This is a genomic window from Streptomyces boetiae (assembly GCF_031845405.1).
Classification (GTDB): Bacteria; Actinomycetota; Actinomycetes; order Streptomycetales; family Streptomycetaceae; genus Streptomyces; species Streptomyces boetiae.
This window is the reverse complement of sequence record NZ_JAVREN010000034.1, coordinates 1-55013: the sequence shown is the minus strand read 5'-3', so window position 1 is coordinate 55013 and position 55013 is coordinate 1. Positions and strand designations below refer to the sequence as shown.

Genomic DNA, 55013 nt, shown 5'->3' with positions numbered 1-55013 from the left:
GGGGGGGGCTTGGGGGGGGTGGGGACCGGGTGGCGAGCGGGTGGCGTTCCGGATAACGAGACTCCGCGTCTTGGAACGCGGGTATGGTGAGCCCATGACGGAGAGACCCGAGGCCCGCGCCTCCGGACCGGCCAGGACCGCGCGGGCGACGCACACCGGGCCCCCGGGGCCCGCCCCCGCCGGGCCGGGCCGCCCCGGACGGCCCCGCAGCGAGGCCGTGCGGCGCGCCATCCTGGAGGCGGCCCTGGCCGAGCTGGACCGGAAGGGTTACGCGGCGCTCACCGTGGAGGGCATCGCCGCCACGGCCGGGGCCGGGAAGCAGACGATCTACCGCTGGTGGCCCTCGAAGGCCGAGGTGGTCCTCGACGCGCTGCTCGGGCCGCCGGGCCCAGGCGGGAGCGTTCCCGCCGGGGCCGCGCAGGCCGTTGCCGCCGGGGCCGGCGCGCACGCTCGCCCCATGCCCGCCGCGGGCGTTCCTGAGCCGGCCGAGCCGGAGGCGTTTCCCGCCGGGCTCGCCGCCTTTCTGGGGGGCGCCGTGCGGGGGCGGGGGCAACGGGAGGGGCTGGCCGGGCTGCTGGCCCAGGCGCTGCTCGACCCCGGGTTCGCGGACGTCTTCCGCGAGCGCTTCCTCCTCCCCCGGCAGGCGGCGCTGGCCGGCCTCCTCGAGCGGGCGGCGGCGCGCGGCGAGATCGCCGGGGAGGCCGACCGCGACCTGCTGGCCGAGCTCCTGCACGGCCTGCTCTGGCACCGCCTGCTCCTGGGGCGCCCGCCGCTGGACGCCCCGGCGGGCCGACGCCTGGCCGCCCTGCTTGGCGCCGCGTCCGGCTGACCTGGCGCCGACCCCGCGCGCCCCCTCGCGCCCGCGCTCGCGCCCCCTCACCCCCGCCCTGGGGCCGCCTGCCCGCGACGGGCTCGGGGGGCACGGCTAGGCTCTGGCCCCTGCCCGTGACGAGGGCGGTTCCCGGCGGGCCGGCAGGCGCGGGCCGCGGAACCGCCGTCGCGTGGTGCGCGTCGTCGCGGGCGATCTCAGCGGGCGAATTCATGGGCATATCGGCGGGCGAGGGGGAAAGCCGGTGACGGAGAGGGAGTTGTACGCCGACCGGTCGTGGAGCGGGCGGGCGGCCGTGCGGCTGACCGACCGGGCGCTGACGGCGGGCGGGCGGACGATGCCGCTGGCGGAGCTGAACCTCGTGGCCACCGCGGAGGCCTACCTGCGCGGCCGGTGGCTCGGCGGGGGCGGGGCGGAACGGCCGCTGGCCGCCCTGGGGCGTGGCCGGGACGGCCGGGGCGTGGTGCCGGTGATACGGATATCCGGCTCGGTGCGCCCGGTGAAGACTCGCCGCGCGGACGAATTCGCCCGCGCCTACGGCGACTTGGCGGTGCACGTCTCCGGCGGGCCGCAGGCGGTGGCCGAGGCGGCGCGGCAGGCGGAGGCCGAGGGCGTTCCCCTGTGGATGGCGCGGCGGGCCGCGCCCGGGCCCGTGCTGGTGGCCGTGGACCGGCGGCTGGTGCGGGCGGACGTGTGGGCGACGGGCCCGGACGGCCGGGTGACGGCGGCGCGGCTGCGCGGGCCCTACGGGCTGACCGTGCGCGCGCTGCGCGCCTCCAACGAGCCGCCGCTGACGGTGACCGTCGGGGAGCGGCCGGCCCGGCTGGTGGTCCAGCGCGGCTGGCGCCGCTCCCAACGGGCCGTCGTGGTCGAGTCCTTGCTCGGGACGTGGGTGCTGCGGCGCCAGGACGGGCGTTCCTCGCGGCTCCTGCGGGAGGAGCGGCCGGTGGCGCTGATCACGCGCCCGGACCCGCGGACGCCGCGGAACGCGACGCTGCTGCCGCTGGCCGGGGTGCGGCACGAGTCTCCCGAGGCGCTGGACGCGGTGATGGCCCACTTCTTCGGCACGGTGTGCGGGCTGGGGGACGAGACGGGCACGCTGCGCTTCGGCGTGGTGCGGCCGTTGCCCGAGCCGGACGAGGAAGTGACCTGGGAGATGCCGTGGTTCACCGGCCTGGGCTCGGACTCCTCCGACTCCGGGCCCGGTGGCGGCGGGGACGGCTGGGGCAGCGGGGACGGCGGAGGGGGCGACGGCGGCAGCGGCGGGGGTGGCGGCTCCGGGGACGGCGGCGGGGGTGGCGGGGACGGCGGCGGAGGCGGAGGCGGCGGGGACTGAACGCCGGTCGCCCCGCGAGGACTTCGGCGCCGGCCGGGCAGGAGCCCGGCCGGCGTCGCCGCCCGGAGGCGCCGGGCCCTAGAACCAGCTCCCGCACGTGCTGCGCGCCGGGCGGCCGTTGAAGCGGCCCGTCAGCCACTCGGCGGAGTGCCCGGCCGCCGTCTCGGTCGCCCCGACGTGGGAGAAGAGGAACGGCAGCAGGTTGTGGATCGTGCGGAACTCCACGGTCGCGCCGCCCTCGCACCAGTCGGAGGCCAGCTCGCGGCCCAGCCGGTAGGGCACCAGGTCGTCGGTGAGCGGGTGCTCGACCAGGACGGGAACGGCCGGGGCGGTGTGGCCGATCTCCTGCTCGCGGGCGATCCGGTCGTAGGGGGCGCGTGCCAGGTGGTCGGCCAGGGAGCGGCCGTCGCGGGTGACCGTGCGGGAGTCGAGGAAGAGGTACTCGCCGCCGATCTCCATCGTGCACAGGTCGCGGATGGTCTCCAGCATCTCCAGGCCGCGGGAGTTGAGGGCCCGGGTGACCTCCAGCTCCGGGTAGGCGGCGTTCGCGGCCAGCACCGCGAGGCCGACGACCCCGCCCGCGTAGCCGCGGTCCGCCTGGCGGGCGACGGCGGCGATGTCGGTGGGCGTGGCGCCCGCGTAGACGCCCAGGAGGTTGAGGTCGGGGGCGTGGTCGGCGGCGAGTTCGGCCGCCGAGGCCGCGGCGGCGGCGCCCTGCGAGTAGCCGGTGATGGCCACGGGGCCGCGCGGGTCGAGGCCGGTGCCGCGCAGCCGCTGGGCGGCGCGCAGGGCGTCGAGGACCGCGTACCCCTGCGGCTCGCGGATCATGAACGTGTGCTCGCCCGGGGTGCCCATGCCCTCGTAGTCGGTGACGACCACGGCCATCCCGCGCTCCAGCAGCGGGTTGATGAAGATGCCGATCTGGTCGGAGAGGGAGTCGGGGCGGCCCTCGCCGGCCATCGTGCGCGAGAGCGCGCACTCGTCGCCCGCGCCGACCGTGGCCGAGCCGTAGGCGACCAGCGGGCGCGGGCCCCGGCCGGTCCAGGGCTGGTCGGGGACCAGCAGCAGGCCGGTGACGGGGATCTGCTCGCCCCGGATGTTGCGGGAGAGATACATGATCCGGGTGGCCGTGGCGCCGCCGTCCAGGTACTCCACCGGCTCGGAGCGGATCACGTCGCCGTCGCGGCCCGCGGGCAGCGGCGCGGGCGGCTGGTAGAAGCCCTCGGCCCCGGAGGCGGGTCCGCCGGCCGCGAGCGCGACCACGGCGCCCGCGGCGACCACCACGGAGGTCAGGGCGGCCACGGCACTGCGCCGCATCCTGTGAAACACGAGCGGATCCTCCCGGTCGGAACTGCCTGGAGACTGCTCGTCCGCCGGAGGCGGGTCAACACCCGCATGCGGGGAACCGTCGTTTCCTCTCAAGGCGCGGGCGCCGCATGCGCACCAAGTGAGCACGGAGGTCTACGGCGGCGCGCGGGGCGGGCGCGCTCCCGGGTTCGCGCCCCCTTGCGCGAGTGTTTGCACCGGCGAGTTACGCTGCAAGACGGATTGCACCACGTTCACAGGGGGGTCACCATGCCGACGCGGGAGCCGACGCGAGAGCCGACGGCCGCGCCGTCCGGGGCGCCGCCGGTCCCGGCCGTGCGGACGCGCCAGTCGGCGACGCTGGCCGTGGACGCGGCGCTGCGCGCCCGGCGCGCGGCCGGGGAGGACGTGCTGCACCTGGCGTTCGGGGAGGCCGGGCTGCCGGTGCCCGAGGCGGTCGCGGAGCGGCTGCGCGCCGCCGCCCGGCTCAACGGCTACGGCCCGGTGGCGGGTTCCGCGGAGGCGCGGGAGGCGGCGGCCGGCTGGTTCGGGCGGCGCGGGCTGCCCACGGACGCGGGGCGCGTGGTGTTCGCGCCCGGGAGCAAGCCCCTGCTGTACGCGCTGATCGCCGCGCTGCCCGGGGACGTGGTGCTGCCCCGCCCCTCCTGGGTCTCCTATGCCGCGCAGAGCGCGCTGGCCGGGAAGCGCGTGCACCGGGTGCCCGTCCCGGACGCGGCCGGGGGCATTCCCGACCCGGAGGCCCTGGCGGCGCTGCTGGCCCGGGAGCGGCCCGGGGTCCTCGTGCTGACCGTCCCGGACAACCCCACGGGCACCGTCGCCGGGCGCGAGGTGCTGGCCGAGGTCTGCGCGCTGGCGGAACGCCACGGGCTGGCCGTCGTCGCGGACGAGATCTACGCGGACCTGCTGCACCCCGACGGGCCCTCGCGCGCCGGGGAGGCGCCGGGGGCGCGCGGCACGGAGGGCACGCCCTCCGCCGCGGCGCTGCTGCCCGAGCGGACCGTGGTGACCACCGGGCTGAGCAAGGCGACGGCCCTGGGCGGCTGGCGCGTCGGCTTCGCGCGGGTGCCCGAGGGGCCGTGGGGCGACGCGGTGCTGGAAGAACTGACCGGCGTGGCCAGCGAGATATGGTCCGCCCTGGCCGCGCCGATGCAGGCCGCGGCGGCCTGGGTGCTGGGCGACCCGCCCGAGGTGCGCGACCACGTGGGGGCCTCCCGGCGGCTGCACGCGGCCGTGGCGCGGGCGGTGCACGCGGAGTTCACGGCCGCCGGGGCGCTGTGCCGGCCGCCGGCGGCGGGGTTCTACCTCTATCCCGACTTCGGGCCGCTGCGCGCGGAGCTGGCGGAGCGGACCGGGGTGAGCACGGGCGCGGAGCTGGCGGCGGCGCTGCTGGAGCGGCACGGGGTGGGGGTGCTGGCGGGCGCGGAGTTCGGGGACGACCCGGCGGCGCTGCGGTTCCGGGCGGCGACCAGCCTGCTCTACGGCGAGACCGAGGCGGAGCGGCGGCTGGCGCTGGGCAGCGCGGACCCCCTCGCCCTGCCGTGGATCTCCGGCGCGCTGACCCGCCTGCGCGCGGCCCTCGCGGAGGTGACCGGCCGGGCCTGAGCGCCCGCCGCCGAACGCCTGTCGCCCGGACGCCCGCTCGGCCGCGCCTACGCGGGGCGGCCGTTGTCCGTGTCGTACACGCGGAACGTCCCCAGCAGCTCCTCCTCGCGCAGCAGCTCCGAGCGCGCCCGGTGCCCGCGCGCCCGCGCGACGTCCGCCGCGAGCGCCTGCACGAGCGCCGTGAACGCCGTCAGCGAGCGCAGCACCGAGGGCCCGGAGGCGTCCACGTAGAACACCTGCCCGGCGGAGGCCGCGAGCGGCGAGGCCGGGTTGTCCGTCAGCGCCACGCAGCGCGCGCCGCGCTCCCGCGCCCAGGCCGCCGCCCGCACGGTGTCCGCCGAGTACCGGTGGATGGCGAAGGAGACGAAGCAGTCGCCGGGGCGCACGCGCCGCAGCTCGTCCGTGAGCATGCCCGCCCCGGCGTTCAGCGTGGCCACGTCCTCGCGCAGCATGCCCAGCAGGTAGCCCAGGAGGTAGGCCGGCGCGTGGCACTTGCGCAGGCCCAGGACGTGCACCCGGGGCGCCTCCGCCAGCGCGCGCACCGCCTCCTCCCAGGTGGCGGGGTCGATCCGGGCGAAGGTGCGGGTGAGGTTGGCGCGGTCCAGCGCGAGGGTGCGGTCCAGCACGCCCGCGCCCTCCTCGTCGCCGAGCTGTTCGAGGGTGCTGTACCGGCGCAGCAACTGGGCCTGTTCGCGCAGGCGCTCCCGGCACAGGCGGGTCAGGCCCGGGTAGCCCTCCAGGCCGAGCCCGGAGGCGAAGCGGACGACGGTGGCCTCGTTGACGCCCACGGCCGAGGCCAGCTCCGAGACGGTCATGAAGGCCACGCCCTCCGGGTCGGCCAGGACGCGGTCGGCCAGCAGCCGCTGCGAGCGGGTCAGCTCGGAGCGGCGGCGCTGGAGCAGGGCGAGCAGCTCGTCGAACGTCCGGGGGGCGCGCGGCGCTCCGGACGAGCCGTCCGGCGGGGGGTGCGGGGGAGGGGCGGCCATGGAGTGGATTCTCCCCCGTGTCGCCGACGCCACATGGAGCGGGGCCGTGACCTGAGGGCGGGCCGCGCGTTGGCCATTGAGGATTCCTGGCGAAAAGGAGTATCAGATGCCTGTCCCGACCCGGTATGCCCCGTTCTCGGCGGACTTCCCCCTCGATTTTCCGCTGGACGCACCCCTCGACGTGCCCCTGGACGCGGTGCTCGGCGCCGCGCTCGCCGGCACCGCCAACCCGCGCCACCGCATCCGCCGCTTCGTCTCCCCCGTCACCCGGATGCTGCTCGCCAGCGACGGCCTGACCACGACGCTGCTCGAATCCCTGGCTGGAGAACCGTTGCACCTCCAGTGCCTGGCCCAGTTACGAGCCACCGCCCGGGACGCGGGGCCGGGCGTTCCCGGGCTGCTGCGCACCGGCGAGGGCGGACCGGTCCTGCTGCGGTACTCGGCGGCCACCGTCTCGGACGGCCGGGCGCTGTCGGTCAACCACGTGGTGGCCAGGCTCGGCGTCGCGCCGGGCCTGGAGGAGTGCCTGACCAGCACCTCCATCCCGCTGGGCCCGGCCCTGCACGCGGCGGGCACCGGGCACCGCAGGACCCTGCTCGACGTCGGCCGCCGGAGCTGGCAGAGCGACGGCGGCCACGCCCGGCCCGCCTGCTACAAGACCTACCTGCTCTGGCACGGCGAGGAGCCCCTGGCGTTGATCAACGAGCTGTTCAACCCCGCAGCCGTGCCCGCCGGATGAGCCGCGCGGAGCACCGGCCCCTGGCCGCGGCCCCGCGGCGGCTGCGGACCCGGGTCGGCATCATCGGCGCGGGACCGGCGGGACTGGTGCTGGCGAACGTCCTCACGCGCGCCGGCGTGGACTGCCTGGTGGTGGAACGCGCCTCCCGCGCGCACGTCCTGGCCCGCGCCCGCGCCGGGCTGCTGGAGGACCGCACCGTGCGCGCGCTGCGCCGCCACGGGCTGGCCGGCGGCGTGCTGGCCGAGGGCGTGCGCCACGGCTGGTGCGAATTCCGCTGCCTGGGGCGCGCGGTCCGCGTGGACTACGCGGCGCACGCCGGGGGGCGCGCGCACTGGGTGTACCCGCAGCAGCGCCTGGTGGGCGACCTGCTGACGGCCCTGCCGCCGGGCGCGGAGCCGCTGTTCGGGGAGGCGGTGCGCGCGATCGAGGGCTTCGGCCAGGGCGCCGGGGAGAGCTCCGGGAAGGGGCCGGGCGCGGGCCGGGGGGGCGCGCTGCTTCTGTGCGAGAGCGGCCTGGAGATCGCCTGCGACTGGGTGGCCGGGTGCGACGGGTACCGGGGGGCCGCCCGCACGGCCCTGGCCGCGCTGCCGGCCGGAGCCCACCTGGAGCGCCGCCGCCGCCACGCCTACGACTGGCTGACCGTGCTGGCCGAGACCGACCGCCCCGCCGAGGGCGTGGTCTACGCCGTCCACCCCGAGGGCTTCGCGGGGATGATGCCGCGCACGCCCTCGCTCGTGCGCTTCTACCTCCAGTGCGCCCCGGGCGAGACGGCGGCGCACTGGCCCGCGGAGCGGATCGCGCGCCAACTGACCGCCAGGCTGGGCGACCTGCCGCTGCTGAAGGACTTCCCCGAGGTGCGGGTCCTGCGGATGCGCAGCAGCCGGATCGAGCCGCTGCGGCTCGGCCGGCTGATGCTGGCGGGCGACGCCGCGCACCTGCTGACCCCCTCGGGCGCCAAGGGCGCCAACCTCGCCATCGCGGACGCCCTCGCGCTCGCCGACGCGCTGCTCACCGGCCGGCCCGGCGCCTACGGCGCCCGCCGGCTGCCCCGGATCCGACGGGCCGCGGCCTTCTCCGAGCGGCTGCTCGGGCTGCTCCACCTGCCGCCGGGGGAGGCGGGGCCCGCCGCGCTGCGCGGCCGGCTGCACGCGTTCGAGCGCCTGGCCGGGCCCGGACCCGAGGCCGCCGCCTTCGCCCACGAATACGCCGGGAGGCCCGATGCCGACGACCGTCCGCGATGAGCGGCCCCGCGCGCCGCGCCGCGCGCGGGCCAGGGCGCTGCGCCGCGTCCGGGGGCGCCCGCTGCTCGACGCGCGCCGGCGGGCGCTGCGCGGGGTGCGGGCGCGGGTCCGGGCGCTGTACGGCTTCTCCCGGGGGACGCAGGCCACGCTCAGCGTGGCCCAGCCGCTGCTCGGCGCCATGCTGGCCACCGGCGGCACGCCTCCCCCGGGTCGGCTCGGGCTGTGCGCGGCGTGCTGCCTGGCGGGGTACTTCGCGGTCTTCGCGGCCAACGACCTGATCGACGCGCGCCTGGACAGGGAACGTTTCGCCTACCTCCGCGCGTACCAGTGCTTCGACATCGACAGCGCGGGCGGGCGGCATCCGCTGGCCCGCGGGCGGCTGCCGATGGCGGCGGCGGTCGCCTGGGTCGCCGGCCTGGGCGCGCTGGCGCTGGCGCTGGCGGCGCTGCTGTCCTGGATGTGCGCGGCGCTGCTGGCCGCGGCGGCGCTGCTGGAGGCGGTGTACTGCGCGCTGGCGCGGGTGACGCCGTTCAAGTTCCTGGTCAGCGGCGTGATGGTGGCGCTGGGGGGCTGCCTGGGCTGGTTCGCGATGACGCCGGAGGCGGACCGGCCGCTGCTGTGGCTGCTGTGCCTGTGGCTGGCGGCCTGGGAGATCGGCGGCCGGAACATCGTCAACGACTGGGCGGACGTGGAGGAGGACGTGCACCTGGGCGTGCGCACGGTCCCCGTCGTCTACGGGTACCGGGTCAGCGGCCTGCTCACCCTGGCCTGCCTGCTGGTGACGGCCGCGGCCGGGGCGGCCCTGGCCGCAGCCGCCTGGCCCTTCCCCGGCGGTGCCCTCCTCGGCGCTGCCGCGGCCCTCCTGGCCGGCCTCCACGCCCTCCTGGCCCCGGGCCTGCGCCTGCTCCGCGCCCCCGACCCGTGCAATGCCATGGCCCTCTTCAACCGCGCCAGCCTCTACCCCGTCACCACCCTCGCCATCGCGGCCTGCGGCCAGGCGGCGGCACACTGGCCCTGAAGGGGGAGCCCGCCCCTCACCCGCGCGGCACCTGGCTGTCCGCGGCGAGCAACGCCCGCGCCTCGTCGGCCTCCCGGCTGTCCAGCTCCTCGAAGATGGCCAGCGCCTCGCGCCAGCAGGTGCGAGCCCGGTCGTCCTGCCCCAGGTCGCGCAGGGCGCGGCCGAGGATCAGCAGGACGGTGCCGCGGCGCCATTCGCCGCCGATGCCCTTGAGGGCCAGGGCCTGTTCGGCGTGGGCGGCGGCCTCGGCGGGGCGTCCGTCGGCGAGGTGAACCTCGGCGATCCTGAAGTGGGTGACGCCCTCCCAGAGCCGCTGCCGGTTGTCCCGGAAGTCTTCCATGGCAGCGGCGAACTCGCTCAGCGCGTCGGCGGTCCGCCCCCTCCCGGCGAGGCAGAGCCCCAGCGTGTAGCGGGCGTTGGCCAGCCGCATCGCCGGCCCGTCCCGCGTGTAGAGGTCGATGCCCTGGCGGGCGAGGCCGATGGCGCTCTCCAGCCGGCCCGTGGCCAGGTGGACGCGGGCGAGGCTGCACAGCGCGTCAGCCTCGCCCGGCCGGTTGCCGTCCTCGCGGTAGGCGTCGATGGCGTGGTTGAGGTACGCCCCGGCCTCCGAAAGGCGGTCGCGGTAGAGGGCGATGACGCCGCGGTGGTTCAGCGCCGAGCCGATGGTCAGCAGATCGTCCGCTGCGGTGCCCAGCAGCAGGGCGCGCTGGGCCTCGGCGTCGCCCTCCCCGAAGTGGCCGGTCAGTACCGCGCCGGCCGCGAGCAGGAGGTGCGCGCGGGCCTGCGCCCGCTCGTCCCCCGTCTGCCGGGCCGCCTTGAGCAGCGTCCTCACCACCTCCTCGTACTGCACGGAGTACGCGCCCGACTCGGAGACATCGCTCGCGGCCAGCAGCGCGTCCACACCTTTCCGCAGCGTGTCCCGGCCGCCTGCCCCGGCCGCGCGGGCACAGGCGAGCAGGCATTCGGCCTCGGTGAACAGCCACTCCAGCGCCGCCCGCCGACTGGCGAACGCCAGGCCTGAGCGTCCGGTGGGCTCCAGGTGGTCGGCGGTCCGGTCGCCGGGGCGCTGGATGCGGTAGGCGGCCGTTGCCGACCCCAGGTAGTGGTCGAGGAGCCGGGAGCGGGCCGACTCGCGTTCGCTGGGGGGCTGTTCGTCGCGTTCGGCGCAGGCGCGGGCGAAGAGGCGGACGAGGTCGTGGAGGCGGTAGCGGCCGGGGGCGGCGGATTCCAGCAGGGAGGTGTCGACGAGGGATTCGAGGAGGTCTTCGGTGTCCTCGGGGTCGCGGTCCAGGAGGGCCGCGGCGGCGGCGACGGAGATGTCGGGGCCCTCGGTGAGGCCCAGCAGGCGGAAGGCGCGGGCCTGTTCGGGTTCGAGCTGGCCGTAGCCGAGTTCGAAGGTGGCCTTGACGGCCTGGTCGCCGGCCTGGAGTTCGTCCAGGCGGCGGCGTTCGTCGGAGAGCTTGCGGGCCAGGGCGGCCACGGTCCAGGTGCGGCGGGCGGCCAGGCGGGAGGCGGCGATGCGGATGGCCAGGGGCAGGAATCCGCAGGCGGCGACCACGTCCATGGCGGCCTGGCGCTCGGCGCCGACCCGGTCGGCGCCCACGATGCGGGTGAAGAGGGTCAGTGCCTCTTCCGGGCTCATCACGTCCAGGTCGACCAGATGGGCCCCGGCCAGGTCCACCATCCGCACCCGGCTGGTGATCAGCGTGGCGCAGCCGGGCGTCCCGGGCAGCAGGTGGCGGACCTGGGCGGCGTCCCGGGCGTTGTCCAGCAACGCCAGCACCCGCCGCCCGTCCAGCAACGACCGGTACAGCGCGGCGCGGTCCGCGAGGGATTCGGGCACCGCGGCATCGGGGGCGCCCAGCGCCCGGACGAACGAGCCGAGCACGGCCCGGGGATCCGCGGGGGCGGGGCCGGCGCCCTGGAGGTCGACGTAGAGCTGGCCGTCGGGAAAGTGCTCGCGCGCGGCGTGCGCCACCTGCACGGCGAGGGTGGTCTTGCCCACCCCGCCGATCCCGGCCACCGCCGAGACGGCCACCACCTGGCCGCCGGCGGTGGGCAGTTGGCGGGCCAGCTCCGCGACGAACGACGCCCGGCCGGTGAAGTCCGGGGCCGCGGCCGGGAGCTGGGCGGGCCGCACGAAGTGGAAAACGGGTGCCGCGGACGCCACCGGCGTCAGCGAGGCGTCGGCGGTGAGGATGCGCTGGTGCAGCTCCGACAGCTCCGCGCGCGGCTCCACGCCCAGCTCCTCGATCAGCAGCCGCCGGGCATCCGCGTACACCGCCAGCGCCTCGGCCTGCCGCCCGCTGCGGTACAGCGCCAGCATCAGCAGCTCCCACAGCCGCTCCCGCAGCGGGTAACGCGTGGTCAGCGCGGTCAGCTCGGAGACGGACTCGGCGTGCAGGCCCGCCTCCAGCCCGGCCTCCAGCCGCTGCTCCCGCAACGCCAGGCGCTGCTCGGCCAGCCGGGTCCGCTGCACCTGCGCCTCCGGACCCGGCACCCCGCCCAGCGCCTCGCCCTCCCACAGCTCCAGCGCCTCGCCGTAGAGCACGTGCGCCGCCGCCGGGCGCCCTGCCGCCGCGGCCCGCTCCGCCCGGGCGGCCAGCTCGGTCACCGTGTCCAGGTCCAGCTCGTCGGGCGGCCCAAGCCGCAGCGCGTAGCCGCCCGGCTCGGTGACCAGCACGTCGTTGCGCGGGGCCAGCGCGCGGCGCATGCGGGAGGCGTAGGTGCGCAGCACGGGAAGCGCCTGCGGCGGCGGGTCCTCGCCCCACAGCGCGGAGATCAGCTCATCGACGGTCGCCGTCCGGCCGCGCCGCAGCAGCAACGCCGCCAGCAGCGCGCGCTGCTGAGGGGAACCCGACGGGAGCGGCCGGTCTCCCTGCCAGGCGTGGACCGGTCCCAGCACCGCGAAACGCAGCGCGGCATGGCGCCCGGTGCTCCCCTCGCCCGTGATCCCGTCGCCGACGGTCATGGCACCCTCCACGCCGCCTGCGCCGGGCCGTCCGCGCCGCGCAGGGCCTCGGCGAGCCGGTACCGGAAGCGTTCGTCGCACGGGTGCCGGTGGAGCAGCTCCCGCAGCTCGGCGACGGCCGAGGCGTGGCACCCGGTGGCCAGGGCGGCGTCCACGCGCAGGGCGTGGGCCTCCAGGCGCTCCTCCTCCAGGAGGGAGCGCAGCTCCTCGTACGGAGACCCGCCGGCCGGACCGGCGAGGCCCGCGAACGCCGGGCCGTGCCAGAGGGCCAGCGCGGCGTCCAGCTCGCGGAGCGTGCGCCGGTGGTCGCCGTCGTGCCAGGCGGCCCAGGCGAGTTCGAGCAGCGCGGCGAACCGGTAGCTGTCCAGGGCGCTTTCTGGGATGTCCAGCCGGTATCCGCCCCGCCCGTGCCGGAGCAGCCCGGGGGCCGCCGGGCCGGCGGCGGCCAGGGACCGGCGGAGCCGGCTGACGCGGGCCTGCAGGGCGGGCACGGCCTTGGCCGGCGGGGTGTCGTGCCAGACCCGGGTGACGAGCGTCGCCGCGGGCACCTCCCGGCCGCCCGCCACCAGCAGGGCCGCCAGCAGCACGCGTTCGCGCGGCGCGGTGGGCGTGACATCCGTGCCGTCCAGGATCAGCCGGACGGGGCCCAGGACCCTGCCGTCCGCCCTCATACCCCGTCCCTCCGACCGGCGATCCGCTCCCGCTCGCGCCGCAGCCCGGCGGGGACGAGGCCGAAGTCCCGCTCCCAGCGACCGGCTTCCTCGGTGAGCAGGTGCAGCGCGCGCGCCCGGCCGCCCGAGCGGCACAGGGCGTCCGCGAGCAGGAGCACCGTGCCCTCGTCGCCCGGCTGCTGGGCGTTGAGGACGAGCAGCTCGGCGGTGGCGCGGGAGACGGCGCCGAGTTCGAGGAGGCCGCCGGCGCGGCGCTTGGCGGCGTCCTGCCGCAGGCCGGCCAGGGCATGGCGGGTGGCGACGGCGTAGGGCGAGGTGCGGAGCTCGGGGACGGGCTCGCCGCGCCACAGGGTGAGCGCGGCGTCGAAGCAGCGGACGGCGGAGGTCGTGTCGCCGCGGGCCTGCGCGGTCTCGCCGGCCGCGACCAGCCGCCGGAAGCGGGCGGAGTCCACTGCGTCCCGCCCGGCCGGCAGGGCGTAGCTGACCTGGTCGGTGTCCTCCGCGCGGTGGGTGCGGATGCGCGGCCCGCCCGCGGAGTCCAGGCATTTCCGCAGGTGGTGGACGTGCCCTTGGATCGCGGAGACGGCGGAGGCGGGGGCCGCCCCGGTGCCCCACAGCCGGTCGCGCAGCGCCGCCGTGGTCACGGCCTCCCCGGCCGCGAGCAGCAGCACCGCGAGCACGGCGCGGCTCTGCGGGCGCGGCGGCAACGAGACGGGGAAGCCCCCGGCAACGGCCTCGATCGGGCCAAGCAGGCGGAACTGCACGGGAGTTACCGTAGCACCGCGTTCAGTTCGCGTTAAGTGGCCTGTCAGGACCGGCCGTCCGGTGCGTACATCGTTTGTATAGGGACGGCTGGAACACTGATCCCCCAGGCATGCCGTGACCTGCCTAGTCCGGCGCCGAGACAAGGTCCCCGGGTGTGGTAGCCCGGGGTCCTCGTCATGCCCTGCCCCTTTCCGGCCCCCCTCCCTGCGCCGGCAACTCTGGCTGAGCCCGCCCTACTTGAGCTACCGTCAGCTCAGCGCCTGCCCCTCGTGGCCCGTGCGGTCCCCGCCCTACCACACCTTGCGGGGACCGGCCGACACGCGCCGTCGCGGCGCATGCGCCACCGGACTAGGCAGATCTCACGAAAGCGCAGGTTCAGGCCGCATGCCCACGAATTCCTCGTTGGGGCTGCTGGCCGGGGTGGTCGTCATCCTGGCCTTCTTCGCCCTCCTCGGCTATGTCGTCACCGTGCTCCGCGCCGCCCCGGGCCTGCCCCGGGTGCTGGTCGCGCTCGGTGTGCTGTTCGGCGCGCTGCCCGCCGTCGTCTACGCGCTCTTCCAGGCCTTGGGCGGGGGCGCCTGACGGGGGGCCGTCAGCCCAGCAGGGCCGCCGTGGGGGTGAGGGCCGCGACGGGGAGGAGGGCGGTCAGGAGGACCGACTCGTGGGCCGGGCGCCGGCCGCGCGTCGCGACACGCCCGCAGCGGGGCCACACGCCGGGCTCGCCCCCGATGCGTCCATTACTCCTATGACTCCATATATCGTCCGATTTCATGCCCCGCCTTCCGCTGGCCCTGGCCGCCGCCCCCTTCGCCGTCGCCGCCCTCGCGCCCCTGGCCCTCGCCGCCCCCGCCCCTGCCGATGCCCCGCCGCCCTCGTTCGCGCCGGGGCCCGCCGGGAGCGGCGAGGCGCTGGCCGCCTCCCTGGCCGCGCGCACCACGGGCGAGGGGGCCCGCCGCCACCTCGCCGCCTTCCAGCGGATCGCGGACGCCAGCGAGGGCAACCGCGCCGCCGGCACGCCCGGCCACGAGCGTTCCGCCGCCTACGCCGGGGCGCTGCTGGAGCGCGCCGGGTACCGGGTGACCTACCAGCGCTTCGACTTCCCCTACCGCGAGCCGCTGACCGAGCGGCTGACCGTGCTGGGGCCGGACTCCCGGGAGGTGGAGGTGCGGGTGCTGTCGTACTCGCCGCGCACCGAGCCGGGCGGGACGGTCGCCGCGCTGGCCGCGGCGGCGGGCCCCGGCACCGGCTGCTCCCCCGCGGACTTCTCGCCCGCCGCGCACCGCGGCCGGATCGCCCTGATCACCCGCGGCACCTGCACCTTCGCGGAGAAGCTGGAGAACGCCGCGGCGGCCGGGGCCGTGGGCGCCCTCTTCGCCAACAGCGTTCCCGGCGAGCTGCGCGGCACCCTGGGCGCGGAGGGCGCCATCCCGGCCGGCGGGGTCAGCCAGGAGGACGGCCGGGCGCTGGCCGCCGAGCTGGCCGCCGGCCGCGAGGTGACGGTCCGCCTGGAGCTGGAGGAGCTGGCCGAGGAGCGCAGCACCGTCAACGTCCTGGCCGAGACCCGCGGCGGCGATCCCTCGCGGGTGGTGATGGCCGGCGCCCACCTGGACTCCGTCCCCGACGGCCCCGGGATCAACGACAACGGCTCGGGCGCGGCCGGGGTGCTGGAGACCGCGCTGCGGCTGGCCGGGGCGGACCCGGCGGGGCGGCACCCGCACCGGGTGCGCTTCGCCCTGTGGTCCGCCGAGGAGGCCGGGCTGCTGGGCTCGGAGCACTACGTCGGCGGCCTGGAGGAGTCCGAGCGGGAGGACATCGCGCTCTACCTCAACTTCGACATGATCGGCTCCCCGAACTACGGCCTGTTCGTCTACGACTCGCCGGTGGGCGAGGAGCTGAGCGGCTTCCTGGGCGCGCGGGGCATGGAGACCTCGCCCACGCCGTTCAACGGCCGCAGCGACTACGGCCCGTTCGTAGCCGCGGGCATCCCGGCAGGGGGGACGTTCACCGGCGCGGAGGGCCTGAAGTCGCCGGAGGAGGCCGGGCGTTGGGGCGGCAGCGCGGGGGAGGCGTACGACCCCTGCTACCACCGCGCCTGCGACGACCTGGAGAACGTCAGCACCGCCGCGCTGGACGCCAACGTCCGGGTCATCGCGCACGCCGTGGGCCGTTACGCCTGGGAATCACCCCCGGCGTGAGGGGCCCTCACGCGCGCGCCCCCGGCGCGCGCCCAGTGCCCCGGCGATTGACACCTTCGGCGCCGATTGCCCGGATTCCACGGCCCGCCGCGAGGCTGCGTCGGAAGCGTCCCGCCCGGTAGGCTCTCCGTGTGATCTTCAAGCGCATCGGCAACGGACGGCCGTACCCTGACCACGGCCGGGAGCACACCCGGCAGTGGGCAGACGTGGCCCCGCGCCCGGTGCGCCTGGACCAGCTGATCACGACCAAGCAGCAGCTCGACCTGGAGACCCTGCTCGCGGAGGACTCCACCTTCTACGGCGACCTCTTCGCGCACGTCGTCAAGTGGCAGGGGGACCTCTATCTGGAGGACGGGCTGCACCGCGCGGTGCGCGCCGCGCTTCAGCAGCGGCAGGTGCTGCACGCACGCGTGCTCGAACTGGACTGAGCCCGAACGGCCCCGACGGGCGCCGCGGATTGCCCCGTTCGGGTCGGCCGGGCCGTGCGGTTGATCATTTAGTAGGCGACCGGCTTCCGTCTGACTACGCTGCGCCCATGAGCATGTTGACGCCCCCCGGCATGGGCGGCAAGAAGTTCCGCGTGACGGGCCGGCGGTATCCCCGGATGCGCCGCCGCCGGCACCGCGGCCGGATCGTTCTCGCCCTCGTCGCCTCCGTCACCGTGCTCGGGCTGCTCGGCTACGGCACCGTGCAGCTGGTCGACGTCTTCTCCTCGGGCGGCGAGGGCGGCGGGGCTCCCCGCACGCAGGCCGGGGCCCGCGCGGCGAACGAGCGGGACTGCACCACGCCAACCCGCGACGGAGGGCAGGAGCCGCCGCGCCTGCCCGCCCCCCGCAGCATCACCGTCAACGTCTACAACGCCACCCAGCGCACCGGCCTGGCCCAGGAGACCGCCGACGCCCTGGAGGAGCGCGGCTTCACGATCGGGGACGTGGACAACGCGCCCGAGGACCTGGACGGGCGTGTGGAGGCGCCGGGCCTGCTGCTCGGCTCGGCCGCCGCCCGGGAGGCCGGGGCGCTCTCGGTGCTCGGGGCGCAGCTGGAGGGCGCGCAGACCCGCGAGCGCGGAAACGGCGAGGACCCGGGTCCGGAGGTCGTGGACCTGGTGATCGGGGAGGACTTCAGCGGGCTGGCCGCCGCGCGGGAGGCCGAGCGGCGCCTGGCCGCCCTGGCCGGGGCCGACGCCTCGCCCGGCACCTGCTGAGCGGCTGCCGCCGAACGGCCGCTCGGCCACCGTCCCGGAACGGCCGCTCAGCCCACCGTCCCGTACATCCGGTCCCCGGCGTCGCCCAGGCCCGGGACGATGAAGCCCTGTTCGTTCAGCCGCTCGTCCAGGGCGCCCGTCACCACCGTCACCGGCGCGCCGGCCAGCTCCGCCTCCAGCCGCTCCACGCCCTCGGGCGCGGCCAGCAGGCAGATCGCGGTCACGTCGTCGGCGCCCCGCCGGATCAGCTCCTTGACCGCGGCCACGAGCGTGCCGCCGGTGGCCAGCATGGGGTCCAGGACGTAGACCTGACGGCCGGACAGGTCCTCGGGCATGCGGTTGGCGTACGTCGAGGCGGCCAGCGTCGCCTCGTCGCGGATCATCCCCAGGAACCCCACCTCGGCGGGGGGCAGCAGGCGCACCATGCCGTCGAGCATGCCCAGGCCCGCCCGTATGATCGGCACGACCAGCGGGCGCGGGTGGGACAGCCGCACCCCGGTGGTCGGAGCCACGGGCGTGGCGATGTCGACCAGCTCGGTGCGGACGTCGCGGGTCGCCTCGTAGGCGAGAAGGGTGACCAACTCGTCGGCCAGCCGCCGGAAGGTGGGGGAATCGGTGCGCTCGTCGCGCAGGGTGGTGAGCTTGTGCGCGACCAGCGGGTGGTCGACGACGTGGATCCGCATGGGCCGACAGTATCGAACAGGACTGACACTCCTAGACTGACCGGCTGGTTTCGTCGTGAGCGTCGCTGTCCACAGCCGGTGGACAAAGGGCCGCGGCGGCGTGGAGAGTGGAGCGAGGAGGGAGGAGAAGGCATATGCCGCACCGTGCCGGGGTCGTCGTGTAGAGCCGCCCGGAGCACACCGGGATCCGTGACCCGGGATCCCCGCCGCAGGCCGGAGGCGACCGCCGGCCCCGGGCCGGGGAGGAGGCCGCACGGACCTTGCGTTGGTCAGCTGCCGAGTCACCTGCCGTGTTACCCGACAGCGCACCCCTTATCTGCCACGATGCCAAGTGGCACTGCCGAACCGAGTGGGGAGAGTCACGGTGTACTTCACCGCACTGCTCGCGCGGACCGATGACGGTTGGGAAGCGAGTGATAGAGAGCTCGATGACGTGGAGAGCCTCGACGAGCTGGCCGAGTTGGCCCGCGAGGCTGCCCCCGACGACGAGACGGTTCTCGTCTGCATCGAGCAGGAAGGCGCCTGGTTCGCGCTCGTCCGCGTGGACGGCGAGGACGACCCGCGGATCTTCGTCTCCGACGCGGCGCGTGCCATGCGCAGCGCCTACGGGGAGATCCTGCTCACCGACGACCTGCTGGGCAGGGAGCCGGAGGACACGGGCGTCCTGGACCGGCTCGTCGACCTGGACGGGACCGAGGACGGCGCCGTCGAGGAGATCGCGGAGGACGAGGACCGGCCCGGGGCCGGCGGAGACGCGGTGCCCAGCGGCCCGCTGGGCGACGCCGACCTGCTGGCCGACCTGGGGATCGACGCCAGCACCGTGCTGAAGCTGACCCCGGACGACGCCCTCGGCGAGATCGCGGAGGCCCTGGGCGCAGCCGACGTTCTGGAGGCGGTCCGGTAGTGACGGCGAGGGATCCGGCGCCGGCCACGCCGGATCCGTTGCGCGACCCCTGGCGGCCGGCGATGCGCCGCGCGCTGGCCGAGGCCACCGCCGCCCGCGCGACGGGGGACGTGCCCGTCGGGGCCCTGGTGCTGGGCCCCGGCGGACCCGCGGGCCCCGTCCTGGGGGCGGGCCGCAACGAGCGCGAGGCGTCCGGCGACCCCACCGCCCACGCCGAGGTGCTGGCCCTGCGCGCCGCCGCCCGCGAGCTGGGCGCCTGGCGGCTCGAGGGGTGCACGCTGGTGGTCACGCTGGAGCCGTGCACCATGTGCGCCGGCGCGAGCGTGCTCGCCCGGGTGGACCGGATCGTCTTCGGGGCGCACGACCTCAAGGCGGGCGCCGCGGGCTCCCTGTGGGACGTGGTCCGCGACCGGCGCCTCAACCACCGCCCCGAGGTGATCGGCGGCGTCCTGGCCCCCGACTGCGGCAGCCTGCTGACCGCCTTCTTCCGCTCCCGCTGACCGGGCACGGCCCCGGGTGGGATAGGCTTCCTCCCGGTAGCGTGTCCGAGCGGCCTAAGGAGCTCGCCTCGAAAGCGAGTGTGGGGGCAACTCCACCGAGGGTTCAAATCCCTCCGCTACCGCTCTCCGGGCCCGGCCCGCCACCCACGGCGGCCGGGCCCCTTTGCTGTGCGCCCGGCAGGGCGCCCGCCGTTCCGCCGCGCGCCCGCCGCGGGCGTTGCCCCTGCTTATCCCCGGAATGCGAACAACACGGGAATTCCGGGTGCTTGCACCTGGCTGACATGTGTTGTGATGCTATGACTGCTTTTGCCTTCTGGGACAGCCGTGAAGGGGTGGTCGGCGGGTGGCGGCGACGCGGAGCCGGGGCGCCAGGACGCGGGCGCTCACCCAGGCCCTCTTCGAGCGTCTCGCCTCCTGCGAGCCCGGGACCGCGGAGCACGCCCGGGTCCGGGGGGCGCTGATCGAGGCCAACCTGCCGCTCGTGCGCTACGTGGCCGTCCGGTTCAGCGGGCGGAACGAGCCGCTGGAGGACATCGTCCAGGTCGGGACCATCGGGCTGATCCACGCCATCGACCGGTTCGACCGCGACCGGGGCGTGCAGTTCCCCACCTTCGCGCTGCCGACCATCCTCGGGGAGATCCGCCGCCACTTCCGCGACAGCGTCCGCACGCTGCACGTCCCGCGCCGCCTGCACGAGCTGTGGGCGCGGGTGCGGGCCGCCGCGGAGGAGCTGACGGCGGTGCTGGAACGTTCGCCCACGCCCGCGGAGATCGCCGAGCGGCTGGCCGTGCCCGAGGAGGACGTGCTGGCCAGCTTCGACGCCGGGCGCGCCTACCGGGTGTCCTCGCTGGACGCGGCGCGCGAGCCCGAGGAGGGCGCCCCCGGGCTGGTGGACCGGGTCGGCTACGAGGACCCGGGCCTGGCCGGCGTCGAGCACCGGGCCCTCGTGCGGCACTTGCTCGTGCAACTGCCCGAGCGGGAGCGGCGCATCCTGCTGATGCGCTACTACCGCGACCTGACGCAGTCCCAGATCAGCGCGGAGCTCGGCGTCTCGCAGATGCACGTGTCGCGCCTCATGGCGCGCAGCTTCACCCGTCTGCGCTCCGCAAATCCGCTCGACGCCTAAGCCTCAAGGGCGATCCAGAAAGTCTCCAACTCCGGGAACTCCCACATCAGCCGTGCCGTTTTATCGACATGAAGCTACGTCGCGTTGATGACTTGTGACATTCTGTCGGAGCCGCGTTTGCCATGGCGGCAGGACCGGTATCCACGAGAGGGCGGCTTCTCTCAGACGTCACACCACAGCGCGCCGCCGCGATTCGTCCACGACCTAAGGGGGTGGCATGTCCGTAGAACTGGGCAGCTCCAAGGTGCTCACCACGACCGGCACGCCGCACGTTCCCGCGCAGCACGTACCCTCACTGCCGCACGACGCCGCCGAGCCCGGCCCGGTGACGGACGCGGTCCCCGCCCTCCCGGACGCGGCCCCCGCCACCCCGGACGCGGCGCCGGCCCTCCCCGGCACGGCCCCCGGGGCGGCCGGCCTCGACACCCGCACCCTCTCGCGCTCCCTCTTCCAGCGGCTCGCGGCCCTGGACGCGGACAGCCCCGAGCGGGGCTACGTGCGGGACACTCTCATCGAGCTGAACCTGCCGCTGGTGCGCTACGCCGCCGCCCGGTTCCGCAGCCGGAACGAGCCGATGGAGGACATCGTCCAGGTCGGCACGATCGGGCTGATCAAGGCGATCGACCGGTTCGACTGCGACCGGGGCGTGGAGTTCCCCACGTTCGCGATGCCGACGGTCGTCGGCGAGATCAAGCGGTTCTTCCGCGACACCTCCTGGTCGGTGCGGGTGCCGCGCCGCCTCCAGGAGCTGCGCCTGGCCCTGACGAAGGCCAGCGACGAGCTGTCCCAGCGACTGGACCGCTCCCCCACCGTTCCCGAGCTGGCCGCCTGCCTCGGCGTCTCCGAGGACGAGGTCGTGGACGGCCTCGCCGTGGGCAACGCCTACACGGCCAGCTCCCTTGACTCCCCCTCCCCCGAGGAGGACGGCGGCGAGGGCTCGCTCGCCGACCGCCTGGGGTACGAGGACAGCGCCCTGGAGGGCGTGGAGTACCGCGAGTCCCTCAAGCCCCTGCTGGCCAGGCTGCCCGCCCGCGAGCGGCGGATCATCATGCTCCGCTTCTTCGGCAACATGACCCAGTCGCAGATCGGCGAGGAGGTCGGCATCTCGCAGATGCACGTCTCCCGGCTGCTGACGCGCACGCTCGCGCAGCTACGCGAGGGCCTGACCGCCGAGGAGTGACCGGCCCGGGCCGGCGCGCCGCCCTCCCGCGCGGGAGGCATGCGCCCCGCCGGTCCGGGAAAACGCCCGCGGCGGGCCGGCCCGTGCAGCCGGCCGTCAGCCGAGGGCGAGCCAGACCAGGCCGATCACCACGGCCACCGCGAGCACGGCGCCGAGGATCACGCCGGGCCGCACGCCGCCGCTTCCGCCGCCGCGCTCGGAGCGCTGCGGGGCGGACGTGTCGTTGACGAATGCCTGGAACATCTGGGTGCTGCCCGCCGGGTCCTGATCCGGGCCGGGGGCCTGGGGGTTGTGCGCCATGCCTGCCGACCCTAGCGCAGCCCGCCCGGGAGCGTACCGGGGCCGGGGCAAGTGTCCGGCCGTCCGGCCCGGGGGCGTTGCTCACACGCCGCTCCAGCCGCGTTCCCGGGCGGAGCGTTCCGTTCAAGGGGTGAGGCGCAGGACCGCCGTGCCGTCCGGGGTGCGGACCTCCAGGGCCGCGATGGACGCGCGGGGCAGGGGGGTGCCCACCGCCAGCTCAGCCGTGTCGCCCGGAAGGGCGTGCCAGCGCGCGAGTTCGGCCGCAGCGCCCTCGCGGTCCAGCGCCACCAGCACGTAGTCGCCGCCGTACGCCCCGTCGTAGCGGCACTCCATCTCCACCCGCGTCCCGCCCGCCGCGTCGGCCAGGGCGACGCTGGCCCGCACCGGGTAGGGCCCCAGCGCGGTCATCGCCGCGCCCGCACTTCCGTTCCCGCCCGGGTCGTTCACGAAGGCGAACGCCAGTGCCAGGCAGGCCGCGAGCGCGGCCACCCCCGCCGCCGCGCCGGTCAGCCGCCGGCGCCGCCTCCGCCGCTCCCCTGCCACGCGGGAGGCCAGGCCGGGCAGCAGGGACGGCGGAACGGCCTCGGCCGCGGGCTCCGCGGCGCCGGCGCCGTCCAACAGGGCGGGCAGGGTGGCCAGTTCGGCGACCGCGCGGGCGCAGTCCGGGCAGCCGGCGAGGTGGGCTGCGAACGCCTCCCGCTCGGCCGGCGCGAGGGCGCCGAGGACGTAGGCCGCGTCCAGCCGCCGGAAGGGGTGGTCCCGGTCGGTCACGGGGTCACCCCCTTCTCCTCCAGCACCAGGCGCAGGGCGCGCAGCGCGTAGTGCGTGCGGGACTTGACCGTGCCCTCGGCCACGCCGAGCCGGCCGGCCGCCTCCGCGACCGAGAGGCCCTGGAAGTAGCACAGCTGGAGCACCTCCCGGTGGCGGCCGGAGAGTTCGTCCAGCGCCTCGGCCACCAGCCAGCCCTGGAGAGCGCGTTCGGTGTCGTCCGGGGCGGCGTGCTCGGGGGGCGCGTCGGTGGTGATCTCGGCGCGCGCGGCGGCCGAGCGCCAGGTGTCGATGACGATGCGCCGCGCGACGGTGAACAGCCAGGCGCGCGCGGAGCGCGTGGACTGGTCGAGCACCTCCGGGTTGCGCCAGGCGCGCAGCAGGGTCTCCTGGGCGACGTCCTCCGCCCTGGCCCGGTCCCCGCCCGTCAGCCGCAGGGCGAACGACCACAGCGCGGCGGCGTGTTCCTCGTGCAGCGCGCGCATCAGCTCCTCCTCGGCGTCGCCGCGCCTCACCGGCGGGCCCGGCGGCGGATCAGCAGGAGAAGGACCCCGGCCAGCAGGCAGGCCGCCTCCGTCACCACGCCCCACGTCTCCTCCGGGGTCCTGAACTGCTCGCGCACGCCGAGGAATCCGGTGGTCAGCGAGGCCGCGTACGCGAGCAGCGTCGCCGCCCCGAACCCGGCCGTTCCCAGCTCCGGCAGCCAGTGCCCGCGCCAGGCCAGGACCGCCGCCGCGAGCACGGGGCCCGCCACGGCGTTGACCAGGAACAGCTCGCCGACCACCGGCTCGTCGCGCGCCCAGTCCTGCCAGACCACCAGGTGGATCCACGCCGAGCCGAGCAGCCCCAGGGCCGCCGCCGCCCGCAGCGCCCAGCCCGCCGTTGCCTCCATGGCCACCGCCCCCTCGCCTCGCCTCGCATCGCCTCGGACCGCCGCGCGCCGCCTCGCGCGCGAAGGACTCTCCCGGGAACACGGGGCGGGGGCCGCGGCGGTTCACCGGGACGTTGAACCCGGCGGCCGGTCGTCTCGTTTCCCCGGGTATGACGACGATGCCACGGCCCGCGCGCCGCACGCTCCTGACCGCCTCCGCCGCCTCCGCCGGCGCCCTCGCCCTGACGGCCTGCGGGAGCGGGGGCGACGAGGGCCCGGAGGGCCGGGAGGGCGGCGAGGGCCAGGAAGGTGCCGAAGGCGGCGGGGGCGGTGACGGCCGCGAGGAGGAGCAGCCCGGGGCGGGCGGCGCGCTGATCGGACTGGACGAGGTGCCGGTCGGCCAGGCCACGGAGGCCACCGCCCCGGACGGCAGCCGGGCGCTGGTCTTCCGCGCCGACGGGACGACGGTGGCCGCCTTCGGGACGGTCTGCACGCACCAGGGCTGCGCGGTCCAGCCGGACGGGGACCGGCTGCACTGCCCCTGCCACGACTCCGTGTTCGACGCGGCCACCGGCGAGGTCCTGGAGGGCCCGGCGGACCGCCCCCTGCCGGCCGTTCCGGTCCGGATCGAGGGGCAGCAGATCGTGGTGGTGGAGGGGTAGGGCGCCCGGCTCAGCGGGGGCGCGTGCCGAGGAGCCGCGCGCCCCCGTTCGGGGGAAGTACGGCGCGCGGCGGAATAACGCGGCGGGCCCCGGCCGTTGCCGCGCGCATGGGAAACGCTGAAACGACGGCGCTCGGGCGTGATCTCGGGGCGTACGGGGTCTGGACGGGCGTGCTGCTCTCGCAGGACGCGGAGCGCGTGGCGCTGCTGCCCGGGGTGGGCAGGGAGCTGGAGAAGCTGGGCTACGGGACGCTCTGGCTGGGCGGCGGGCCCGGGGTCGACCGGGCCGAGCCGGTGCTCGCGGCCACCTCGCGGCTGACCGTGGCCACCGGCATCCTCTCCATCTGGGACTGGGAGCCGGCCGAGGTCGCCGGGGAGTACCACCGGGTCCAGGCCGCGCACGGCGGCCGGTTCGTACTCGGGCTCGGGGTCAGCCACGCGGCCCTCACCGAGCGGTACCGGCGGCCGTACTCGGCCATGCGGGAGTTCCTCGACGGCCTGGACGCCGCGCCGCAACCCGTGCCGGCCGAACGCCGGGTGCTGGCCGCCCTCGGCCCGCGGATGGTGGAGCTGTCCCGGGACCGCGCCGGCGGCGCCCACCCCTACCTGGTCACCGTCGAGCACACCGCGCACACCCGCGCGGCGCTGGGCCCCGGGGCCGTGCTGGCGCCCGAGCTGAAGGTCGTGCTGGACGAGGACGAGGAGCGCGCCCGCGCCACCGCCCGGAACTACCTGTCCTTCTACCTGGCCCTGCCCAACTACACGAACAACCTCCGCCGCTACGGCTTCGGCGACGAGGACTTCGCGGACGGCGGCAGCGACCGCCTGGTGGACGCCGTGTTCGCTCTGGGGAACGCGGCCTCCGTCGCCGGGCGCGCCCGCGCCTTCCGGGAGGCGGGCGCGGACCACGTGGCCTTCCAGGTGGTGACCCAGGAGCCGCTGCGGGACCTGCCGGTGGAGGCGTACGCGGACCTCGCGCGCGCCCTTGACCTGACGGGCACGGGGGACTAGACCTTTCCTCCCGTGCCGCGCGGCCCGGCGCGCTCAACCGCCGGTCCTCTTGCGGTCGTTCGGCCGTCGCGAGAGACTCGGGGCAGGGTTGTGCCCCGGGTCGGCGGCACCCCGTGCCGCGCGGCGAGCCGCCGTGCCGCGCCCCCGCGCGGACGCGAACGTCAGGGCGTTCCCCGGCGGCAGGAGGGGCGTTCACGGGCGGGGCGAGCCTGCTCCGGGGCGTGCTCGGCGAACCTCAAATTTCCCTCTGAGAATCCCCCGTTGGGGTGATGCAGCGCACCCGTCGGGCATCGTGGTCGTGTGCACCGCTCCGTTCGGTAGGACATCTCACGGGGGAACTGGCGATGACACGCAACCCAGGCAACCCTTCCGCCCTGAACCGCCGGAACCAGCCCGGCACCGCCCTCTGGCCCGAGGTCGGCTCGATGGCACGCGACCGGTCCCGCGACCAGATCGGCCGCGTCATGGCCCACCTCTTCGGCGTCGTCTGGCTGCGCCCGCCCGGCGGCGGCCAGGAGTGGACCGCCCGGCCCGAGGACGTCACGCCCGTCACAGCGAGCGAATCGCTCAGCCCGCGGGTCGCGGAGCTGAACCGCCGCGCCCGCGCCGTTCTGCCCTGACGGCCCATCGGCGGCGCGGCGCGCCCGCGCCCCGCCGCCTCCGGATGCCGAGGGCCCGTGCACCGCCCACCATGGACCGCATGGAAGCAGCGATCACCCTGCGCGTGGACGGACGGCCGCACTCCCTCACCCTCGACGCCAGAACCACGCTGCTGGACGCGCTCCGCGACCACCTCGGCAACTTCTCGCCGAAGAAGGGCTGCGACCACGGCCAGTGCGGCGCCTGCACCGTGCTGCTCGACGGCCGCCGCGTCACCACCTGCCTGCTGCTGGCCGCCCAGGCCGACGGCTGCGAGGTGGTCACGGCCGCCGGGCTCACCGGCGAGGACGGGGAGCCGCACCCGATGCAGCGGGCGTTCCTGGACCGGGACGGCTTCCAGTGCGGCTACTGCACGCCCGGCCAGATCTGCTCGGCGGTCGGCATGCTGGCCGAGGCCCGGCAGGGCCACCCCAGCCACGCCTCCCCCGACGTCGGCAAGCCGCCCGAGCTGACCGACGAGGAGATCCGCGAGCGGATGAGCGCCAACCTCTGCCGCTGCGGCGCCTATCCGAGCATCGTCGCCGCGATCCGGGAGGTCGCCCCGTGAGGCCCTTCGCGTACGAGCGCGCCGCCGACGCCGCGACCGCCGTCGCCCTGGTGGCGGAACGGCCGGGCGCGGCGTTCCTCGGCGGCGGCACCAACCTCGTGGACCACATGCGGCTGGGCCTGGCCCGCCCCGAGCTGCTGGTGGACGTCTCCCGGCTGCCGCACGACACGATCGCGGCCCGCCCGGACGGCGGGGTGCGGATCGGCGCCGCCGTCCGCAACAGCGACCTGGCCGCCGACCCGCTGATCCGCGAACGCTATCCGCTGCTCGCCGGGGCGGTGCTGGCCGGCGCATCGGGCCAGCTGCGCAACCTCGCCACCACCGGCGGGAACCTCCTGCAACGCACGCGCTGCCCCTACTTCCAGGACCTGACCACGCCCTGCAACAAGCGCAGCCCCGGCACCGGCTGCTCGGCCCTCGAGGGCTTCCACCGCGGGCACGCGATCCTGGGCGCCTCCGAGCGGTGCGTGGCCGTCCACCCCTCCGACATGGCGGTCGCGCTCACGGCGCCGGACGCCACGGTCCGCGTGCTGGGCCCGGACGGGGAACGGGCCATCCCCGTGGGCGAGTTCCAACGCCTGCCGGGGGAGAGGCCCGACCCGGACACGGTGCTGGCCCACGGCGAGCTGATCACGGCCGTCGACCTGCCGCCGCTGCCGCCCGCGATGGCCGCCCGGTCGGGGTACCGGAAGGTGCGGGAGCGCGCGTCGTTCGCCTTCGCGCTGGTGTCGGTGGCGGCGGCACTCGAGGTGCGCGACGGGGTGGCGCGCCGGGCGCGCGTCGCGCTGGGGGGCGTGGCGCACCGGCCCTGGCGCCGTGCGCTGGCGGAGGAGGCGCTGGCCGGCGCCCCGGCCTTCGCGCAGCGCCCTGCGGGCGGCGGGCCGCTGCGCATCGCCGCGACGAACGGCCCTGGGCAGGCGGCCCCTTTTCGGCGGGGGGCACGGCGCGGAAGGGCTGCGCCCCGCAGCGTGGCCGCTGCGCGGCGCGTCCCCGACGGCGTGGCGCCTCGCGGTCGGCGGTCCGGACGGGGTGCGCCCGGGCGGCGGGCCGTCCGGTGTGGATGCCCCGCGGGTCGGGCGCACGCACCCGTCGCCGGGTGGGGCGCGGCGGGGGCAGGAGGCCGGGGCGCCGTCGCCGTCAGCCTCCGGTCAGGTCCGCCACGAGGGTGTCGAGGCCCGTCGTGAAGCCCTGCCAGGCGAGGTCGGTGTCGGGGGTGCGGGCGTGGGGGGCGCGGAAGACGCCGAGGTAGATGAGGACGTCGTCCAGGTCCCAGCGCAGGCGGCACATGCGCAGGGCCGCCGGGTCCGCGCCCGCCTCGGCCGCCGCCTCCTCGCCGAGGTGCCACAGGTCGCGTTCGCGGGGCGCCAGCCCGACCGTGTCCCAGTCGACCAGCAGCAGGCCCCCGCCGGGGGCGCGCAGGACGTTGCCCGGGTGCGGCTCGCCGTGCGTGACCACGGGCGCGTGCCCGCGCGCGGCGACCTCCGCGACCAGCGCGTCGTACGCCGCGAGCACCTCGCGCAGCGCCCCCGCGCCGTGCCGGGCCAGCAGCGCGCGGGCGGGCTCGGCGTACGGGCCGCCGCCCGGCCACGGGCGTTCCAGCTCCTCCAGCGCCGCCTCGAAGGCCGGCCGCCCCGGCAGCGCCGGGGTCCACACCGGCACGCCGCCGACCGCGGCCGTCGACCCGTGGAGGGCGTCGAGCAGGCGCAGCACCTCGGCCCGTTCGGCGGGCGGGAAGGGGTCGCCGAAGGTGCCGGCCTCGCCCTCGACGAAGGGGAAGACGGCGAGGGCGTACCGCTCCCCCAGCCGCAGCACCCGCCGCCCGTCCCGCGTGGGCAGCGGCGCGACGACGAAGTCCAGGCCCGCGTCCCCGGCCAGCGCGGCGGCCGTCTCCATCGCGGCCCGCAGCGTCGCGAACCCCTCGTCCGGGCGCGGCAGGAGGTCGGTCAGCGTGACGAACCAGCGGGCCCCCTCGCCGTTCGCCTCCCAGTGGTAGTCACCGAAGCCGACCGGCGCGTACCGCACCCCGGACACCGGCAGGCCCCAGTAGCGGCGCAGGGCCCCCGCCAGCGTTCCCTCCTCGAAGCCGTCCGGCCGGGTCCTCACGGCCCCTGGTCCAGGTCGATGAGGGCCAGCCCGACCTCCGGGTCCACCTTCTTGCGCAGGCGCGTCGGGGTCTCGGTGACCAGCACCTCCAGCGTCGGCCAGACGGTCAGCCGCTTCAGGTGCCCGCCGGTGGTCGAGCCGTCCCGGTGGCCGAGGACGGCGTGCGCGTGCAGCGCCGGGCGGCCCTCGTGCGTGGCGATGTCCCCGACCAGGGACAGCACCTCGCTCTGCTCGCCGACGGGGATGTCCAGGTAGTCCCCGGCCTGCCGGTCGAAGTAGCCCAGCGTCGCCTCGCGGCAGGCCCCGACGGCGGTGAGCCCGGCGCCGCTGACCTCCTCGCGCGCGGCGAAGTGGTTGAGCCGCTCCACGGCCTCGTCGCCCTTGTCCATGATCACGGCGAACGTCCGCAGCCCGCCCGACTCGCTCACCAGCCGCACCTTCACGCGCACCGCCTCCTGGGCCTCACCCCCCGCACCTCACGCTAGGCGCGCGCTCCGGGGCTCGCATGTCGTATTCCTCTCGACATCTCCCGTGTGGTGATCCTGTGATAATCCGTCAGGTAGTGTGCGCGGTCACGATCCGCGTTCAGTCCGGTACCGAGGGGGCCCACCCGTGCACACCGCCTACCCGCCGCCCACTCCGCCCGCGCCCCCGCCGCCGCCCTGGCCCGCGCCGCCGCGGCCGGCGTGGCAGCACCCCGCCCTGGTCATCGGCCTGCTCGTGGTCTTCCCTCCGGCCGGCATCGCGCTGGTCTGGCTGGGCGCCTGGCCGCGGTCGCGCAAGATCCTGGCCACCGTGCTGTCGGCGCTGTGGATGATCCTGGTCGTGGCGATGCCCTCGGACGCCGAGGACGCCGAGGAGGCCTCGGGTACCTCGGGCGCCTCGGACGAGGAGGGCGGGGCGGCCGTCTCCGCCGAGGAGGACACGCGGATGCCGGACGTGGTCGGGCTGTCGTTCGCGGAGGCGTCCGCGGCGGTGGACGAGGCGGGGCTCGCCGCGCCCGAGGGCCGCAGCTCCTACACGGACGTCGAGATCCCGGGGGCCGGGCCGGCGGAGTGGACGGTCTGCTTCCAGCGGCCGGCGGCGGGGGCGCAGGTGCGCGAGCCGGCCGAGACCGCGCCGGTGCTGTCGCTCACCGGGCCGGGGACGGCCTGCCCGGAGTCCGACAACGCCCTGCTCGGCGCGGAGCCTTCGCCCACCCCGACGCCTGAGCCCACGCCCGAGCCGGCCCTGGAGCCGACGCCCGAGCCCTCGCCGGAGCCGGAGCCGGAGCCCGAGCCGGAGCCCGCCTACTACCAGAACTGCGACGCCGTCCGGGCCGCCGGGCAGGCCCCCCTGTACGCGGGCGATCCCGGCTACCGCGCCGGCCTGGACCGGGACGGGGACGGCGTCGCCTGCGAGCCCTGAGCCGTCGCCGGGGTTCGGCACGCGCCCGGCACGCGGTCGGCACGCGGTCGGCACGCGGTAGGAAATAATTCCCGCCGCGTGTCGATCCGCGCCCGCGCCGTTCGACCTGTGAGTGAGAGGGTCGGAAGGCGACCCCGTCAACGAGGAGGCCGACGATGGCGAAGTACATGCTGATCATGCGTGGCTCGGACGAGTCCCTGGCCAAGATGATGGACACGCCCTTCGAGGAGATGCTGGAGACGATGGGCCGCTTCAACGAGGAGCTGATCCGCGCCGGCGTGCTCCTCGCGGCCGAGGGCCTGGACGACCCGGCCCAGGGCGCGGTGGTCGAGTACGGCGGCGAGACGCCGGTCGTCACCGACGGGCCGTACGGTGAGACCAAGGAGCTGTTCGGCGGCTTCTACCTGCTCGACGTGGCCTCCAAGGAGGAGGCCGTGGAGTGGGCCAAGCGCGTCCCCTCCTTCCCCGGCACGAAGTGCGAGATCCGCCGTGTGCCCGGCATCGACGAGTTCCCGCAGGACAACGAGTGGATCGTCAAGGAGCGGGCGTGGCGCGAGCGGACCGGCCAGCTCTGATGGGCTCCGCGGTGCGCGGCGGCCCGCCCGACGCGGAGCCGGCTCGGCGGGCCGCCGGGTCCACGCCCGACGCCGCGTCCGCGCGGCGGGCCGTCGAGGCCGTCTGGCGCATCGAGTCCGCGCGGATCGTCGGCGCCCTGGCCCGGTTCACCCGGGACTTCGCGCTGGCCGAGGACGTCGCGCAGGAGGCGGTCGCCCAGGCCCTCGTCTCCTGGCCGCGCGACGGCGCGCCGGCGGACCCGGTGGGCTGGCTGCTGGCGACCGCGCGGCGGCGGGCCATCGACGGGTTCCGCCGCCGCTCGGCCCTCGACGAGCGGTACGCGCTGCTCGCCGGGGAACTGGCCGAGGGCGAGGCGCATTCGGGCGCGCCCTCCCCGCCGGAGCGGGCGGCGGACCTGCCCTGGGACCCCGACCGGATCGACGACGACGTCCTGGCGCTGATGTTCGTGTCCTGCCACCCGGTGCTCTCGCCCGAGGCGCGCGTGGCGCTGACGCTGCGCGTGGTGGGCGGCCTGTCCAGCGAGGAGATCGCGCGGGCGTTCCTGGTGCCCGTGGCCACCGTCCAGGCCCGGATCACCCGGGCGAAGAAGACGATCGCGGCGGCGGGGGTACCGTTCGAACTGCCGCCCGCCGAAGCGCGGCGGGAGCGGCTGGGCGGCATCCTCAGCGTGCTCTACGTGATCTTCACGGAGGGCTCGACGGCGACGTCCGGGGACCGGCTGCTGCGCGCGGACCTGGCCCAGGAGGCGATCCGGCTGGCCCGGATGCTGGTCGCGCTGCTGCCCGACGAGCCGGAGGTGCACGGGCTGCTGGCCCTGTGCGAGCTGACGGCCGCGCGGTTCCCCGCCCGGGTCGGGCCGGACGGGGAGCCGGTGCTGCTGGAGGATCAGGACCGGCGGCTGTGGGACCGTTCCGCGGTCCGTCGCGGCGGGGCCGCGATCGGCCGGGCCGCCTCGCTCGGCCTGGGCCTGGGGCCGTACGGGCTTCAGGCGGCGATCGCGGCCTGCCACGCAGCGGCGGCCTCGGTGGAGGAGACCGACTGGGAGCGGATCGTGCTGCTCTACGAGGCGCTGGGCCGCGTCGCCCCCTCGCCGGTCGTGGAGCTGAACCGGGCCGTGGCCGTCGCCATGGCCCGGGGGCCGGGCCCGGCGCTGGCCCTGGTGGACGGGCTTGCGGCGAACGGCCGCCTGGCCGGCTCGCACCTCCTCCCCACCGTGCGGGGCGAGCTCCTCACCCGCCTCGGCCGCACCGCCGAGGCCCGCACCGAACTGGAACGCGCGGCCGGCCTGTGCCGCAACGCCCGCGAACGCTCGGTCCTGCTGCGCAAGGCGGCGGCCCTGGGCTGAGCCCCCGCCGCGCGGGCCCGGCCCCTACCCCAGCCCCGTCACGATCTCCCGCAGCGCGGCCAGTGCCCGGCGCTGCACGCCGGGGCCGAACGTGACGCGGCCGGCGCCGAGGGCGCCCAGCTCCCGCGGGGAGGGTCCGTCCGGCGTCGCGAGGGCGTTCAGCGGCAGGCCGATCTCGTCGGCCAGCAGCGGCAGGCGGTCGGGCGGGGCCATGATCGGGTAGATCCCGTCGGCCCCGGCCGCCGCGTACCTCCGCCCCCGCGCCACCGCCTCCTCCGCGGCGGCGCCCGGTCCGGCGTTCCCCCGCAGGAACGTGTCCGTCCGGGCGTTGAGGAACAGCCCGTCCCCCGCCGCCTCCCGGACGGCGGCGAGGTAGTCCGCCTGTTCGGCGGCGTCGCGCAGGCGGACTACCTCGCGGTGCACGGAGTCCTCCAGGTTGCAGCCGACCGCGCCCGCCTCCAGCAGCCGCCCGGCCAGCTCGGCCGGCGGCAGGCCGTAGCCGTCCTCGACGTCCGCCGAGACGGGCACGTCCACCGCCCGCGCGATGCGGCGGATCGCCGCGAACATCTCGCCGGCCGGCGTGCCGCCGCCGTCCTCGTACCCGAGGGCGGCGGCGACCGCGGCGCTGGGAACGGCCAGGGCCGGGAAGCCGGCCTCCGCGCAGACGCGGGCGCTGGCCGCGTCCCACGGGCCGGGCAGGACCAGCGGGTCACCGGGCACCCGGCCGTGGTGCAGGGCGCGGAAGGACGCCGCGCGCCCCTCCGCCGTTTCGGCCGTCACCGGGCGAACATGCCGGGCCGGTAGTGACCGCCCTCGGTGCGCGCGGAGACGTTCAGCCGGTTCCACGCGTTGATGAGGGCGATGACGGCGATCAGCTGGGCCAGCTCCTGCTCCTCGAAGTGCGCGGCGGCCCGTTCGTACACGGCGTCCGGCACGAAGCCGTCCGTCAGCACGGTCGCGGCCTCCGTCAGCGCGAGGGCGGCGCGCTCCTTCTCGGAGAAAAAGCCGGGCGCCTCGTCGAACGCCGCGACCAGGGAGATCCGCTCCTCGCTCTCGCCGAGGTGGCGGGCGTCCTTGGTGTGCATGTCGATGCAGAAGGCGCAGCGGTTGATCTGCGAGGCGCGCAGCAGGACGAGGTGGGTGAGGGCCGGGTCCAGGCCGCGCATGGCCGCGTCGCCGAGGGCGAACATCGCCTTGTGGACGTGGGGGACGAGCTTGGTGAGGTTCAGTCGCTGTGTCATGCCCCTCACGCTAGGCCCGCTCTGGCCCAGGCATATAGTCCACTCTCATGGCGGATAACTGGGCCACTTCCCCAACCCCCCTGGGTTCCTCCGCGCTGCGGCGCTCGCTCGACCTGCACCTCGACCTGCCGCACGGCAGCCGCGGCATCGGCGCGGCCCTGGCCCGTGCGTTGCGCGAGGCCATCCGCACCGGCCGGCTGGCCCCGGGCACCCGCCTGCCCTCCTCCCGCGCCCTGGCCGCCGACCTCGGCGTCGCGCGGAACACCGTCGCCGACGTCTACGCCGAGCTGGTCGCCGAGGGCTGGCTGTCCGCCCGCCAGGGCTCCGGCACCCGGGTCGCCCAGCGCGCCACCCCGCGCGCGGCGCGCACCGCCCGCCGCGCGCCCCTCCCGCCGCACCCACTGAACCCCCGCGTCACCTACAACCTCATGCCGGGAACGCCCGACGTCTCGACGTTCCCGCGCGCGGCCTGGGCCGCCGCCGTCCGGCGCGCCCTGACGGCGGCGCCGAGCGAGGCGTTCGGCTACCAACTGGCCAACGGACGCGTCGAGTTGCGCCGCGCCCTGGCGGGCTACCTGGCGCGCGTCCGCGGCGTGGACGTCACGCCGGAGCGCGTCGTCCTGTGCTCGGGCTTCCACCAGGGGCTCACCCTGCTGGCCCGCGTCCTGCACGCCCGGGGCGCGCGCCGGGTCGCGATGGAGTCCTACGGGCTCCCCCACCACCGCGACATGCTGACCGCGGCCGGCCTCCAGACCACGACCCTGCCGTACGACGCCCAGGGCACCGACCCGACGGGTCTTACCCCCCGCACCCACGCCGTTCTCCTGACGCCCTCGCACCAGTTCCCCACGGGCGTTCCCCTGACGCCCGAGCGCCGCCAGGCCGCCATCGACTGGGCGCGCCGGACCGGGGGGCTGCTGCTGGAGGACGACTACGACGGGGAGTTCCGCTACGACCGCCAGCCGGTCGGCGCGCTCCAGGGCCTCGACCCGGACCACGTCGTCTACCTCGGCACGGCCAGCAAGAGCCTGTCCCCGGCCCTGCGCCTGGGCTGGATGGTGGTCCCGGAGCGCCTGCTGCCCGAGGTGCTGGCCGCGAAGGGCGCCTCCGAGACGCACTCCAGCGTCATCGACCAGCTCGCCCTGGCCGAGTTCGTCCACTCCGGCGCGTACGACCGCCACATCCGCGCGATGCGCACCCGCTACCGCCGCCGCCGCGACGCCCTCGTCACCACCCTGGCCACCCGCGCCCCCGCCTACCGCGTCACCGGCATCTCCGCCGGCCTCCACGCCCTCCTGAACCTCCCGCCCGGCGTCTCCGAATCCACGGCCCTGGCCCGCACCACCCGCGAGGGCCTGGCCCTCTCCCCCCTCACCTTCCACACCCTCACCCCCACCCCACCCCCCCACCCCGCCCTCATCCTTGGCTACGCGGCCCCACCGGACCACCTCTTCCCGGGCGCCCTCAACGCCCTCTGCCGGGCGCTGACTTGAGGCGCCGCCGCATCGGCATACTGCTCCCATGCCAGCCCCGGGAGACATGGTCGAACGCCTGCGACCGCTCGTCGCGGCCAACCGCGCACGCCGCCAGCCACGCGTCCGCTTCCGGCCGGACACCTGGCTCCCGCGCCTCGAACCCCACGGGCTGGCCCACGTCCTCGACCTGGGCACCGAAGACCCGGCCGCGCGCCGCCCGGGAGACCGCCTGATCGGCCGCGAGAACCTGACCGCCCTGCGGCCCACCGCCGACGACGACACCGAGGGACTCCTCGCCCTCTTCGTCGCCGTCATGATCTGGGGCTCGGGCACCACCAACGGCCGCGGCCCACGCAACACGGCCGCCGCCCTGCGGGACGAACGCCTGATCCCCGTCCTCCGCACCACCCGGGAGGCCGTCCTGGCCGACGACCCGGGCCGGGCCTACGCCCTGTTCACGGTGCGCGGCGTCGGCTTCCCCTTCTTCACCAAGTGGTTCGCCGCCCTCAGCGATCAGGCACTCATCCTCGACAGCCGAGTCCTCGCCACCCTCAACGCCCTCGCCTGGACCACCCACGAAGCCGCGACCACCCGCCACTGGCCCACCCGCTACGCCGCCTACGTCACCGCCATGCGCATCTGGTCCGCGGCTCTGGACGTCCCAGCGCCCTGGCTCGAATGGCTCCTCTTCGACCTCAACGGCCATCCGGACCGCCTCACGCGCCTTGAGCGGGGAGCATAAGGGTGCAAAAGCCCCATGCGTGCTAGAACAGGGCGGGAGCCCGCAGACCAGCTTTCGAGAATGCAACCTTCCGATCCGTAGTTCGACAGGGATCGATCATCAGGGCCTCCCAGCCGCAGAGGGGTTAATCGTCCATAACCCGAGCCAGCGGATGCGTAGCCCATTGAAGTTGCCGAGAAGGCTGTTGTCCGTTAGGGCAAAGCGATTGAGGCACATGAAGAGCTGGCCGACGATGATCCAGCGTATGGCGGGATGGCCGGACGGGATGCCGGGGCCTTGGGGGGCCTGGATGACAGTGGCACCGTGGACGCCCCCAAGGAGCAGCTGCGGACTCGGAGGCGACGTGACGTCGGCTGGGTAGGGGCAGTTTCGGGCGGCGAGGGTTGCGCAGGTGTCCACCGCGGCCGAGAGTCGGGAAGTTGTCGAGCGGCTGGCGCGGGGGGCCGTGGAGGGGCGGCTTGCTGCTGGGGCCGCGATCGTCGGGCCGGTGGTGTCCGTGTTCTGGCATCCGGGGGAGTTCGGCACCGGTGAGGAATGGCAGTTGGTGCTGCGGACCACGGTCGATCGGTACCCGGCGCTGGAGGCTTACCTTCTGGAGCAGCATCCCTGGGAGAACCCGGAGGTCGTGGCCGTGCCGATCAGTGCCGGGGCCGCCGGCTATCTGAACTGGGTGCGCCGGGCCACCGCCGAGGGCTGAGTCAGGCTTCGGCCTGTTCGACGACTGCCGCCACCTCGGGCATCGAGCGGTGTGGTTCCAGCCGTGCCAGAAGTGTCCGGGCGCGGTCGCGGGGTCGGACCGAGCCCACTCCGGTGGCGAGTTGGAGGGACCGGCCGGTGACGGCGGCGGCGCGTTCGATCTCTCCGGCGTCGAGGTAGGCGCGGGCGAGCCAGGACAGGTACAGCGCCTTGTCCCGGGCGTGCGCGTCGTCGAAACCCTCCAGGGGCCAGCTTCCCCACCCGTTCCGGGCCGATATCGCAAGCGTCAGCGATTCTGAGGAAACTGATTCCGCCCCACTTACGAGCCAGCGCGAAGGCCGTGCCGAAGTCGTGTGCGGCGAGCGGCCCGCACGTCGGCCCGCTCCAGCACGCCGGAAGGCAGCGCCGCCGGCGACCTGTAGGTCATGTCGCTTCCCTGCATTGAGCTGATCAAGGAGTAGCACGGACCCTGCCGCCCGAGTCTACCCACGAGGGGTATCCCCCTCGGTCTCATCCGCGAGCGCCTCCCGACGGCCAACACTCTCTTGTCCCCCACTGGATGAGAGGCGAAATGCGGAACTGTCCTACGCAGGCTCGTCCGAACGATCCCGCCGCGGCCGACCGGCGGCGACGTCCACCGCTCGGTGCCGGATCGCGTCCCGGCCTCGTGCCGTACATCACGCGGTGGAGCGAGGAGCGCTCCCTCGACGCCCTCGTCGTCCCCCGGCACGGCGGTGGGATCGGCTACGCCGATGAGCAGGTCCACGACCGCGACGGGAACGGAATCCTCTGGGGCCGGGTCTCCCACCGGCCTGGCAAGGGGCGCCCGGAGTTCGGCAAGGTGCACGGCCCGCGGCAGCGCCGGGCCATGAGGAGAGCGCTCTGCCAGATCTGCGCCGGGCCCGCCGACCGCAACCGGCAGGGCGTGCTGTGGCTGCTCGGCGAGGACGGGAACGACCCGGAGACCTGGCCGACGGACGTGCTCACCTGCCACCCGCCGGTGTGCCTGCCCTGCGCGACCAAGTCCGTGGGGGCATGTCCCCATCTGCGGGAGGGCTACGTCGCCCTGCGGGTCCGGCGCTTCGCACCCGCGGGGGTCCGCGGTGTGCTGTACCGCCCGGCGCTTCCCCTCCCCGTCATGAGCGAGGCGGTGGGCGTGGCACTCGACGACCCCATGGTCCGGTGGGTCCGCGCCGGGCAGCTCATCGTGCGGCTCGCGGCGTTCTCCGTCGTCGATCTGGCCGAGGCGGCGGCGCAACGAGGGTGAGGCGGCCCAGGCGGACGTACGCAAAAGCCCCGTTCCCATGAAGGGGAACGGGGCTCTGGGGCTGCGCGCTCGGCAGGATTCGAACCTGCAACCTTCTGTTTTGCTCGGGCGCCGCTCTGACCAGCCGGGACGTCCGGTAGGGCCGGGTGACCAGGGGACGGAGATCACTCCGCATCCCCCGGAATCCCGGCCCTTCCGCGTGCCGTGTGTACGGCATGTGTACGGGAGAACGGGGCCGGATGCCGCGGACCGAGGCCATTGTCCGGGCCTGGCGTGCGCGGGTGCCCGCCCGCATGCCGATGGGGGCGGCGCGCGGGCGGGACGTTCGTGTCGTGCTCTCCGGCGACGTTCCCGCGTGGGGGGCGTTCCCGCTCTCAGCGTGGGCGTACCTGCCGCCGGGCGGGTGTCTGTAGGCGGGTGGCGTAGAGAACGGTGTGGGCGGCCATGGTGAAGGTCTCGCCGGTGGTGAAGTACAGGCGTCGGCCGCCGTGGGGCAGCGCGGTCATGTCGGCGACGGTGAACGCCTGTCCGGCGATGAGCAGTTGGTCGCCGAGTCTGATGGTGCGGGTGTCCACGGTCACGCCGATGGCGATGCGGTCGTTCATCCTCGCTGTGCTTCCCGGCCGCGCGGCCATGGGAGGGGTCGGGTTCGGTTGCGGGGGCTGAGGCTGGGCAGGCAGAGGGCGGACAGGGCGAGGAAGGCGTGTCCGGCCAGGCGTGCGGCGGTGAGGCCCGAGCGTCGCAGCCATCGGGTGCGGGGGCGGGCGTGGGCCCGGGGCGGCCGTGGGGCACGCGTGCGCGGTGCGGCGGTCCCGGGGGTGGCGTCGCTGCGGGTGGGGTAGGCCCGCCAGTGGCGTTGCGCGGTCACGAGAAAGAGGCTGTGGACGTGGCCGTGGCGGTGGGTGTGATCGAGGGCCCACATGCCCACCCGCTTGGGGTCGTTCTCCCACGGGGAGGCGTCAGTGCAGGTGGTGCACGCGACCCCGATCCGTCCGGCTGGCTCATCGGGGTCCGGTTCCCCGGCGACGGTCCATTCGGCGCCCCGGATGATGACCGGGCGCCTCACCGCGCGCCGCCGTCCGCCAAGCGGGCGCCCCGGCTCTCCGCGATCCGCAGTGCGTCGGTCAGGCACTCGGCCAGGCGCAGGGCCGCGAACTGCAACTCTCGTGCGGTCACGCCGGGTTCGGTGATCAGCGCGCGGGCGTACCGCAGTACCTCGGTCGCGGTGCCGAGTTGCGCGGCCTCAACCTCGTCGGCGAGCTGAGTCAGGCGCCCGGCCGCGTCCGGAGCGAGGAACGCCGGGGCGCCGTCCGCCCCGGGCCAGGGCAGCAACCGCGACCCCGTCCCGGCGCCGGCGGGCCCACGCGGCGTTCCCCCTGACGGGGCCTCCTCATCGGCCCTGGTTGACGTAGGCTCGCCCACGGCTGCCTGCCTTTCCTCAGGTGGTCCACGCCCCCGGGCCGTCGCCACGGCTGCGGGGGTCTGTCGTCTCCGGAGCATCGCGGGTTACCAAGGGACGCTGGAACTACGGACAATGGGCACTTGGGGACGTCCCGCCACCGGGCAAACGTCCCTACCAACGTCCGTCGTCCTGGGAAGAGACTGATGGGGAACGAGAGACTGCGAGCCGCGATGGCGGCCGGCGGCTGGACTTACGCGAGCCTTGCGGCAAAGGCCGAAGTGGACCCCAAGTCGGTGGAACGGTGGGTAAACCTCGGGCGCACGCCACGCCGCGAGACCGCCATGCGTGCCGCCGAGGTGATAGGGGAAGACGTGTTCGCACTCTGGCCGGCGCTAAGGCAGGCACGCGCAGCAAGGGCAGTCAGCCCGGAATTGGTCGCGCTGTACGACCAGCGCGCCGACCTCCCTATCTCTGCCTTCGTTGACCTCTTTGCGCAAGCGCGGGAACGTATCGACGTCCTGGTGTATGCGGCTGTTTTTCTCCACGAGGCGTACCCGCGCCTCAACGACCTACTGCGCGAGCGGGCGGCCGAAGGCTGCACGATCCGTATCGCCATCGGCGACGCCGACAGCCCGAACGTTGAACAACGAGGACAGGAAGAGAGGTTCGGCCACGGGATTCAATCACGCTGCCGCATCGCCCTCATGCATTATCGACCGTTGGCGGGAACACCAGGGATCGAACTCCGGACCCACGAAACGACTCTCTACAACAGCATTTATCGCGCCGATGATCAGATGCTGGTCAACGCGCATGTCTGGGGCGTCAACGCCTACGGCGCCCCGGTTTGGCACCTGCGGCGACGCGATGGCGGGATATTCGATCGTTACGCCGAGAGCTTCGACGCCGTATGGAAGACTGCGACGCCAGCGCAGGGAGGCCGATAAGTGGCACGCACAGAGTATTACGACGATCCCAGCGCTCCCGAGCCGAACAGCCTGGTAGTCGCCGCATCGGCCGTTGTGACGGACGATGAGGGACGCATCCTCCTACAGAGGCGAACCGATAACGATCTGTGGGCCCTGCCAGGGGGCGGAATGGATATGACTGATTCCCTCCCCGGGACAGCGGTGCGCGAAGTTAAGGAGGAGACAGGACTGGACGTGGAAGTCACAGGACTTGTCGGCACCTACACGGACCCGCGCCACATCATCGCCTACAGCAATGGCGAGGTCAGGCGACAGTTCAACGTGTGCTTTACGGCGCGGATCACCGGGGGGACTCTGACGATTTCGGATGAGTCAACGGAGCTGCGATTCATTGCCCCGAGCGAGATTGACGGACTGCCTATGCACCACACGCAGCGGCTGCGGATTCAGCATTTCCTGGCCAATCGCTCAACTCCCTACCTCGGATAGAGACCTGACAGCGAAGGGACCCGAGAGGCCCGGCCCGCCGCGTGAGGCCGGGCGAGGCCGTGGCCGGCTGGTGTCGGGTACGGCGGTCCCCGAAACTTGGCAGAGCGAGGGTCCAGTCACCCCCGCGTTCCGCCTCCCCTTCCGGCAGGGATGCGCGGCCCCCTACCCACCCGGGAGGCGGCGGGTCCCCTTTGAACCTGACGGTCCCCCGAGAACGCTCCCCCGCGTTCCAGCACCCCGGGTACAGGGGGTCACCCCCCTCCCCGCCAACGCGTGCCGCAGGTGTTGAGGCCATGGCTGCCGACGGCGCACGGCAATGCGATGTGCGGCTCTGCCCTAGCAGCACGCGCGCACGGTGCCCAGGCCGTTACTCAACACTCAGAAAGCCGGCGGAAACTCGCGGGTGCGTGCGCGTCACCCCCGCCTGCGTTCGGGCTCCGCCCCGCCGGAGGGATTTCCCGGCCCCCTCCCGCGAAGGGCCGCGCGGGACCGGGGGCCGACAAAGGCCGTGCGTTAGTCGGTCCGGTCCGCTGTGTCACAGCCGGGATGAGTCGTCTGGCCGGGTTCGAACGCCGTCATGGGCTCGCCGCAGGCGGCGCAGGTACCGGTGTCGTGATGTGGGGGCCGCAAGGGAATGGGGCGCGACTCAGCGCGACTCACGGCCGGTCCATCAGGGCTGAGTCGGGCTGAGTCGGGGCCCGTGACCTTGTGGGGCGCAGCGGGGGCGGTCAGGGTGATGCCGGCGTAGGTGGGGACCTGTTGGCCGTCCGGACCGCGCGGCCGGGTGCGCCGTACCGGGGGAACGACCGCCTGAAGGTTGCGGCCGAACATCTGCCGCGAACCGCGCCGGATACCGTTGTCCTCCGTCCACGACCGCCACGCGGCCCACAGCTCCTCAACGGTGACCTCCCGTCCCGGGCCGGTCTCGCAGCACTCGCGCACGAACGCGGACATGGGCGAGGCGGTTTCCTGCATGGTCGTGACCGCTTCGGCGGACGCGGGAGGCTCGGACAGACGCCCGCTCGTCTCCAGCCGCGCCAGCCCTTCCAGCGCCCAGTTCAGGATGCCCGGGAGTTCGGCGGTCAGCTTGCCTGTCAGCGCCGTATCCTCCCTGCCGAGCCATGAGGCGATCGTGGCCAGCACGACGAACCGCCGGGCGATAACGCCGGACGCGTCACCGAAGTTCGGCAGCTCGTTCGAGAGGATCAGGAACCGGGACGGGAGCTGACCGGTCCACGGGTCCCGGTACTTGCGGTCAACGTCGATGGTGTCCTCACCGGAGATGGTCAACAGCCGTTCGACCACCTGGTGACCGTCCCGGCCGGACAGGCGGGCGTCGGAGATGACCGCCAGCGGCTTGCCCAGCAAGGGGGACAGGCCGAAGTTCGTTGCCAAGCTCGCCAGCGTGGGGCCGGCCACGTTGCCCTTCCCGACCAGGGCGGTCAGGATACGGGCGATCGTGCCCTTCCCCGAACGCGTCGGCCCCACGATCAGCAGGATCTTCTGGAGATCGGTACGCCCGGAGACGACGTAGCCGAACCACTCCTGTAGGGCTTGGACGGACTGAGGATCGTCCGGCCAGAGCTGGGCGAGGAATGCCAGCCAGCCGGGCGCGGTGGCGTGCGGGTCGTAGTCGAACGGCACCGACACGAGGGTGAAGAAGTCCGGGGTGAGCGGGAGAAGGCGGCGCCCGGCCACGTCCAGAAGCCCGTTCCGGCACGCGACCACCGGCCCGCGCGGGGATGGGGCCGGTGGCGGGTAGAGCCACGCGGGCGGGTTGATCTCCGCCGGCAGGTGCGCGATGGCCGCCGTCGCTTCCATCAGGTCGGCGACCTTCCGCTTCGTGGGAGCCCATGCGCGCCGCTGCTTTTCACCCTTGCGGTTCACCACGGTGCACGAGGCGTGCTCCAGCTCCCGATAGGCCCAGCTCCGGACTTCCTTGTCGTCCACTTCACGCCAGTGGGTGGCCTCCCACCGCATCCATCCGCCGCGCCAGTACCGCAGCGTCAGACGGCCGTTCCGCGTCCAGACGGCAAGCAACGCCCGCGCCACGGCCATGGGGTTGCTCGGCGGCGGGAGCAGCCGGGGACCGCTCGCGTGCTCCTCGGCGCTCACCGGCCCGACCCTTCCGGCAACGCCGCCGTGCGCGGGTCGGCGAACCGCCGGCGGATCTCCCAGTTCTGCCAGCCGGCCCGCCGGCACCGGTGGGCCTCGGCCCACAGCTCCCCGGCAGAGAGCCCGAAGTCGCTCGGACCGCTGGGCGCACGGCACTCCGCCCACGGGTCGCGGACTCCGCTGCTCAGCGCCGGCAACCGCAGCGCGGCCACCCGTCGCCGCAGCGACTCCCGGACGCTGTCACCGCCCGGCGTTACGCTCGTTCCCGACCCGCAGCCCAGCCGGTCATCCCGCGTCCCCCGGCCGTCCAGCGCCGGGGGGCGCTTCCTGTCCGGGCTCATCCGGCCGAGCCCCCCGCGCCCTGAGCGTTCAGCCACGCTTCGACGTCTTCGGGCCGGTAGCGGACGTGTCTGCCCACTCTCCGAAACTTCGGACCTTCGTTGCGCCAACGCCAGTTGGCGAGCGTCTGCACGGGCACGCCCAGGTACTCCGAGAGCTCGCGGGGGTCCATGAGTGGATCACGCGTCGGGTCCATCGCCTCTCCTGTGAATCAGTCTTGACGGATCTGATTCGGACGATGGTAGCGCATGAGACTTGACGAGATTGACTCACTCCTGAGTAAGCTTCGACAAGGAAGTCTCAACACGTCACGATGGATCTCATGCGAATCAAGGGCAAGGCTCCGATGGGCGGCGACAGCCCGATGCTCGACCTCGGCGACCTCGTCGTCCCTCGGCGAGTGGACATCACGGGCGAGGCTCAGCGAGCCGGCGAGCAGGACATCAGGATCACCGCCGAGTTCAACGAGGCCAGTGGTCGGTACGAGTGCCGCTCCCTCACGGTGACCGCAAGGGAAGGCGGCGAGGTCACGGGTGAGGTGCTGCGAGCTGTGCCGGTCGCCACGGTGATGCGTGACGGTGTCCTGTCGGCGTTGCAGTCGATCACGCTGCTGGCCGCGGGACCGATCCCGGAGGACATCACCGAAGGCGGGCCGACCACGCGGGCGCTGGAGTGGGTTGCCCGTCTGTACCGGATGGCGCTGGTCCTCGGAGAGCCGCCCATCCCGGCCGTCGCCGCGGGGCTGGACTTGCCGAAGTCCACGGCCAGCCGGTGGATCACGCGTGCTCGTGACCGGGGCTTCCTGACCGTTCAGGACAGACGAGGTCAGCGAGGCAGGCAGAGAGACGATGGCGAGAGTATGGATTGAGGACCGGCAGAGCCACGCCGACTACCGGCGGGCCGTCGAGAACGCCAAGGGGTCCGGCCGTCAGGTGCCCGGCCGGTGGCGGGTGCGGTGGTACGCGCCGGACGGGAAGCCGAAGGCGAAGACGTTCCCGCGCAAGCCGCAGGCGGAGGCATACCGCGACGAGTTGGTGCAACGCCTCGGGAACGGGTCGTACCGCGACCCCTCGGCCGGGCGGACACTGCTGGAGAAGGTGGCCGAGGAGTGGTTGGCGGCGCAGGCGCACCTGAAGCGTTCCAGCCGCTCCCGGTACCGCCGCGCGCTGAACGACCACATCCTTCCGAGGTGGGGAACGACGGCGGTTGACCGCATCCGGCATGAGGAGATCGCCGCGTGGGTTGGGGCGTTGTCCGCCGCCGGCGGGCGCGGCGGGAAGCCGCTGGGGCCTTCCGTCGTGCGCGGGCTGCACCGGGTGCTCTCCATGGTGCTGGGGTGGGCGGTCCGCACGAACCGGCGCGCGGACAACCCGGCGGCCGGGGTCCCGCTCCCCAAGCGGGGGCTGTCGGACCACGTCTATCTCGACCACGACCAGGTCGAACGGCTCGCGCAGGCGGCCGGGACGTTCCGGCCGCTGGTGCTGCTGCTCGCCTACACCGGGCTCCGGTGGGGCGAAGCGTCCGCGCTGCGCGTCGGCCGCGTGGACCTGAACGCCCGCCGCGCGCACGTCGTAACCGCGTTCGCGGAGGACAACGGCGAGATCTACGAGGACACCCCGAAGGACCACGAGCGGCGCGCGGTCCCGCTCCCGGCCTTCCTGATCGCCGAGTTGAAGCCGGTGCTGGACGGCCGCGAGGATGACGAGCTGGTGTTCAGCGCACCGCGCAAGGGGCCGCTGCGGGCGCACAACTTCCGGTCACGGGAGTTCGCCAGGGCGGTCAAGGCGGCGGGGCTCGGCGGCCGGGGCGTCACGCCGCACAAGCTCCGGCACACGGCCGCGTCGCTGGCGATCAGCGCGGGGGCGGACGTCAAGGTCGTGCAGACGATGCTGGGCCACGCCTCCGCGACCATGACGCTGGACGTCTACGGGCACCTTTTCCCGGACCGGCTCGACCAGGTCGCCGACGCGCTGGACGCGCAGCGCACGGCGGCCGGGATAGGCCGGTAGGCGGGGGCGCGAGGGTGATCGTTCCGGCTGGTGTGTACAGAATGCGTACTGCCCGCGCGGCAAGATCCGCACGGGCAGGGAAAGAAACGCTATGACCAGCCACTTCGGGCTGTCGGATGCGCGCTCGGCAGGATTCGAACCTGCAACCTTCTGATCCGTAGTCAGATGCTCTATCCGTTAAGCTACGAGCGCTCGGTGCGGGGACCACACTACAGGAAGCGCGGCCGAGGGTGAAATCAGTTGGGTGCAGGGGTGCTGACCTGCGGAAATGGCGGAAGCCCCGGTCGGGGGGACCAGGGCTTGCCGGGGGTCACGCGAGAGCGGAGGCTCCGGGATTTGAACCCGGGATGGGGGGTTACCCCAAACCGCATTAGCAGTGCGGCGCCATAGACCAGACTAGGCGAAGCCTCCCCGCACACGACGGCGCGTGCGTTGCCAGCAAATGATGCCACAGCCCGAACGGCCGCAGCCAATCGGATTCGGCCACCCGGGGGTGATGCCGCCGCGCCGAGTTGCGCAACGTGGCGCGGCGCGGAGCGTTAGCAGTGGGAGCGGGGACGCGCTGGGCGTTCCCCCGTCGAGTCAACGGGAGCACCCGCATGCTGGACACGCTGGGCAGGAGTCTTGCCGTCGCTTTGACGCTGGTCGGTGGAACGGCCGGGGCGGCCGGGGCCGCTGGACCGACGGCCGACCCGGCTGCGGCCGAGGACGTCAACGAGCTGGTGATCACCGTGGCCGGAACGGGCGGTTCGGCCGACGGGACGTTCCGGCTGAGCTGCGCGCCGGCCGGGGCCGAGGGCGAGCACCCCGACCCGGCGGCGGCCTGCGGCGCGGTCGAGGAGGCCGAGGCACCCTTCGAGCCGGTGAGCGAAGGGACGCTGTGCACCTATGTATACGGAGGGGCCGCGACCGCCCGGGTGACCGGGACGTGGGCGGGCGAGGAGGTCCGGGCGGAGTTCAGCCGGGAGAACGGCTGCGAGATCGAGCGGTGGGACGCGCTGGTGCCCGCGCTCCCCGATCTCGGGGACGGCGACGGGCAGGAGGGACAAGAGGGACAGGACCCGGCCTGAGCTGGGTCTTTGCACGGCACCGGCGCCCCCGTTGCGCCTGCCCGTAGACTCCCCCTGAGACACGCACGGGTTACGTGCACCGAGACACGTGGGTCAAGGGAGGATCCGACGTCGTGAGCAGCAGGCCAGCGAGGGGCGCTGCTCGCCTCGCCGCCATACTCGACGCGCTGCCGGACGCGCTGTTGCTGGTGAACGGCAACGGCACCGTCGTCAACGCGAACGCCATCGCCCTGGAGACGCTGGAGGTGCCCGGCGCCCCCCTGGTCGGCCGCGGGCTGCTCGACATCGTTCCCGATTTCGACCCGAGGCGGATCCCCGGGTCGATGCGCCGTCCCGAGGAGGACCCCAGCGTCCGGACGAAGCCGACGCGGATGGTCGCCCGGCGCACCGACGGCTCCGAGTTGCCGGTCGAGGTGACCAGCGCGGGCCTCAGCGCGAGCCGCACGCCGTACGCCTCGGCGATCGAGGCGGCGTTCGCGGACGACTACGGCGGCGAGGAGCTGCTGGTCCTGGTCGTGCGCGACCTGTCGGGGACGCTGGACACGGAGGCGGAGCTGGTCCGCCAGCAGCGGCAGACGGAGATGATCCTGCGCGCCGCCTCCGAGGGCGTGGTCGGCGTGGACACGGCCGGGCGGATCGTCCTGGTCAACCCGGCCGCCGCGCAGATCCTCGGGCACCGGGCGAGCCGCCTGGGCGGGCAGGAGCTGCATCCGCTGATGCAGCACTCGCGCGCGGACGGCACGCCGCTGGCGTTCGAGGAGACCCCCCTGCACGACACGCTCACCTCGGGGCGCAAGCACCGCGTGCGCGGCCAGGTGCTGTGGACCAGCGACGGCCGCGCGGTGCCGGTGGACCTGACCACCGCGCCCGTGCGGGACGGGGACCAACTGGTGGGCGCGGTGCTTGCGTTCACCGACCGGCGTGCCTACGACGCACTGCGGGCGCGGCACCAGCAGGTGGTCGCGGTGCTGCGCGAGGGGCTGCGCGGGCCGCTGGAGGAGCTGCGCGGCGAGCTGTCGGCGCTGGCGGCGGACCCGGCCGGGCAGCTGTGGCCGGAGGCGAACCAGGTGCTGCACCACCTGGCCGCCGGGTACGCCCGGATGACGACGCTGGTGGACAACGTCCTCAGCTACCAGCGGCTGGACGAGGGCAAGGAGAAGCTGGCCCTGAAGCGGGTGCCCCTGGACGCCGTGGTCTCGGCCGGCGTGGAGGGGGCCACGGAGCTGATCGGGCCGGGGCGGGCGCAGTTCGCGGTGCACGCGCCGCCCATCGAGGCCGAGGTGGACCCGGAGCGGATGGCGCAGGCGCTGGCGCACCTGGTGGCGGATGTCGCCGGGGTGGACGCCACGGGGCGCGCGGCGGCGGGCGGCGCGCCGGCCAGCGGGGATTCGACGATCGTGGTGGCGGCGGCCCAGCGCGGCGAGGTGGTGCGGATCGAGGTGCGCGGGCCGTTCCCGGGCGGCGATCCGGTGCACCAGCCGATCGTGGCGGGGATCGTGCGGCAGCACGGCGGGGTGCTGCAGACCCACGAGGTGGGCGGGGCCTCCGCGTTCGTGCTGGAGGTGCCGGTCGCCGGGGCCGGGGGGACGGCGCCGCGCGCCGAGCTTCCGGCCGTGCGGGACGCCAGCGGGGACACGACGGTGATGCCGGTCCCGGCGCAGCCGCGGCGGGGAACGCTCGCGGAGCCGCCCGCCCTGGAGGCGCGGGCGGGGTCCACGCCGGGGGCGACGCCCGCGGTCGGGCCCGGTGCGACGCCCGTAGCGGGGCCGGTCGGTCAGGGTGCGGGCGGTCCGGTCGGGACCGGCGTCGAGCCGACGGGGCGGCGTCGGCGGCAGCTCCCGGACGGGGAGCGCGAGGTTCCGGCGGACGCGGGGCAGCAGCCCGCGCCGGGCGCGCACGCCGGGCACGAGGCGGAGCAGGACGGCGGCAGCGGGCGCAGGCGCCGGGCGCTCGCGCCGGTGGAAGCGCCGCAGGCCGCGCCCCCCGGGCCGCCCCCGGGGCAGGCCATGGCCGGTCCGGTCGGCCCGGCGGAGGAGCCGACGGGGCGGCGGCGCAGGCCGCAGGCGCCCCAGCCGGCGCAGCCCGGCCAGGCGCCCCAGCCCGGCCAGGGACTTCAGCAAGGTCAGGGAATCCAGCCCGGCCAGGGAATGCAGCAGGGCCAGCCGGCGCCGCAAGTCCCGCAGCAGCAGGAGCGCAACGCCCTGGGCGCGGCCTCGCTCGAACCCGCGCGCCCGTCCGGCGCCCAGCCCGCGCCCGCCGCCGGCCCGGAGGCCCAGGCGGAGGAGGACTCGGACGAGCCCCCGGTGGTCGAGCACTCCGTGGTCGCCGCCAGCCCGATCCTGGACGGCACCCGGCCCGTGATGCCGACGCCGCGGCAGCCCCGCGCGCTGCCGATGCCCGGGAGCGACCGGGCCAAGGGCGAGGGCCGCGCGCCCGGGGTGAGCGTGCAGACGCTGGGCCAGGGCGTTCCCGTGGGTCCGCACCCGCAGCCGATCGGGCCGCAGCCGCTGGGGCAGCAGCCGCTCGGACCCCCGTCGCTCGGCCCGCAGCCGCTGGCCCCCGCGACGGCAGGGGCCCCGGCGCGGCGCCGGAAGCTGGCCACCCCGCCCGCGGACGACCCGCGCGACCGGGGCCGGCAGTACGCGATCAGCGCGCCCGCCGCCGGGACGGCCGAGGGCCCCGAGCCGCTGGACGGGCCGAACGGCGCGGTGGACGTGACCGAGGCCGCCGCCGCCAACGGCACGGGCGGGGCCCGCGGCCCCGCCGCCGACGACGAGCTGCCGCCCGAGCCGCTGGACAACCCGCGCCGCCTGCTGGTCTGGCCGGAGCCGGACGTTTCCACGCAGCAGGCCCTGACCGACCGCGGCTACCGGCCGGTGATCGTGCACTCGCGCGAGGAGGTGGACGCGCAGATCGCCGCCTACCCAGCGGCCCTGTTCGTTGACCCGCTGACCGGGCCGATCACCCGGACAGCCCTCCAGTCGCTGCGGGCGGCGGCGGTGGCGGCCGAGGTGCCGGTGCTGGTGACGGCGGGTCTGGGGCAGGCGAGCCGGGAGGCCGCGTACGGCGCGGACCCCGCCGTGCTGCTGAAGGCGCTGGCGCCCCGGGACAGCGAGCAGCACCCGCCGCGGGTGCTGCTGGTGGAGGAGCAGGAGGCCATCGCGCAGGCGCTGGCGCTGTCGCTGGAGCGCCGCGGGATGCAGGCCGCGCACGCCGCGACGGACGCGGAGGCGATGGAGCTGGCCGCGCAGATCCGGCCGAACCTGGTGGTGATGGACCTCAACCAGGTCCGGCGCCGCCGCGCGGGCATCATCGACTGGCTGCGGGTGAACGGCCTGCTGAACCGCACGCCGTTCGTCGTCTACACCGCCGCCGAGATGGACCCGGCGCAACTGCCGCTGCTGGCCTCGGGCGAGACGGTGCTGTTCCTCGCGGAGCGGTCCACCAACCCCGAGGTGCAGGGGCGGATCGTGGACCTGCTGACGAAGATCGGCGCGCACTGAGGTCCCGCGTGCGGCAATGAGGTCCCGCGTGCGGCAATGAGGTCCGGCCGGGAGCGAATCCGGCCGGACCTCAGAGGGAGGCGGCGCCGGTCAGGAGGCCGGGCGCGGGTCCAGGGTGGTGACCTTCAGCTCGCCGTTGGCGTACTGCGCGCGCAGCACCTTCTTGTCGAACTTGCCGACGCTGGTCTTCGGCACCGCCGTGATCGTCGTCCAGCGCTCCGGGAGCTGCCAGCGCGCGATCCGCTCGCCGAGGAAGGCGTGCAGCTCCTGGAAGGTGACGTCCGAGCCCTCGCCCTTGGGAACGACGGCGGCCAGCGGGCGTTCGCCCCACTTCTCGTCGGGGACGGCGACGACGGCGGCCTCCGCGATCTGGGGGTGGGCCATCAGGTGGTTCTCCAGGGCGACGGAGGAGATCCACTCGCCGCCGGACTTGATGACGTCCTTGGCGCGGTCGGTCAGGGTGAGGTACCCGTCCGGGGAGATGACGCCGACGTCGCCGGTGCGCAGCCAGCCGTCCGGGCTGAACCGGTCCTCGGGGCGCAGCGGGTCGTTCCCCGCCCCGCCGTAGTAGGCGCCGGCGATCCACGGGCCGCGGACCTCCAGCTCGCCCGCGGAGGCGCCGTCCCAGGGCAGGAACGAGCCGTCCGGGCCCGCCAGCCGCGCCTCGACCCCGGCCGGGAAACGCCCCTGGGTGACGCGGTAGGACCACTCCTCCTCGGGGGCGACCCCGGCCGGGGGGTGCGCCATGCAGCCCAGCGGAGAGGTCTCGGTCATGCCCCAGGCGTGGATGACGCGGACGCCGTGCTGCTCCTCGAACGCGCGCATCAGCGCGGGCGGGCAGGCGGAGCCGCCGATGGTGACGGCCTTGAGGGAGGAGATGTCGCGGGGGTTGGCGGACAGCTCGGCGAGGAGGCCCTGCCAGATGGTGGGCACGGCGGCGGAGTGGGTGGGCCGGATGGTGGCGATCATCTCGGCGAGCGGGGCCGGCTGGAGGAAGCGGTCGGGCAGCAGCAGGCTGGTGCCGGTCATCAGGGCCGCGTGCGGGATGCCCCAGGCGTTGACGTGGAACATCGGCACGACGGGCAGCGAGATGTCGGCCGCGGTCAGGCCCATGGACTCGGCCGAGCTGATCTGCATGGAGTGCAGGTAGATGGAGCGGTGGGTATAGACGGCGCCCTTGGGGTCCCCGCTGGTGCCGGAGGTGTAACAGAGGGCCGCGGCCGTGCGTTCGTCCAGCTCGGGCCAGTCGTAGGTGGTGGGGCGGCCGGCGATCAGGGCCTCGTACTCGTGGACGGCCGGGCGGGTGCCCTCCAGCAGGGAGGTGTCCCCGGGGCCGACGACGACCACGTGCTCGACGAGCGGCAGGCCCGGCAGCAGAGGGGCCAGCAGCGGGAGCAGGGTGCCGTTGACCAGGATGACGCGGTCGGCGGCGTGGTTGATGATCCAGCTCAGCTGCTCGGGGGGCAGGCGGAGGTTGAGGGTGTGGAGGACGGAGCCCATCGAGGGGAGGGCGAAGTACGCCTCGACGTGCTCGGCGTTGTTCCACATCAGGGTGCCGACGACCTCGCCCGGCCGGACGCCGAGCTCGTCGCGGAGGGCGTGCGCGAGCTGCGCCGTGCGCTCGCCCGTGCGGGCGAACGTCTGGGTGTGCGGTCCCTCGCCGGTCCAGGTGATGAGCTGGGACTTCGCATGGATCGTCGTGCCGTGTCTGAGGATGCGGCTGACCAGAAGGGGTACGTCCTGCATCGTGCCGAGCACCGGGGCCTCCCATGTGCGCGCGTCGTTACGCGAGTGAGTTTCCGGTGATTCTGTCGGGCGCGGGCGGGATTGCGCCAGCGTTCGATGGCACTTTTTGGGGTGGCGCGGACCACCCCCTAAGGGGTCGGTGCGCCCTTGACGGGGCGCCGCGCCGTGTGGGCCAACGCCCGGGGTCAGGCCGCCATGGCCTGGTTATCGCGGGCGGCGACCTCCGCCAGCTCGGCGTCCTCGCGCAGCTTGGCCAGCGCGCGGGAGACGGCGCTCTTGACCGTGCCGACCGAGACCCCGAGCACCTCGGCGGTGGACGCCTCGCTCAGATCCTCGTAGTACCTCAGGACGACCATGGCCCGCTGGCGGGCGGGCAGCTTGACGACGGCGCGCCACATGGCGTCGCGGATGGCCTGCTGCTCGGCCGGGTCGGGCTCGGGCTCGGGGCCGGGCTCGGGAAGCTCCGCCACGGCGTACTCGTCGACGCGGCGCTTGCGCCACTGGGAGGTGCGGGTGTTGACCAGGGCGCGGCGGACGTAGCCGTCCAGGGCCCGGTGGTCCTCGATGCGCTCCCAGGCCAGGTAGGTCTTGGTGAGTGCCGTCTGCAGCAGGTCCTCGGCGTCGCTGTGGTTCGGCGTGAGCGAGCGGGCCGTGCGCAGCAGCACCGCGCCGCGCGCCCTCACGTACGAGGTGAAGGTGGGCGGCGTCACCGTTTCGGCGGTGCTGGGCGTGGTCATGCCTTACAAATTAGGCCGCCGCAACCCCTTCATGGATCGGCCACAGGTCGTGATGCGGCATCCGCCCCAGGGAGTAGAAGGGGGGCCGGCACCACCACCCAGAGGTGGAGGAGGCGGCCCGGGGGGCTCAGGGACGGTCAGGGATTCCCCGGGTGTCCCCCCGGGGTTCACCCCTCTGAGCTGCGGTCGTCGTCCTCGGCCGGTCCGTCGTCGTCCTCGGCCGCCGGGGCGAGGACGGCGACGGGGGCGTGGACGAGGTTGCGGTCGATGCTGATCGTCCGGCCGCCGTGGGTCTCGCGGACGTCGCCCGCGTACTGGTGGATGCGGCGGTGGGGCTGCCAGGCGGCGGGGTCGAGGGAGGGCTCGTCGTTCAGCGAGTCAACGCCCGGGGAGACCGTGCCGTTCCACCGGGCGTACCAGAGGACGTCGGGCAGGTCGGGCGTCCCGGCGCGGCGCGCGCTCTCCAGGTGGGTGATGCCGGAGCCGGCTGAGGAGTAGACGCCGGGGATCCAGCCGGCCTCGCGGACGGCGCGGGAGAAGCCCTGCACGAAGGCAAGGGTGGTGGCGGCGCAGCGCTGGTCGGTGTGGTCGTAGTCCTCGATGTCGAGGTAGACGGGGCTGCCGGCGGTCATGCCCAGGGCGCGGGCGGCGTCGAGGGCGTCCTTGGCCTCCTCCTCGCCCTGGCGGCGGGGGCGGGAGGCGTCGATGGGGACGGCAGACTTGTCGCGGTTGCGCACGCACGGGGACTGCGAGCCGACGTAGAGGGGGAGCAGGTGCCAGCCCAGGGCGGTGACGTCGCGGGCCCAGGCGGGGGTGAGGTTCGCCTGCTCGGGGCAGGCCCGGCCGTGGCCGCCGATGTAGACGCCGACGCCCCGGTAGGGGGAGGCCAGCCAGTCGCGCATCGCGGTCAGCGAGGGGGCCTCGCAGGTGTCGAACGCCCGGCCCTGGTAGATCTCGGCGCCCAGCGGCGTGAGGTCCTCGTCCATGAGGGGGGTGGCGGCACGGGCGGCCGCGTCCGGGGCGGGGTCGGCGGCGGCCGGGGGCGTGGCCAGGCCGAGGGCGGCGAGGAGGGCCGGGAGGGCGGCGAACAGCGCGCGGGCGGGGCGGCGGGGGGTGCGGGCGGGGCGGCGGGCGCGGGACGCACGGGGTCGGGAGGGGTTCGGCATGGGGACGAGTCAAGGGCGCTCAATGTCCGGGGCGGCGCTGACACTCCTGCGCGCGGGAGCGTTCATCCGGGCGGCGCAGGGGCGCGGGCGGCGCATGGGGGCGCGTGGGAGGAGGGCGACGGCGGGGCACGCGCGGGGCGTTCGCCGGTCGTGCCCGGGGCGCGAGAGGCGTAACCGAAGCGCGCGGGGCGTAACCCGGGCGCTCACGCAGCACAAGGCCGCGCGGCCACCCGTTCTCTGATGCGAACGGAGTGACCGCGCGGCCCGACCCTGTCCCTGCGGCCGGCGGCACCCCCCGGGGCGCGCCGCCGGCCGGGCCACTCAGTCGATCACCACGAAGGTGACGACGGGGTGGTTTTCCGGCTGGTTGACCGTGGCGAAGGGGGAGCCGTCGATGCCGGCGATGCGGCTGTCGTTGGCCGCGCCGCGGCCGTTGGCGGACTGCTGGGCGGCTGCGGTGGTGCCGAGGTTGTTCGCGGCGACCCGGGCGGGGTCGCCGACGACGGTGCCGACCGGGGTGTTGGCCACCGTGTAGTTCAGCGGGCCGGCCGCGGCCTGGGCGGCGCCTGCCGCGGCGCCCAGGAGCAGGGGGACCGCGGCGAGGGCGGCCAGGGCCCGGGCGGTGCGGATGCGTGCCATGTCAATCCTCCGTGGCATGAGGTCGTGGGGGATCCGGGGGATCCGGTGGGGGAAGAGCAGCCGGTCCGGCTGCCCCGGCTGGGGGGAAGGCGACGTCGCGAGAGCAGAGTTGCCCACGCGACGGGGGCGAATCCCCCGATACCCGAGCTTTCCCACGGACGGGTGACGAAGGGGGACGGAGCGTGACTCAGCGGGCGGTGGTCAGCTCCTCGATGCGCTGCGCGAAGTCGGCGTCGGGCAGCGGAAGTTCGACCTCGTCCACGAAGCGGACGGCGTCCGGGACGTAGTGCACCACCGCGGCGGCGGCCTCGGGAAGTGCCGACTGGTCGCCGAGCAGGCCGGTGAGGACGCGCAGCACGAGGCCGGGGGGGCACTCGTCGGCGGGGGCGCCGGGCGTCGCTCCCTCCCGGGTGCCGGGGGCGCCGCTGTCGCCGTCGCCGTCGCCGTTGCCCTTCCCGTTCCCGTTCCCGTTCCCTTTCCCGGGCGGGGACTGCCGGTGCCACAGCTCGGCCTCCCACTCCTCGCCGAGCGTGAGGTGGTGGAGGTAGAGGCAGTAAGCCGCCGCCCCGTCGCCCGCGCCGGCCGCGAACTGCCACCAGAAGCGGGCGCCGTCGTCCCGCCCCGCGAGCTGGAGGGCGCACCCGAGCACGCGCGCGCCGAAGGGGTGTGGAACGCGCCCTCCGAGGAAGGCAGAGAGCTGCCGCAGGGCGCCGCCCTGCCCGATCACGGTCCGGCACAGAATTTCCAGCAGCCGGACCGCCTCGTCGTCGCAGCAGCCGGAGCGCGGCGGGCAGCGGTGGCCGGGGTCGCGGGCGGCGATCCGGGCCGCGATGCGGGACTCGGCGGCGGCGATCTCCTGGTCGGTGTAGGTGTGGGGGCGCGCGGCGAGGACCGCGCGCGCCAGGGCGTCGTCAAGCGAGCGTGTCATCGTCCCGGTGCCCCCTCTCGTGGCCTGCCTCGTCCTTCGCGTCCTCGGCTTCCTCTCCGCGGGGCGTTCCGCCCGGGTCGCGCAGGCCCAGCGCCTCCTTCAGCCGGTGCCGGGCGTAGCGCGCGGTGGAGCGGACGCCCGGCACGCTGATGCCCAGGATGTCGGCCGTCTCCACGGTGCTGTACCCCATGCAGTAGCGCAGCACGATGACGTCGTGCTGCCGCTCGGGCAGCTCGCGGATGGCCTGGTAGATGCTCAGGCTCTCCTCCAGCTCCCCTATCGGGTCGACGGCCGTGTGCAGCGCGTGGGTCTCGAAGGCGGCGGTGTCCATGGCCACCGGGCGGCGGCCCCGGGCCCGGGCGGCGTCGATGGTGCGGTGCTTGAGGAGCGTCCAGGCGTAGCCCGCGGGGCACTCCAGGCGCAGCACCTCGGCCCAGTCGGCGGCCAGTTGCTCGAAGGCACGGTCCACCGCCTCCTCGGCGTCGGCGCGCCCGCCCAGGTACAGCTCGGCCCAGCGGACGTAGGCGGGCCGGTAGAGCTGGTGGAAGGCGCGGAAGTCCGCGGGCAGCGGCGCGAGCGGGGCAACGCCCGCCGGACCGGCGGCTCCCCGGGGCGCGGGCTCGGTCATGTGCGCGGCTCCTTCGCGCCCGCGGCGCGTCTCGGACCGTCCAGGCCGGCCGCTCGCTCGACCACGGCAAGGGGAACGTTCACGGACCTCCGGGTCCTCTCTGCGTCGGCGTTCGCGGGGAACCTCGTGCCCCCTACCTCTGATAGCGACCGGGGACCACCGAACGTGCATTCCGGACGACGGAAATCTTACGGAGCGAAGCCCGCCGGTTACGAATTCGATCAAGCACGCTTGACGGCTTCGAGTCACTCCCCCGGGCAGGCCGTCAGGGAGACGTCCTCCTGGCGGAGGCGGAGGGGTTGGTCGCGGGTGGGGTCCCAGAGCCAGAGGTGGTCGGTGTCGGTGCCGAAGAAGAGGAGGGGGCGGT

At 75.0% G+C, this 55013-nt stretch carries 56 protein-coding genes, 3 tRNA genes and 1 pseudogene; 33 read left to right on the top strand and 27 right to left on the bottom strand.

The window, feature by feature from the left end; translation table 11 throughout:
• Positions 1 to 94: 94 nt before the first annotated feature.
• A complete protein-coding gene (locus RM780_RS20465; RefSeq protein WP_311632272.1) occupies positions 95 to 829 on the top strand; it encodes a TetR/AcrR family transcriptional regulator in 735 nt (244 codons plus the stop codon).
• Positions 830 to 1073: 244 nt separating this feature from the next.
• Positions 1074 to 2165 (top strand): hypothetical protein, encoded by a 1092-nt coding sequence (locus tag RM780_RS20460; protein WP_311632271.1) that lies wholly within the window; start codon positions 1074 to 1076, stop codon positions 2163 to 2165.
• A gap of 78 nt (positions 2166 to 2243) precedes the next feature.
• On the opposite strand, the gene RM780_RS20455 is transcribed toward RM780_RS20460, so the two are convergent.
• On the bottom strand, positions 2244 to 3494 hold the full coding sequence (locus RM780_RS20455) for a lipase family protein (RefSeq protein ID WP_311632270.1): 1251 nt from the start codon (positions 3492 to 3494) through the stop codon (positions 2244 to 2246).
• 312 nt (positions 3495 to 3806) lie between these two features.
• Between RM780_RS20455 and RM780_RS20450 the strand changes: the two genes are divergently transcribed.
• Positions 3807 to 5093, top strand: coding sequence for a pyridoxal phosphate-dependent aminotransferase (locus RM780_RS20450; RefSeq protein WP_311632269.1), 1287 nt, complete (start codon positions 3807 to 3809; stop codon positions 5091 to 5093).
• Positions 5094 to 5140: 47 nt separating this feature from the next.
• Here RM780_RS20450 and RM780_RS20445 read toward each other — a convergent pair whose 3' ends face one another.
• Positions 5141 to 6079 (bottom strand): MurR/RpiR family transcriptional regulator, encoded by a 939-nt coding sequence (locus RM780_RS20445; RefSeq protein ID WP_311632268.1) that lies wholly within the window; start codon positions 6077 to 6079, stop codon positions 5141 to 5143.
• A gap of 106 nt (positions 6080 to 6185) precedes the next feature.
• Between RM780_RS20445 and RM780_RS20440 the strand changes: the two genes are divergently transcribed.
• From RM780_RS20440 to RM780_RS20430, 3 genes are read left to right on the top strand one after another with little or no spacing between them, the layout of a single operon-like run.
• Positions 6186 to 6818, top strand: coding sequence for a hypothetical protein (locus tag RM780_RS20440; RefSeq protein WP_311632267.1), 633 nt, complete (start codon positions 6186 to 6188; stop codon positions 6816 to 6818).
• A complete protein-coding gene (locus RM780_RS20435; RefSeq protein ID WP_311632266.1) occupies positions 6815 to 8059 on the top strand; it encodes an FAD-dependent monooxygenase in 1245 nt (414 codons plus the stop codon). Before RM780_RS20440 ends, RM780_RS20435 begins: the two co-directional genes overlap by 4 nt.
• The gene (locus tag RM780_RS20430; protein WP_311632265.1) at positions 8037 to 9077 is read left to right on the top strand and encodes a UbiA family prenyltransferase; all 1041 of its coding nucleotides are present in this window, start codon (positions 8037 to 8039) and stop codon (positions 9075 to 9077) included. The genes RM780_RS20435 and RM780_RS20430 overlap by 23 nt, the downstream gene beginning before the upstream one ends.
• Before the next feature lie 16 nt (positions 9078 to 9093).
• Here RM780_RS20430 and RM780_RS20425 read toward each other — a convergent pair whose 3' ends face one another.
• Genes RM780_RS20425 through RM780_RS20415 form a run of 3 tightly spaced genes read right to left on the bottom strand, consistent with a single transcriptional unit; the run spans position 9094 to position 13483 of the window.
• Complete coding sequence (locus tag RM780_RS20425) at positions 9094 to 12048, bottom strand: AfsR/SARP family transcriptional regulator (protein WP_311632264.1); 2955 nt, start codon at positions 12046 to 12048, stop codon at positions 9094 to 9096.
• Positions 12045 to 12719 carry an AfsR/SARP family transcriptional regulator gene (locus RM780_RS20420; protein WP_311632263.1) on the bottom strand — a complete coding sequence of 225 codons (675 nt, stop codon included), beginning with the start codon at positions 12717 to 12719 and terminating at the stop codon, positions 12045 to 12047. Before RM780_RS20420 ends, RM780_RS20425 begins: the two co-directional genes overlap by 4 nt.
• The gene (locus RM780_RS20415) at positions 12716 to 13483 is read right to left on the bottom strand and encodes an AfsR/SARP family transcriptional regulator (RefSeq protein ID WP_311632262.1); all 768 of its coding nucleotides are present in this window, start codon (positions 13481 to 13483) and stop codon (positions 12716 to 12718) included. Before RM780_RS20415 ends, RM780_RS20420 begins: the two co-directional genes overlap by 4 nt.
• A gap of 385 nt (positions 13484 to 13868) precedes the next feature.
• Between RM780_RS20415 and RM780_RS20410 the strand changes: the two genes are divergently transcribed.
• The 4 genes from RM780_RS20410 (at position 13869) to RM780_RS20395 (ending at position 16883) form a co-directional block, all read left to right on the top strand.
• A complete protein-coding gene (locus RM780_RS20410) occupies positions 13869 to 14066 on the top strand; it encodes a hypothetical protein (protein ID WP_311632261.1) in 198 nt (65 codons plus the stop codon).
• A gap of 188 nt (positions 14067 to 14254) precedes the next feature.
• Positions 14255 to 15679, top strand: a complete 1425-nt coding sequence (locus RM780_RS20405) for a M28 family peptidase (protein WP_311632259.1) — start codon at positions 14255 to 14257, stop codon at positions 15677 to 15679.
• Between the two features lie 131 nt (positions 15680 to 15810).
• On the top strand, positions 15811 to 16107 hold the full coding sequence (locus RM780_RS20400) for a type II toxin-antitoxin system VapB family antitoxin (protein ID WP_311632258.1): 297 nt from the start codon (positions 15811 to 15813) through the stop codon (positions 16105 to 16107).
• A gap of 107 nt (positions 16108 to 16214) precedes the next feature.
• Positions 16215 to 16883 carry a LytR C-terminal domain-containing protein gene (locus RM780_RS20395; RefSeq protein WP_311632257.1) on the top strand — a complete coding sequence of 223 codons (669 nt, stop codon included), beginning with the start codon at positions 16215 to 16217 and terminating at the stop codon, positions 16881 to 16883.
• A gap of 47 nt (positions 16884 to 16930) precedes the next feature.
• Here the strand turns inward: RM780_RS20395 and upp are convergent, their stop codons facing one another.
• Positions 16931 to 17566 (bottom strand): uracil phosphoribosyltransferase, encoded by a 636-nt coding sequence (gene upp / locus RM780_RS20390; protein ID WP_311632256.1) that lies wholly within the window; start codon positions 17564 to 17566, stop codon positions 16931 to 16933.
• 364 nt (positions 17567 to 17930) lie between these two features.
• Between upp and RM780_RS20385 the strand changes: the two genes are divergently transcribed.
• The 5 genes from RM780_RS20385 to RM780_RS20365 all read left to right on the top strand — a co-directional run bounded on the left by RM780_RS20385 (position 17931) and on the right by RM780_RS20365 (position 21276).
• Positions 17931 to 18470 (top strand): tRNA adenosine deaminase-associated protein, encoded by a 540-nt coding sequence (locus tag RM780_RS20385; RefSeq protein ID WP_311632255.1) that lies wholly within the window; start codon positions 17931 to 17933, stop codon positions 18468 to 18470.
• Complete coding sequence (tadA, locus tag RM780_RS20380; RefSeq protein WP_311632254.1) at positions 18470 to 18970, top strand: tRNA adenosine(34) deaminase TadA; 501 nt, start codon at positions 18470 to 18472, stop codon at positions 18968 to 18970. Before RM780_RS20385 ends, tadA begins: the two co-directional genes overlap by 1 nt.
• A 35-nt stretch (positions 18971 to 19005) precedes the next feature.
• Positions 19006 to 19092: transfer RNA gene (locus RM780_RS20375), tRNA-Ser, on the top strand.
• Between the two features lie 221 nt (positions 19093 to 19313).
• Positions 19314 to 20096, top strand: a complete 783-nt coding sequence (locus RM780_RS20370) for an RNA polymerase sigma factor SigF (protein ID WP_311632253.1) — start codon at positions 19314 to 19316, stop codon at positions 20094 to 20096.
• Positions 20097 to 20313: 217 nt separating this feature from the next.
• A complete protein-coding gene (locus RM780_RS20365) occupies positions 20314 to 21276 on the top strand; it encodes an RNA polymerase sigma factor SigF (RefSeq protein ID WP_311632252.1) in 963 nt (320 codons plus the stop codon).
• 96 nt (positions 21277 to 21372) lie between these two features.
• Here the strand turns inward: RM780_RS20365 and RM780_RS20360 are convergent, their stop codons facing one another.
• The 4 genes from RM780_RS20360 to RM780_RS20345 all read right to left on the bottom strand — a co-directional run bounded on the left by RM780_RS20360 (position 21373) and on the right by RM780_RS20345 (position 23242).
• Positions 21373 to 21576 (bottom strand): hypothetical protein, encoded by a 204-nt coding sequence (locus tag RM780_RS20360; protein WP_311632251.1) that lies wholly within the window; start codon positions 21574 to 21576, stop codon positions 21373 to 21375.
• Between the two features lie 123 nt (positions 21577 to 21699).
• Complete coding sequence (locus RM780_RS20355) at positions 21700 to 22347, bottom strand: zf-HC2 domain-containing protein (RefSeq protein ID WP_311632250.1); 648 nt, start codon at positions 22345 to 22347, stop codon at positions 21700 to 21702.
• Positions 22344 to 22859 carry a sigma-70 family RNA polymerase sigma factor gene (locus RM780_RS20350; RefSeq protein ID WP_311632249.1) on the bottom strand — a complete coding sequence of 172 codons (516 nt, stop codon included), beginning with the start codon at positions 22857 to 22859 and terminating at the stop codon, positions 22344 to 22346. Before RM780_RS20350 ends, RM780_RS20355 begins: the two co-directional genes overlap by 4 nt.
• Complete coding sequence (locus RM780_RS20345) at positions 22856 to 23242, bottom strand: hypothetical protein (RefSeq protein ID WP_311632248.1); 387 nt, start codon at positions 23240 to 23242, stop codon at positions 22856 to 22858. The genes RM780_RS20350 and RM780_RS20345 overlap by 4 nt, the downstream gene beginning before the upstream one ends.
• A gap of 143 nt (positions 23243 to 23385) precedes the next feature.
• Here RM780_RS20345 and RM780_RS20340 point away from each other — a divergent pair, with 143 nt between their 5' ends.
• The 5 genes and pseudogenes from RM780_RS20340 to RM780_RS20320 form a co-directional block, all read left to right on the top strand.
• Positions 23386 to 23877 carry a QcrA and Rieske domain-containing protein gene (locus RM780_RS20340; RefSeq protein WP_311632247.1) on the top strand — a complete coding sequence of 164 codons (492 nt, stop codon included), beginning with the start codon at positions 23386 to 23388 and terminating at the stop codon, positions 23875 to 23877.
• Positions 23878 to 23984: 107 nt separating this feature from the next.
• Entirely contained in the window at positions 23985 to 24887 is a 903-nt protein-coding gene (locus RM780_RS20335) for an LLM class F420-dependent oxidoreductase (RefSeq protein WP_311632246.1), read from the top strand.
• Between the two features lie 344 nt (positions 24888 to 25231).
• Positions 25232 to 25507 (top strand): hypothetical protein, encoded by a 276-nt coding sequence (locus RM780_RS20330; protein WP_311632245.1) that lies wholly within the window; start codon positions 25232 to 25234, stop codon positions 25505 to 25507.
• Positions 25508 to 25587: 80 nt separating this feature from the next.
• Positions 25588 to 26094 (top strand): (2Fe-2S)-binding protein, encoded by a 507-nt coding sequence (locus tag RM780_RS20325; RefSeq protein ID WP_311632244.1) that lies wholly within the window; start codon positions 25588 to 25590, stop codon positions 26092 to 26094.
• Positions 26091 to 27080 (top strand): annotated as a pseudogene (locus RM780_RS20320) (FAD binding domain-containing protein); the annotation flags it as partial. The gene RM780_RS20325 and the pseudogene RM780_RS20320, both read left to right, overlap by 4 nt.
• Before the next feature lie 151 nt (positions 27081 to 27231).
• Here RM780_RS20320 and RM780_RS20315 read toward each other — a convergent pair.
• The gene (locus RM780_RS20315) at positions 27232 to 28197 is read right to left on the bottom strand and encodes a phosphotransferase (RefSeq protein ID WP_311632242.1); all 966 of its coding nucleotides are present in this window, start codon (positions 28195 to 28197) and stop codon (positions 27232 to 27234) included.
• Positions 28194 to 28625, bottom strand: a complete 432-nt coding sequence (locus RM780_RS20310) for a PPC domain-containing DNA-binding protein (protein ID WP_311632241.1) — start codon at positions 28623 to 28625, stop codon at positions 28194 to 28196. The genes RM780_RS20315 and RM780_RS20310 overlap by 4 nt, the downstream gene beginning before the upstream one ends.
• A gap of 184 nt (positions 28626 to 28809) precedes the next feature.
• Between RM780_RS20310 and RM780_RS20305 the strand changes: the two genes are divergently transcribed.
• The 3 genes from RM780_RS20305 (at position 28810) to RM780_RS20295 (ending at position 31525) form a co-directional block, all read left to right on the top strand.
• Positions 28810 to 29604, top strand: a complete 795-nt coding sequence (locus tag RM780_RS20305) for an excalibur calcium-binding domain-containing protein (protein ID WP_311632240.1) — start codon at positions 28810 to 28812, stop codon at positions 29602 to 29604.
• Positions 29605 to 29759: 155 nt separating this feature from the next.
• On the top strand, positions 29760 to 30179 hold the full coding sequence (locus RM780_RS20300) for a YciI family protein (protein ID WP_311632239.1): 420 nt from the start codon (positions 29760 to 29762) through the stop codon (positions 30177 to 30179).
• Positions 30152 to 31525, top strand: a complete 1374-nt coding sequence (locus tag RM780_RS20295; protein WP_311632238.1) for an RNA polymerase sigma factor — start codon at positions 30152 to 30154, stop codon at positions 31523 to 31525. Before RM780_RS20300 ends, RM780_RS20295 begins: the two co-directional genes overlap by 28 nt.
• 24 nt (positions 31526 to 31549) lie before the next feature.
• Here the strand turns inward: RM780_RS20295 and RM780_RS20290 are convergent, their stop codons facing one another.
• Together RM780_RS20290 and RM780_RS20285 are read right to left on the bottom strand one after the other, a co-directional pair.
• Positions 31550 to 32305: an isocitrate lyase/PEP mutase family protein gene (locus tag RM780_RS20290; RefSeq protein WP_311632237.1), complete on the bottom strand. Its 756-nt coding sequence runs from the start codon at positions 32303 to 32305 to the stop codon at positions 31550 to 31552.
• Entirely contained in the window at positions 32302 to 32766 is a 465-nt protein-coding gene (locus tag RM780_RS20285; protein ID WP_311632236.1) for a carboxymuconolactone decarboxylase family protein, read from the bottom strand. Before RM780_RS20285 ends, RM780_RS20290 begins: the two co-directional genes overlap by 4 nt.
• Positions 32767 to 32813: 47 nt before the next feature.
• On the opposite strand from RM780_RS20285, the gene pdxR reads away from it, so the two are divergent.
• From pdxR to RM780_RS20265, 4 genes are all read left to right on the top strand, one after another.
• On the top strand, positions 32814 to 34259 hold the full coding sequence (gene pdxR, locus RM780_RS20280; protein WP_311632235.1) for a MocR-like pyridoxine biosynthesis transcription factor PdxR: 1446 nt from the start codon (positions 32814 to 32816) through the stop codon (positions 34257 to 34259).
• Between the two features lie 28 nt (positions 34260 to 34287).
• A complete protein-coding gene (locus RM780_RS20275) occupies positions 34288 to 34983 on the top strand; it encodes an 8-oxoguanine DNA glycosylase OGG fold protein (RefSeq protein WP_311632234.1) in 696 nt (231 codons plus the stop codon).
• Positions 34984 to 35374: 391 nt separating this feature from the next.
• Positions 35375 to 35680, top strand: a complete 306-nt coding sequence (gene cutA, locus RM780_RS20270) for a divalent-cation tolerance protein CutA (RefSeq protein ID WP_311632233.1) — start codon at positions 35375 to 35377, stop codon at positions 35678 to 35680.
• Positions 35681 to 36346: 666 nt separating this feature from the next.
• The gene (locus RM780_RS20265; protein WP_311632232.1) at positions 36347 to 36946 is read left to right on the top strand and encodes a hypothetical protein; all 600 of its coding nucleotides are present in this window, start codon (positions 36347 to 36349) and stop codon (positions 36944 to 36946) included.
• 374 nt (positions 36947 to 37320) lie between these two features.
• Here RM780_RS20265 and RM780_RS20260 read toward each other — a convergent pair whose 3' ends face one another.
• From RM780_RS20260 to RM780_RS20255, 3 genes are read right to left on the bottom strand one after another with little or no spacing between them, the layout of a single operon-like run.
• Entirely contained in the window at positions 37321 to 37551 is a 231-nt protein-coding gene (locus tag RM780_RS20260; RefSeq protein ID WP_311632231.1) for a hypothetical protein, read from the bottom strand.
• A complete protein-coding gene (locus RM780_RS27970) occupies positions 37548 to 38012 on the bottom strand; it encodes a DUF7848 domain-containing protein (RefSeq protein WP_449657203.1) in 465 nt (154 codons plus the stop codon). Before RM780_RS27970 ends, RM780_RS20260 begins: the two co-directional genes overlap by 4 nt.
• Positions 38009 to 38278 carry a hypothetical protein gene (locus tag RM780_RS20255; protein ID WP_311632230.1) on the bottom strand — a complete coding sequence of 90 codons (270 nt, stop codon included), beginning with the start codon at positions 38276 to 38278 and terminating at the stop codon, positions 38009 to 38011. Before RM780_RS20255 ends, RM780_RS27970 begins: the two co-directional genes overlap by 4 nt.
• Positions 38279 to 38551: 273 nt before the next feature.
• Here RM780_RS20255 and RM780_RS20250 point away from each other — a divergent pair, with 273 nt between their 5' ends.
• The gene (locus RM780_RS20250; RefSeq protein ID WP_311632229.1) at positions 38552 to 39295 is read left to right on the top strand and encodes a helix-turn-helix domain-containing protein; all 744 of its coding nucleotides are present in this window, start codon (positions 38552 to 38554) and stop codon (positions 39293 to 39295) included.
• Complete coding sequence (locus RM780_RS20245) at positions 39296 to 39766, top strand: NUDIX domain-containing protein (protein WP_311632228.1); 471 nt, start codon at positions 39296 to 39298, stop codon at positions 39764 to 39766. It begins immediately after the preceding gene.
• A 513-nt stretch (positions 39767 to 40279) separates the two neighbouring features.
• Here RM780_RS20245 and RM780_RS20240 read toward each other — a convergent pair.
• On the bottom strand, positions 40280 to 41881 hold the full coding sequence (locus RM780_RS20240) for a DNA primase family protein (protein ID WP_311632227.1): 1602 nt from the start codon (positions 41879 to 41881) through the stop codon (positions 40280 to 40282).
• 337 nt (positions 41882 to 42218) lie between these two features.
• Positions 42219 to 42392, bottom strand: a complete 174-nt coding sequence (locus tag RM780_RS20235) for a helix-turn-helix domain-containing protein (RefSeq protein WP_311632273.1) — start codon at positions 42390 to 42392, stop codon at positions 42219 to 42221.
• 150 nt (positions 42393 to 42542) lie between these two features.
• On the opposite strand from RM780_RS20235, the gene RM780_RS20230 reads away from it, so the two are divergent.
• Together RM780_RS20230 and RM780_RS20225 are read left to right on the top strand one after the other, a co-directional pair.
• A complete protein-coding gene (locus RM780_RS20230; protein WP_311632226.1) occupies positions 42543 to 43088 on the top strand; it encodes a hypothetical protein in 546 nt (181 codons plus the stop codon).
• Positions 43069 to 44229 (top strand): tyrosine-type recombinase/integrase, encoded by a 1161-nt coding sequence (locus RM780_RS20225; protein WP_311632225.1) that lies wholly within the window; start codon positions 43069 to 43071, stop codon positions 44227 to 44229. Before RM780_RS20230 ends, RM780_RS20225 begins: the two co-directional genes overlap by 20 nt.
• Positions 44230 to 44348: 119 nt before the next feature.
• On the opposite strand, the gene RM780_RS20220 is transcribed toward RM780_RS20225, so the two are convergent.
• A tRNA-Arg gene (locus tag RM780_RS20220) sits at positions 44349 to 44421 on the bottom strand.
• A gap of 129 nt (positions 44422 to 44550) precedes the next feature.
• Positions 44551 to 44640: transfer RNA gene (locus tag RM780_RS20215), tRNA-Ser, on the bottom strand.
• 188 nt (positions 44641 to 44828) lie between these two features.
• On the opposite strand from RM780_RS20215, the gene RM780_RS20210 reads away from it, so the two are divergent.
• Both RM780_RS20210 and RM780_RS20205 read left to right on the top strand, forming a co-directional pair.
• A complete protein-coding gene (locus RM780_RS20210) occupies positions 44829 to 45299 on the top strand; it encodes an SSI family serine proteinase inhibitor (protein WP_311632224.1) in 471 nt (156 codons plus the stop codon).
• Between the two features lie 113 nt (positions 45300 to 45412).
• Positions 45413 to 48802 carry a response regulator gene (locus RM780_RS20205; RefSeq protein ID WP_311632223.1) on the top strand — a complete coding sequence of 1130 codons (3390 nt, stop codon included), beginning with the start codon at positions 45413 to 45415 and terminating at the stop codon, positions 48800 to 48802.
• Positions 48803 to 48892: 90 nt separating this feature from the next.
• Here the strand turns inward: RM780_RS20205 and RM780_RS20200 are convergent, their stop codons facing one another.
• From RM780_RS20200 to RM780_RS20175, 6 genes are all read right to left on the bottom strand, one after another.
• Complete coding sequence (locus RM780_RS20200) at positions 48893 to 50560, bottom strand: long-chain fatty acid--CoA ligase (RefSeq protein WP_311632222.1); 1668 nt, start codon at positions 50558 to 50560, stop codon at positions 48893 to 48895.
• A gap of 173 nt (positions 50561 to 50733) precedes the next feature.
• Complete coding sequence (locus RM780_RS20195; RefSeq protein WP_311632221.1) at positions 50734 to 51285, bottom strand: SigE family RNA polymerase sigma factor; 552 nt, start codon at positions 51283 to 51285, stop codon at positions 50734 to 50736.
• A gap of 167 nt (positions 51286 to 51452) precedes the next feature.
• A complete protein-coding gene (locus RM780_RS20190; protein WP_311632220.1) occupies positions 51453 to 52451 on the bottom strand; it encodes a DUF1906 domain-containing protein in 999 nt (332 codons plus the stop codon).
• A 321-nt stretch (positions 52452 to 52772) separates the two neighbouring features.
• Positions 52773 to 53090 carry a hypothetical protein gene (locus RM780_RS20185; protein ID WP_311632219.1) on the bottom strand — a complete coding sequence of 106 codons (318 nt, stop codon included), beginning with the start codon at positions 53088 to 53090 and terminating at the stop codon, positions 52773 to 52775.
• Between the two features lie 187 nt (positions 53091 to 53277).
• On the bottom strand, positions 53278 to 54018 hold the full coding sequence (locus RM780_RS20180; protein WP_311632218.1) for a hypothetical protein: 741 nt from the start codon (positions 54016 to 54018) through the stop codon (positions 53278 to 53280).
• Complete coding sequence (locus RM780_RS20175) at positions 54002 to 54646, bottom strand: sigma-70 family RNA polymerase sigma factor (RefSeq protein WP_311632217.1); 645 nt, start codon at positions 54644 to 54646, stop codon at positions 54002 to 54004. Before RM780_RS20175 ends, RM780_RS20180 begins: the two co-directional genes overlap by 17 nt.
• Positions 54647 to 55013: the final 367 nt, after the last annotated feature.

Coding starts and splice junctions, on each gene's coding strand:
- RM780_RS20430 (WP_311632265.1), top strand. CDS start 8,037: ATGCCGACGACCGTCCGCGATGAGCGGCCCCGCGCGCCGCGCCGCGCG.
- RM780_RS20275 (WP_311632234.1), top strand. CDS start 34,288: ATGCCAGCCCCGGGAGACATGGTCGAACGCCTGCGACCGCTCGTCGCG.
- RM780_RS20425 (WP_311632264.1), bottom strand. CDS start 12,048: ATGACCGTCGGCGACGGGATCACGGGCGAGGGGAGCACCGGGCGCCAT.
- RM780_RS20395 (WP_311632257.1), top strand. CDS start 16,215: ATGAGCATGTTGACGCCCCCCGGCATGGGCGGCAAGAAGTTCCGCGTG.
- RM780_RS20325 (WP_311632244.1), top strand. CDS start 25,588: ATGGAAGCAGCGATCACCCTGCGCGTGGACGGACGGCCGCACTCCCTC.
- upp (WP_311632256.1), bottom strand. CDS start 17,566: ATGCGGATCCACGTCGTCGACCACCCGCTGGTCGCGCACAAGCTCACC.
- RM780_RS20235 (WP_311632273.1), bottom strand. CDS start 42,392: ATGGACCCCCGCGAGCTCTCGGAGTACCTGGGCGTGCCCGTGCAGACG.
- RM780_RS20445 (WP_311632268.1), bottom strand. CDS start 6,079: ATGGCCGCCCCTCCCCCGCACCCCCCGCCGGACGGCTCGTCCGGAGCG.
- RM780_RS20435 (WP_311632266.1), top strand. CDS start 6,815: ATGAGCCGCGCGGAGCACCGGCCCCTGGCCGCGGCCCCGCGGCGGCTG.
- RM780_RS20440 (WP_311632267.1), top strand. CDS start 6,186: ATGCCTGTCCCGACCCGGTATGCCCCGTTCTCGGCGGACTTCCCCCTC.
- RM780_RS20405 (WP_311632259.1), top strand. CDS start 14,255: ATGCCCCGCCTTCCGCTGGCCCTGGCCGCCGCCCCCTTCGCCGTCGCC.
- RM780_RS20210 (WP_311632224.1), top strand. CDS start 44,829: ATGCTGGACACGCTGGGCAGGAGTCTTGCCGTCGCTTTGACGCTGGTC.
- RM780_RS20260 (WP_311632231.1), bottom strand. CDS start 37,551: ATGAACGACCGCATCGCCATCGGCGTGACCGTGGACACCCGCACCATC.
- RM780_RS20465 (WP_311632272.1), top strand. CDS start 95: ATGACGGAGAGACCCGAGGCCCGCGCCTCCGGACCGGCCAGGACCGCG.
- RM780_RS20225 (WP_311632225.1), top strand. CDS start 43,069: ATGGCGAGAGTATGGATTGAGGACCGGCAGAGCCACGCCGACTACCGG.
- RM780_RS20230 (WP_311632226.1), top strand. CDS start 42,543: ATGCGAATCAAGGGCAAGGCTCCGATGGGCGGCGACAGCCCGATGCTC.
- RM780_RS20195 (WP_311632221.1), bottom strand. CDS start 51,285: ATGACCACGCCCAGCACCGCCGAAACGGTGACGCCGCCCACCTTCACC.
- RM780_RS20190 (WP_311632220.1), bottom strand. CDS start 52,451: ATGCCGAACCCCTCCCGACCCCGTGCGTCCCGCGCCCGCCGCCCCGCC.
- RM780_RS20180 (WP_311632218.1), bottom strand. CDS start 54,018: ATGACACGCTCGCTTGACGACGCCCTGGCGCGCGCGGTCCTCGCCGCG.
- RM780_RS20330 (WP_311632245.1), top strand. CDS start 25,232: ATGACACGCAACCCAGGCAACCCTTCCGCCCTGAACCGCCGGAACCAG.
- RM780_RS20185 (WP_311632219.1), bottom strand. CDS start 53,090: ATGGCACGCATCCGCACCGCCCGGGCCCTGGCCGCCCTCGCCGCGGTC.
- RM780_RS20410 (WP_311632261.1), top strand. CDS start 13,869: ATGCCCACGAATTCCTCGTTGGGGCTGCTGGCCGGGGTGGTCGTCATC.
- RM780_RS20250 (WP_311632229.1), top strand. CDS start 38,552: ATGGGGAACGAGAGACTGCGAGCCGCGATGGCGGCCGGCGGCTGGACT.
- RM780_RS20420 (WP_311632263.1), bottom strand. CDS start 12,719: ATGAGGGCGGACGGCAGGGTCCTGGGCCCCGTCCGGCTGATCCTGGAC.
- RM780_RS20285 (WP_311632236.1), bottom strand. CDS start 32,766: ATGACACAGCGACTGAACCTCACCAAGCTCGTCCCCCACGTCCACAAG.
- RM780_RS20175 (WP_311632217.1), bottom strand. CDS start 54,646: ATGACCGAGCCCGCGCCCCGGGGAGCCGCCGGTCCGGCGGGCGTTGCC.
- RM780_RS20360 (WP_311632251.1), bottom strand. CDS start 21,576: ATGGCGCACAACCCCCAGGCCCCCGGCCCGGATCAGGACCCGGCGGGC.
- pdxR (WP_311632235.1), top strand. CDS start 32,814: ATGGCGGATAACTGGGCCACTTCCCCAACCCCCCTGGGTTCCTCCGCG.
- RM780_RS20300 (WP_311632239.1), top strand. CDS start 29,760: ATGGCGAAGTACATGCTGATCATGCGTGGCTCGGACGAGTCCCTGGCC.
- RM780_RS20340 (WP_311632247.1), top strand. CDS start 23,386: ATGACGACGATGCCACGGCCCGCGCGCCGCACGCTCCTGACCGCCTCC.
- RM780_RS20365 (WP_311632252.1), top strand. CDS start 20,314: ATGTCCGTAGAACTGGGCAGCTCCAAGGTGCTCACCACGACCGGCACG.
- RM780_RS20335 (WP_311632246.1), top strand. CDS start 23,985: ATGGGAAACGCTGAAACGACGGCGCTCGGGCGTGATCTCGGGGCGTAC.